This window comes from Pseudoduganella sp. jia 12, from assembly GCF_055502675.1.
This window is the reverse complement of the sequence record NZ_JBUXKP010000014.1, coordinates 110301-158052: the sequence shown is the minus strand read 5'-3', so window position 1 is coordinate 158052 and position 47752 is coordinate 110301. Positions and strand designations below refer to the sequence as shown.

Sequence of the window (47752 nt, the reverse complement as noted above, 5' to 3'; positions counted from 1 at the left end):
ACAAGTTGAGTGGGGAACCGGAGTGATCGACGTGGCACTACTAGGCATTATTCGACGCTGGCACATTCGTGACCAGGTCCCCCTTAGAGAGATCGCCAGACGCTTAGGCATCTCAAGAAACACTGTCCGGCGCTACCTGCGCGAGGAAATCACCGAGCCGGCCTACACCGAGCGGCGCTCGCGCAGCGCAATCGACAAATACTCGATTCAACTTTCAGCCATGCTCAAGACCGAGGCAGCACGATCTAGAAAGCAGCGGCGTACGCTAAAGCAGATCCATGAGGACCTGAAGGAATTGGGATTTGAGGGTTCTTACGACAGGGTTGCAGCGTTCGCGCGGGTGTGGAGGGAGGGTCAAACTGAGCGGGTCAATCCATCAAGCAAACGAACAGGATGCTTTCCCCATCCACATTTAAGTGGTCCGGCATTAACTTGGGAGGGAAGTCATACAGAGATGGCGCATACTTCAACTCCTTGGCGAAACATGCCGCAAACATATATCGATGCAGATCCGATCGCATGTGACTACGTGTTTCGTGTTGGAGCACTCCACCTAGCCTTTCGTCCAGATACCACGAGCGCAATTCTTCGGGCATCGCCGGATCAGGGCACACCGTAAACGGAATAAAGCCTGCGCCGGTCGACGTTAAAGACCGCGCCATCTCAGCCGATTGGGTCATAATTTCTTCAATTCTTTTACGCATCGGCGATCGCCATAAATGCAGTGTTGAAGACGATTTTCTAACTACGCTGAGCCACGCCTCTTGAGAATCCTTTTCTTTGGAAAGTCGACTGCGAAGAGGCGGCAGTCCAGATAAAGCCACTGCAACTGATACTTTTGCGTTGGCCTTCTTGAGCACGAATCGTTGCGGCCTTTGGGCTAGCGCGGGCGTTGCGCTAATCACATCCGAACGAATTCCAAACAAAATCACGCGATGACGGCTTTGCGGAATGCCATATCCGTCCGCTTCAATCACATAATCATTGGGGTTCAACTCATCACCGCCGACAACCAGCGAACGAATCTCATACCTAAGCCCATCCTTAGGAGCCGAGAGGTCGCGCAAAATACGTTCAAAAATCTTCGAGCCGCCGTGCTTTGAACTTAGCATGCCCTTGACATTTTCCATCACAAAGACTGATGGCTTGAATTCTTGTATTATACGAAGGTATTCGGTATATAAGAAATGTCTTTTGTCGCTCTCAAAGGCTTCCGGATCTTTCCCCCGCAAGCGAGAACGCCCTGCGGTAGAATAAGCTTGGCAAGGTGGACCACCAATCAATACCCAGTTTGTGCTCCCTCCAATACCTTCCCTAATCCACGCATCTATGGTTTCATGGGGTGTTGCGCCGAGCTCGGCGCAGCGCGCCTCGCCCGCCGCTTCCTCAGCCGCAACCAAAATATCAGGGCGGCTGAGAAATTCGTCTCGATTGATATCGCCACGAACATATTCGTAATAACTGGCAGGAGCATGCCCCTTGGGGAATTTCCTGAATAAGGCTCGCAGCATCAACGTGCGATGCGCAACAGGGTCCTTTTCGATGGAAACCTTGACATTAAATCTTGGCTGACCATTCTCATCCACAATTGAGGAAAATCCCTCACAAAGGCCTCCTGGGCCAGCAAACAAATCAATTACCGGGATTGCTCTACGCTCTGCCATTCCATTCTTCTTTATATCATCCGCTCAAACCTTGCGGCTTCCATAGCCGAAAAGCACGCTGCTCAGCAGTACATGAGCGGAACAACTCAACAAGATTTTACTCTCTTGCATGCAGGAAAGGATGACTTCGCGTCGAAATCCTTTGGAAGAAGACATGCCAACTTGGTCCTCACGCCTGCAGATCGGCAACTGCAGGGGCAATTCACACAATGCAGCCATTCGTTAGCTGATGTGGCTTGCCACATCTCAAGTTCAGGCAGCTCGTAAGATGCTGGGGCTCCCTCTGACCAGCTGATCGAGAGGATGAGTACTGTGTTAACATACAGTGGATGATATCTCAATGATTGAGACCAAACAAGAAAAAGCGGGGCGTCAACGGTGTCCGTCAACTTATCTTTCGCGTCATCTCACGCAATTTGCTTAGTTGTTCAGGCCGAGCCGGCTTCGATTCGATGGCGCCCATGGCGATTGTTAATAAAGACTCCGCCAGAGTTCGCGTTAGCAAGGAGCTGAGGGCGGCCAATGCTTGGATGCAGTGAGTACTGGGAGAGTGAAGGGCAAACAGTTAACGCGAGGATCAGTACTGCGTCTCGGTCCCATGAGGCCTACTTCCAGCTTGCTCCGATACTCGTTTGTCTCGCGCATATTTGCCGTTCAACTCCCGGCCGTCAACGGCGTCACCGTCACCTCCACATCCAGCACCTGCCCCCCACCCCCCAACACAATCCCCCGCATGGGCGTCACATCACTGAAATCCCGTCCCCACCCGAGAGTGATGTGCTCATGCCCTACGAGGCATCGATTGGTAGGGTCAAAATCCACCCACCCCCGCTCCGGGCAAAACACCGAAACCCAGGCATGCGAAGCATCCGCCCCCACCAACCTTGGCTTCCCCTCCGGCGGATGCGTGAGGATGTATCCGCTAACGTAACGAGCCGGCAACCCGAGGCTGCGCAAGCAGCCGATCATGAGCTGAGCAAAATCCTGACAAACCCCACGCCTTCCCCGCAGCACCTGCTCCAAAGGCGTCGAAATCTCCGTCGCCCTGGCATCAAACTCGAAGTCCTCAAAGATCCGGTGAGTCAGCTCCAGCGCCGCATCCAACTGCGGCCGGCAAGGCGTATAGCTGACCCGCGCATAGGCTTCTAATTCCGGGAACATATACACATGCGGCGACCCATACAGATACCGGCAAGCCTCCAGGGTAGCGGGACTCTTCTCCTTGGTCATCATGTCCCGCGTCCCCTCCCAGGGCAAGGTGCCGGCAATCTCCGCCAGCACAGGCCGCGCAGATAAAGCAACAGTCGACTCGGCATGCACCAGCAAACTGTCATGCGGCACGGTCAGCGAAACATGCCGCGTACAGTTCCCAAAATAGTCGGTGCCATCGCGGGCATCGTCCACCGAACGATCCACCCAGATCTGATGCGACTCGGTCTGCTGGAAAGCAAACGACCGTGGCGTCAGATGCAGGTACTGCTGCGACAAGGTCACCGTGCTCTGATACCGATACCGCGTCTCATGCACCACCCGATACCGAGCGCAAACCTCGGCCGGAGAAAACAAAGAACTCATGATCTCCGGCTCCTCTGCTGCCCATCCGTATAACTGAAGAACTGCACACTGATCTGCTCCGACAAGGCCGCACTGGCAACCTGGATGCGCTTCAGCAGCTCGGTCAACCGCGCATTGCCATAATTGAGATCGGCATCCGGCTCGAGCGTCAGAACTTCCTCCCGCAACGGCGCCAGCAGTTCCACGCCGCAGGCCCCATGCGTCAGCGCAATTTTCCGTAAAGCACCGAGGATGCCATCCATCTGGAACAGGATCGAGCGCGGGTTGGTGCCGTCGCGCAGCAGCAGGTCGAGCACCGGCAGCCACTCGGGCTGGGCGCGGTAGCGTGAGCGGTAGGTAATGATGCTGTCCGACAGTTCGAGCAGCCATTCCAGGTTGCCGTTTTCATCCATCGCCAGCGCGCGCTGCAGCACCACGCTCTGGAACTGCAGCCGTTCCAGGCGGCGGCCGATCGACATGAAGCGCCAGCCGAGGTCGCGCGTCATGCCGTCGAGGGCGAAGCCGGCGAGTGTCATCAGCGCGGAGGCGGCATCGTCGAGGATCGTCATCGCTTCCGATTGCGACGGGCGCTCGCCGGGCGGGGTGGCGGGTTGCGCCATGCGGTTCAGCGCGCGCCAGTTGTCAATCGAGAAGCGCTCGTGCAACTGGCCAGCGAGGCGCACCAGTTGCTGCTGCTGGCGGGCCAGGCCGGGCACGTTGGGCGACACGACCGCGAGCAGCAGGGCCGACTCCAGTTCGGCATCGGTGAAGATGGCAACCGCCTGGCTCTGGCTTTGCGATTGACCACCCTGGCCGGAAGTCTGGCTTTGCATCTGCACCGCCTGTCCGGCCACCGGCCGTTTTTCGCCATCGATCAGCTGAAAATAGATGCACAGCGCCTCGACGGTCGGCCATTCCGCGCCGCGCTGGTCGAAGCGCACGTTGAACAGGAAGTTCAGGGCCACGCGCAGCAGGCGGGCGATGTTGTCGCAGCGTTCCGCATAGCGGCCGAACCACAGCAGGTTTTCCGCCACGCGGCTCGACAGGTTGCTGTCCTCACGCACGAGGTCCGCGCCGGTGATGCTGCGCTGTTGCAGGCGCGGCACCGCCACCCGGGCGCGTGCCTGCACCCATGTGTCCTTGCTGGCGCCGCCCATCTTCATCGTCAGCACCCTCGCATCGGGGCCGGTGGCCACGCGGGTCAGGCCGCCCGGCATCACCACATAACCGCTCGGCGTGGCGCAGGCGAATACGCGCAGGCCGATAGCGCGTGGTTGCAGGCCGGGCTCCGAGCCGCCTTTCCAGACCGGCGCGCGCGATAGCTGCACCACTTCCTGGGCGATGTAGTTGTTGGGATTGGCGCGCAGTTTGGCGATAAGAGCTTCGCGCGCATCGCCCGTCAGATCCTGGCCGAATACAGTGGTCGGCGGCAGCTGGGAAAAGCTCGGCTTGATGACGAGCCGGTCCAGCTTGCCGATCACCGCTTCCAGCGCGGCCGGTTCGCCGCACCACCATGTGGCCACCGATGGCATCTTGAGCGGTTCGCCCAGCAGCCGGCGGGAGAGGGCGGGCAGGAAGCCGAGCAGGGCGCCAGATTCGAGCAGGCTCGAACCCAGGCTGTTCGCCACCAGCACATTGCCGCGACGGACCGCCTGCGTGAGCCCTGCCACGCCCAGCATGGAGCTGCGCAGTTCAAGCGGGTCGCACGCTTCGTCGTCCACGCGGCGGATGATCACGTGCACCCGGTGCAGGCCCGCCAATGTTTTCAGGTAGACCACGCCGTCGCGCACGGTGAGGTCGCTGCCTTCCACCAGCGGCAGGCCGAGATGGCGGGCAAGATAGGCCTGCTCGTAGTAGCTCTCCGTGCGCGGGCCGGGCGTGAGCAGCACGATCAGCGGCATCTCGCCTTCGCGCAGCGGGGCCGGGGAATCGCCCTTGGCCGCGCACAGGCGGCCCCAGTGCACCAGGCTGTCGTGCATGGTGCGGAAGAAGCCGGACAGCGGCTGCACCTTCAGTTCGCGCAGCAGGTCGGGGAAGGTGGGCGAGATGATGGCGCGGTTTTCCAGCGCATAGCCGGCGCCCGATGGCGCCTGCGTGCGGTCGGCCAGTACCCACCAGCGGCCGTCCGGCGCCCTTGCCAGGTCCACCGCGTAGAAGTGCAGGGCGATGTCGTCGTGGTGGCCCATGCCGTGGCACGGGCGCAGGAAGCCGGCGTGGCCGTGCACCAGTGCCGGTGGCAGCAGGCCTTCGCGCAGCATGTCCTGCGGGCCGTAGACGTCGCCCAGGATCTTGTTGAGGAGGCGGGCGCGCTGGATCACCGCCGCCTCGATGCCGCTCCATTCCTCGTGCGGCAGGATCAGCGGCAGCACGTTCAGGTCCCACGGGCGCTGCATGCCGTCGGCGTCGGCGCGCACGTTGTAGGTCACGCCGTTTTCGCGCACCTGCCGCTGCACCATTTCATGGCGCTGGCGCATCATGTCGGGCGGTTCGTGCTCCAGGCTGTCGAGCATGGCGCGCCAGTGCGCGCGCGGCACGCCGGCCGCGTCGAGCATTTCATCGAAACCGGCGGGCGCGGCGAGGTAGGACTCAAGGAGATTATTGGACATGTCGCACGGCAGCTATACTTTCCATAAGGAACTTAAACAGTAAATCAATCCGGCTGCCAGCGCAAATCCAGTGTCATCGGGAAGCTCGGATTCCGTTCCTCTTTTCGCACAGTCATGGGGCCCGGGGTGTGGCCGTGCGGCCAGAACCTGGCGAAGCGTCGTGCTTCCGCGGCATTGGCGTTGACCGGCGAACCCGTTTCGTTGCGCCCGCCCGGATGCACCACGTGATACGTGCAGCCGCCGATCGCGCGGTTGCTCCACGTATCGACGAGGTCGAAGGTGAGCGGCGCCTGCACGCGGATGGTCGGATGCAGCGCCGACCATGGGCTCCACGCGCGGAAGCGCACGCCCGCCACATACTCGCCCGGAACGCCGGTAGGGTGCAAAGGCAGCATGCGCCCGTTGCAGGCGATCACGTGGCGGCCGTTCGTCAGCCCGCGCACCAGCAGCTGCATGCGCTCCACGGACGAATCCACATAGCGCGCGGTGCCGCCGGCGCTCACTTCCTCGCCCAGCACGTTCCATGGCTCGATCGCCTGGCGCAGTTCCATTTCCACGCCTTCGTAGACCACGGTGCCGAAACGGGGGAAGCGGAATTCGATGAAGGGCTCGAACCAGTGGTCCTCGAATTCGTAGCCGTGGGCGCGCAGGTCGCGGGCCACGTCGCGGATATCCTGCGCGACGAAGTGCGGCAGCATCCAGCGGTCGTGCAGCGCCACGCCCCAGTTCACGAGTTTCGCCTGATAGGGCTGGCGCCAGAAGCGCGCCACCAGGGCGCGCAGGAGCAGCATCTGCAAAAGGCTCATGCGCTCGTGCGGCGGCATTTCGAAGGCGCGGAATTCCACCAGGCCCAGGCGGCCGGTGGGGCCATCCGGCGAGTACAGCTTGTCGATGGAGAATTCGGAACGGTGCGTGTTGCCTGTCAGGTCCACCAGCAGGTTGCGCAGCAGGCGGTCGACGATCCACGGCTTGTCGCCTTCGTGCAGCGTGGGCAGCACCTGGTCCATCTGCTGGAACGCGATCGCCAGTTCATACAGGTTGTCGTCGCGCGCTTCGTCCACGCGCGGCGCCTGGCTCGTCGGCCCGATGAACGTGCCCGAGAACAGGTACGACAGGGCGGGGTGGTTCTGCCAGTAAGTGATCAGGCTTTTCAGCAGGTCGGGACGGCGCAGCATCGGGCTGTCTTCGGCCGTGGCGCCGCCCAGCGTGGCGTGGTTGCCGCCGCCGGTGCCCGTGTGGCGGCCGTCGAGCATGAATTTCTCGGTGCCCAGGCGCGTCAGGCGCGCTTCCTGGTACAGGGTCGACACGTTGTAGACCAGCTCATTCCAGCTGGCCGCCGGGTGGATGTTCACCTCGATCACGCCAGGGTCGGGCGTCACGCTGAGCAGCTTGATGCGCGGGTCGCGCGGCGGCGCATAGCCTTCGATGCGCAGCTTCATCGCCAGCTTGGCCGCCGTGCGTTCGACGGCGGTCACCAGCGCCAGGTAATCCTCGATGCGTTTCACGGGCGGCATGAACACATACAGGCGGCCGGCGCGCACTTCCACGCACAGCGCCGTGTGGATCACGTCGCGCGGTGCCGGCTCGGCAGGTTGCAGCGGCCGGATCGGTTCGACGACGGGCCTGCGCGGCTTGTCCGTTGTTTTGTCAGGAGAAGTCTTGCCCGCGGCCAGTCCGAGGATCGGCCGCTTTTCCTTTTCCTTCTTGCGTTCTTCCACCGGCAGCGCGCCGCGCGGCGCGAATGGGTCGACATCGTATTCGGTGTCGCGTTCTTCCGGCATCACCCACGGCAGCGTGGCCAGCGGCAGGCGCAGGCCGATCGGCGAATCGCCTTCGATCAGGTACAGGTGCTCGCGCCGGATCGGCCACGGCGACGTTTGCCAGACGGTGCCGATCGTGGCCGGATCGTAATCCTTGGGCTTCAGCGGCAGCACGTAGCCGGCCACCTCGCCCAGGCCGCGTTCGAGCAGCCGGGCCAGCCGGCGGCGTTCTTCCGGCGCGGCGAGGTCGGCATCCAGCGGGTCGAGGTTGTGCGGCAGCGCCTCTTCGCGGCGGGCCTGCACCAGCACGTCCTCGTAGGCGGGGATGGCGCTGCTGGCGGGCAGGGCGAGGGACTTCACCAGTTCGGCGGTGAAGCGGCCGGCATCGGCGGGGCCATAGCCATCGTCGATGTGTTCATCGGAGAACAGCGAGGCGTCGAGCCACATCGGCTGGCCGTCGATACGCCAGTAGATATTGAGCGCCCAGCGCGGTAGCGGTTCGCCCGGATACCACTTGCCCTGGCCGTAGTGCAGCATGCCGCCCGGTGCAAAGTGGTTCTTCAGGCGGTGCATCAGGTTGCCCGCCAGTTCGCGCTTTTTATCGCCGTGGGCCTGGGTGTTCCATTCTGGGCCGTCCATGTCGTCGATCGACACGAACGTGGGTTCGCCGCCCTGGGTCAGGCGCACGTCCTGGCTTTTCAGGTCGGCATCCACCTGCTGGCCGAGGCGGTCGATCTTGTGCCAGTCCGCTTCCGAGTACGGCTTCGTCACGCGCGGGTCTTCGTGGATGCGCGTGACCGTCATCTCGTGGAAGAACGTGACCTCGGCCTTGTCCGTGTAGCCCGATACCGGCGCGGCGGACGACGGCAGCGCCGTGCAGGCCAGCGGGATGTGGCCTTCGCTGGCCAGCATGCCGGACGTGGGGTCGAGGCCGATCCAGCCGGCGCCGGGCACGTAGACTTCGGTCCACGCGTGCAGGTCCGTGAAGTCCACGTCGGTGCCGCTGGGGCCATCGAGCGCTTCCTGGTCGGCGCGCAGCTGGATCAGGTAGCCGGACACGAACCTTGCCGCCAGCCCCATCTCGCGCAGGATCTGCACGAGCAGCCAGCCCGTGTCGCGGCACGAGCCGGAACGCTTCTGCAGCGTTTCATCGGGCGCCTGCACACCGGGTTCCATGCGCAGCAGGTAGGCGATGTCGCGCTGCAGGCGCTGGTTGACGGCCACCAGGAAATCGTTGGTGCCCATCGGGTGCGCCAGCAGGTCGCGCCGCGCCGCCGCCACCCATTCCAGCACCATCGGGCTGGCGGGCTCCGTTGGCAGGTAGGCGCTCAGTTCGGCCGTCAGCTGCGGCGGGTAGGCGAACGGGAAGGTCTCCGCGTATTTCTCGACGAAGAAGTCGAACGGATTAATGACCGTCATGTCAGCCACCAGGTCGACCGTGAACTCCAGCGTGTCCGATTTTTCGGGGAACACAAAGCGGCCGATGTAGTTGCCGTACGGGTCCTGCTGCCAGTTGATGAAGTGTTCCTGCGGCGTGACCGTCAGCGAGTACGACAGGATCGGGGTGCGGGCATGCGGTGCGGGGCGCAGGCGCACCTCGTGCGGCGACAGGCCCACGGGGCGGTCATAGCGGTAACTGGTCTTGTGGTGCAGCGCGATACGGATAGCCATGCGGAACTGCCTTTCGAAATGGGCGCGGTATATGAGGTGATGAAGCATGATTCGTACCTGCAATAAATGCAATCGAATTAGGGCTGGAGGAATCGTTGGCAGTGGCGTGCTGGTGTCGGACACCGGCTTCATGGTGTCGGGCACCGGTTTTTGGTGCGGGTATCGGGGAACGCCAGCGAAAACCGGTGTCGGAAGGAGTGATGGCATGCATGCCATCACCGCTTGGCAGGCGCGAAGCAAGCTTCGCGAAATCCCTGCCAAGCCACCGAAAAAGCCGGTGTCCGACACCAGGAACGCATGCTGCGGTGGTGCCATCGAGCCCTGGCACGTTTCTTGTTAGCACTTAAGCTACGAGGAGGAATTCGATGCCGAACTTTTACGACGAAATGTATTCCACCGAAGCCACCGTGCGCCCGCACTACCACGCGTTCGCGGACTGGCTGGCGCAGCAGCCGGCCGGCCTGATCGAGCAGAAGCGGCTGGAGGCTGAGCTCATCTTCCAGCGCGTGGGCATCACGTTCGCCGTGTATGGCGACACGGCCGGCAAGGAGCGGCTGATCCCGTTCGATATCATCCCGCGCGTGATCCACGCCGCCGAATGGGCGCAGCTGCAGGCGGGGCTGGTGCAGCGGGTCACGGCGCTGAACCGCTTCCTGCACGACGTGTACCACGGCCAGGAGATCCTCAAGGCGGGCATCGTCCCGGCCGAGCAGGTCTTGAACAATGCCCAGTACCGGCCGGCCATGCAGGGCGTGGACGTGCCGGCCAATATCTATGCGCACATCGCCGGTGTCGACATCGTGCGGGCCGGCGAGGGCGAGTTCTATGTGCTGGAAGATAACCTGCGGGTGCCGTCCGGCGTTTCCTACATGCTGGAAAACCGCAAGATGATGATGCGGCTGTTCCCCGCGCTGTTCGCCAGCAACCAGGTGGCGCCGGTCGACCATTACCCCGACCTGCTGCTCGATAACCTGCGCACCGTGGCGCCGCACGATAGCGCCAGCCCCACCGTGGTCGTGCTCACGCCCGGCCAGCACAATTCGGCCTACTTCGAGCATGCGTTCCTGGCCCAGCAGATGGGCGTGTCGCTGGTGCAGGGGCAGGACCTGTTCGTGAAGAACGAGACCGTGTACATGCGCACCACGCGCGGCGCGCGGCAGGTGGATGTGATCTACCGCCGCATCGACGACGACTACCTCGATCCGCGCGCGTTCCGCGCCGAGTCGCAGCTGGGCGTGCCCGGCCTGCTCGACGCGGTGCGCGCCGGCCGGGTGGGGCTGGCCAATGCCATCGGCACGGGCGTGGCCGACGACAAGTCGATCTACCCGTTCGTGCCCGACATGATCGAGTTCTATCTCGGCGAAAAGCCGATCCTCAACAACGTGCCCACGTACCAGTGCAGGAAAGAGAAAGACCTCCAGTACACGCTGGCGAACCTGCCCGAGCTGGTGGTGAAGGAAGTGCACGGTGCCGGCGGCTACGGCATGCTGGTCGGCCCGGCGTCGACGCACGCCGAGATCGAGGCTTTCCGCGAGCGCCTGGTGGCCAACCCGGCGGGCTACATCGCCCAGCCCACGCTGGCGCTGTCGGCCTGCCCGACCTATGTGGAATCGGGCATCGCGCCGCGCCACATCGACCTGCGCCCGTTCGTTTTGTCGGGCAAGACGGTGACGATGGTGCCGGGCGGGCTCACGCGCGTGGCGCTGCAGGAGGGCTCGCTGGTGGTGAATTCGTCGCAGGGCGGCGGCACCAAGGATACGTGGATACTGGAGAACTAATATGCTGAGCCGCACCGCAGATCACCTGTTCTGGATGGCCCGGCATACCGAACGGGCGGAAAACACGGCCCGCATGCTCGACGTGCGCGTGCAGTATTCGCTGATGCCGCAATCGGCGCTCGCCGCCCAGCAGGGCTGGCGCACGATGCTCGGCGTGTCGGAGCTGGAACGGCAGTTCGATGCCAAGTACGGCGCACTCACGCAGAAGGAAGTCATCGACTTCATGGTGCGCGATCCGGACAATCCCTCGTCGATCGCCAGCTGCCTGGCGGGCGCGCGCGAGAATGCGCGGGCCGTGCGCGGCACCCTGCCCACGGAAGTGTGGGAGACGGAAAACACCACGTGGATCGAGCTGCAGCAGCACCTGCGCAACCGCACGTTCGAGCACCAGCCCGGCCAGTTCCTGGAATGGGTCAAGCACCGCTCGCACCTGTCGCGCGGCGTCACGCTCGGCACCATGTACCAGGATGGCGCGTTCAACTTCATCCGCCTCGGCACGTTCCTGGAGCGGGCCGACAACACGGCGCGCATCCTCGACGTGAAATTCCGCTTCCTCGATGCCGACGCGATCAAGGCGGGCCCCCAGGGCGAGTTTTACTACCTGGCGGCGCTGCTGCGCTCCGTGTCCGCGTTCGAGACCTACCGCAAGGTGTATCGCGACGCCATCACGCCGGCGCGCGTGGCCGCGCTGCTGATCCTGGAAGAAAAGATGCCGCGCTCGCTGGTGGCCTGCATGGCCGCCGTGGTAGCGAACCTGCGGGAGATCCGCAACGACGTGTCGCACGATACCGAGCAGCTGGCCGAAACACTGTACGACCAGCTGCGCCATGCCGCGATCGACGACATCCTGGACCAGGGACTGCACGATTTCCTGACAATCTTCCTGGCGTCGATCGAACAGGTGGGCAACGGCATCAGCAGCGATTTCCTCGTGCCGGCGGTAATGGAAGACGACGCGTGATGGCCGGTTACCGCATAATCACCCACCTTCGCACGCACCATCGCACGCACCAATATATGACGCACCGCACCAAGATGATAATTTTTGCAACACCATGCACCACATCGGCACCGAAATGGTGCGTTCATGCCTGACACCGAAAGCAGACCCGCCATGTTGCTGCGCACCCGTTGCAACCTGAGTTTCATCGTCGCCGAGTCCACGCCGTTCATCCTGATGCTGCGCCCGCGCAGCGACGCACGGCAATGGGTGGCGCACCAGAGCTATAACCTGGCACCCGGCGTGCCGGCGGCGGAATTCACGGATGCCTACGGCAACCTGTGCCAGCGCCTGGTCGCGCCGCCCGGCCCATTCTCGATCTACACCTCGGCCGACGTGATGACCCCCGCCACGATCGACGTGGCGCCCGGCGCCCCGTTCACCGAGGTGCAGCACCTGCCGGATGACGTGCTGACGTACCTGGTGCCCAGCCGCTACTGCGAATCCGAGCTGTTCAACGAAATGGCCAGCGCGATCGTCGCCGGCGCCGCACCGGGGTACGACCAGGTGGCCTGCATCACCGACTGGATCCGCCGCGAGGTGCGCTTCAACCCGGCGTCACCCTACAGCCACATGGCGGCGACGGACGTCAACGAGCGGCGCGAAGGTGTGTGCCGCGACCTGGCGCACCTGGGCATCGCCCTGTGCCGCAGCCTCTCCATCCCGGCCCGCATCGTGGCCGGCTACCTGCACGGCCTGGTGCCGATGGACCTGCACGCGTGGTTCGAGGCTTACGTTGGCGGGCGCTGGTACACGTTCGATCCCACGCAGGACGCCCCGCGCGGCGGCCGCGTGACGGTGGCCAAGGGGCATGATGCCGCGAACGTGGCGATCTTCAGCCAGTTCGGGCCGCCGCTGGTGGGCAACGACATGCAGGTGACGGTGGAACTGCTGGACGGCGCGCCCTGAGGCGCGTCGTCCCTGCCGGTCAGCCGGCCGTCTTCGGCAGCCCGGCAAGCAGGCCGACCAGCTGATCCAGGCCATACGGCTTGCGCAGGATCTCCACGCCCGGCAGGCCGGCCGCGTTGCCATGGCCGCTTGCCATCACGGTCCGCAGTGCCGGCAGCCTGCCCAGCGCCACCCGGATCAGCGCATCGCCCGGCATGCCCGGCAATTCCTGGTCGGCGATCAGCAGGTCGATGCCGGCATCGAGCCGTTCGAGCGCCGCTTCGGCACTGCCGACCGCGATCACCTCGTGCCCGAGATACTCGAGCATGGCCTGCGTGCTGTCGCGGATAGCTTCCTCGTCCTCCACCAGCAGCACGCGCAACCGTTCCAGGGATGCCGGATCCTGCGATACGACGGCGGCGGGGGAGGGCGCCGGGGCGCCTTGCTGGCGCCGTTCGCCGGCAAGCACGTGCCGGATCTTGCGGGCCAGGCTCTCCTTCGTGTACGGCTTGCCGATCAGCTCCACGCCGGCATCGAGCCGGCCGCCGTGCACGATCGCGTTTTCCGTGTAGCCCGAGGTGAACAGCACGGCCAGCCCGGGCAGGCGCGCCCTGGCCTTTCTCGCCAGGTCGGGGCTGCGCAGCGGGCCGGGCATGACCACGTCGGTGAACAGCAGGTCGATGGCCACGCCGCTGTCGACGATCGCCAGCGCGGCGCTCGCGTCGCTGGCCTTCAGCACGCGGTAGCCGAGCGACACGAGCATGTCCACCACGGTGGCGCGCACGCCGTCGTCGTCTTCGGCCACGAGGATGGTTTCGCTGCCGCCCGTGGCCGGCTGCGTGTCGAGCGCCACGTAGCTTTCCTCCACCTCGTGCGAGCGTTGCAGGTAGAGCTTGACCGTGGTGCCTTCGCCGACCTCGCTGTAGATCTTCACGTGCCCGCCCGACTGCTTGACGAGGCCATACACCATCGACAGGCCGAGGCCCGTGCCTTTCCCTTCCGGCTTGGTGGAGAAGAAGGGCTCGAACGCCTGTGCCATGACGGCCGGCGCCATGCCGCTGCCGGTGTCGCTGACCGCCACCATCACATACTGCCCCGGCGCCACGTCCGGATGCGCTTCGCAGTACGCCATGTCGAGGAACGCGTTGCTGAGCTCGATGGTCAGCCTGCCGCGGCCATCCATCGCGTCGCGGGCATTGATCGCCAGGTTGAGCAGGGCGTTTTCCATCTGCGACACGTCGACGGACGTGCTCCACAGGCCGCCGGACACCACGGTCTCGATGTCGATCTCCTCGCCGAGCGAGCGGCGCAGCATGTCTTCCATGCCGGTGATCAGGCGGCCCATCTTGACCACTTTCGGCTCCAGCGGCTGGCGCCGCGCGAACGCCAGCAGGTGGCTGGCCAGCCTGGCGCCCCGTTCCACGCCGGCCCGCGCGTTGGCGACACGGCGCTGCACGTCGGGCAGCCCGTCCGCCAGCGCCGCGATCAGCTGCAGGTTGCCGGAGATGACTTGCAGCAGGTTGTTGAAGTCGTGGGCCACGCCGCCCGTCAGCTTGCCGATGGTTTCCATCTTCTGCGCCTGCTGCAGCGCCAGTTCCGTGCGGCGCATGGCCTCGGCGCGTTCCAGGTCGGCACTGATGTCGCGGCCGATCGCATGGATGAATTCCGCATCCGGCGAAGCGGTCCACGACAGCGTGCAGTAGCTGCCGTCCCTGCGGCGGTAGCGGTTCTCGAAGCGGTAGACGTGCGATCCGGTGCTCAGCGCGCCGGCCTGCCTGCGCGTGCTTTCCTGGTCGTCGGGGTGCACGAGGTCGAGGAAGGAGAGGCCGATCACTTCGTCGGCGCGCCAGCCGAGGATCGCCGTGAAGGCCGGGCTCACGGCGGTAATGCTCGCATCGAAGCGCGCCACCAGCAGGATGTCCTTCGACAGGCGCCACACCCTGTCGCGTTCCGCGGTGCGCTGCGCGACCTGCTCTTCCAGCGTGGCGTTCATGCGCGCCAGCGCCGCGGAGGTGGTCTTCTGGTCGTGGATGTCGGTGCTGGTGCCGATCCACCGGCGCACCGCGCCGGCATCGTCCCGGATCGGCACCGCGCGCGCCAGGTGCCAGCGGAAATGGCCGTCGTGGCGGCGGATGCGGAACTCCATCTCGTAGGGCAGGCCCGCCGCGACCGACTCCCGCCAGCGCCGCTCGGCCAGGGGCAGGTCCTCGGGCCAGATGATGCCGGCCCAGCCCTCGCCATCGAGCTCGCCGTGCTCCACGCCGGCATAGGCGTACACGCGGTCGTTGAACCAGTCCAGCTGGCCGTCCGGCGAGCCGGCCCACACATGCTGGGGCATGGCCTGCGCCAGCGCGAGGAAATCGGCATCGCGTTCGCGCAGGGCACGCGCGGCGTGCAGCCGCTCCGTCACGTCCTCGCCCTGCACGAAGATGCCGAACACTTGCCCGGCGTTGTCCCGCAAGGGCTGGTAGACGAGATCGAGGAAGCGCTGCCGCTCGGCCGTCGTGGCGGTGGCCGCCAGCGTGAAGGGCATGGCGCGGTCCACGATGGCTTCGCCCGTGCGCCAGGCGGTGTCGAGGCGCTCGACGGCGCCCTGTGGCTCGAGCTCGGGGATGGCTTCGCGCACCGTGCGGCCCAGCAGCTCGCGGTGGCCCACCAGGTCGACATAGGCCCGGTTGGCCAGCGCATAGCGGTGCTCCGGGCCCGTGAGCAGCGCCACGAAGCCGGGCGCCTGCTGGAACATGCCTTCGAGCCGCGCACGCTCCGCCGCGGCGCGCCGCTCCTCGCGCACCCGCACGGTGGTTTCCGATACCAGCGCGAGCACGGCGCCGACGGTGCCGTCCTCGAAGATGACCGGCGAATAATCGAGGTCGATTGTCACGGCTTCGGGCACGCCTGCCCGGTACAGCGTCATTTCCTGGTCGCGGTAGGAGAGCGTGCCGCCGCCCAGCACCACCTTCATCACGTTGTCGTTGAACTCCGCCGCTTCCGGCCAGCCTTCGCGCACCGGGGCGCCGATCAGGGCGGGGTGGCGCGCCCCCGCGATGCGGGCGTAGCCGTCGTTGTAGATCATGTAGCCCGCCTCGCCCCACATCGTCGCGATCGGCATGGGCTGCGCGAGGATCATGGCGACAGCCGTCTTCATGCCCGCCGGCCAGCCGTCGATCGGCCCGAGCGCCGTGTTTTCCCAGGGAAAGCCGGCGATGAGGGGAGCGGTTGCGCTGGTGGCGGGAAGAAACTTCGGAAGATCGGCAAGCATGATGATGGCGGCAAGGATGAGCCGGCCATTGTAGCGCCGAGTTGCCAGGCCGGGCACGCGGCTTGTATCGTGCAAGCCCCGGATCGCCGGCGCTGCGCCACGCCCGCGTGCATGCGCGAAGTTTCTTCCTGTAAAATTCGGTCGACAACCTGCGCCGTCGCCCAATCCTCGCGACGGCCCTTTGGCGCCACCGGCGCATGGCAACGTCGCTACGGCCCCGCAATAGCCGCTACCGACCTGCCTGACACGGGATTTCCATGATTCTTGCAACAGACCAGAATGCCGATGGCCACCCGCTGTCGGCGAAGGCCGGGGGCTTCCTGGCGATGCGCGGTGCCGTCATGACGCGCTGGGAGCGGGAAGTGCGCACCCGCGTCGAGGGCGCCAACGACCTGCTCACGCCGGCGCTGATGAATACGCTGCCCGCGTTCTACGACCACATCGCCGAAGCGCTCAGCCCCGGCCACCCGCGCCGCGACGGCACGAGCAACACCAACGCGGCCGCGGTGCATGGCGGCGAGCGCGCCAGGATGACGCCTTTCAGGCCGGACCAGATTATCCACGAATACCAGATCCTGCGCGAGTGCATCGCCGCCGAGGCGGCGGCCACGCTGGAACTGACGGCGGTGGACTGGGCCGTCATCGACCGCTCGCTCAACTGCGCCATGCGCGAAGCGGTACGCGAGTTCGCCGCCATCCAGGATGACCTGCGCCGCAAGGTCGCCGCGGCGCTGTCGCACGACATGCGCACGCCGCTGGCCGTGGTGGCCAACGGCGCCCAGCTGATCCAGATCGCGCCGGACATGGACATGGCCCGCCGCGCCGCGACCAAGATCGAATCGGGCGCGGCGCGCCTCGGCGAAATGATGGGCGAGCTGCTCGATGCCTTGACCGGCAACGCCGGCGACGCGATGACCCTCGAACTGAGCCGGTTCGACATCCGCGACCTGGTGCGCGAAGTCTGCGCCGGCTATGCGCACGCCAGCAGTACTTCGGTGGAATCGACGAGCGAGTCGGTGGTGGGCCACTGGGGCCGCAACGCAATGCGCCGCGCGCTCGAAAACCTGGTCAACAACGCCGCCACCTACGGCGACGGGCAAGGGGTCGGCGTGTCGGCAAAGGCCGACCACGGCCGCGTGCTGCTGTCGGTGCGCAATACCGGCAATCCGATCGGCAAGGACCGCCTTGGCAGCCTTTTCGAACAGTCCTCGCGGGAAGGCGGTTCGCATGCCAAGGGCGGCTGGGGCATCGGCCTGCCGTTCGTGAAACTGGTGGCGGAAAGCCATGGCGGCAGCGTTGCGGTCGACAGTTCCCTGGAAACCGGCACCACGTTCCTGATCGACGTGCCGATCGACTGCCGGCCGTTCGCCGGCCCGGCCTCCACCTGAACTTCACCTGGCGGCACGGAGCACGCGCACCTGTTATTCACGGCGCTAATGATGGGCATGTGAACAGTCAATTGGCCAGCATCGCGGGGAAGTGCGATGATGCACCTGTCTCCTCCAACTCTCTACTGAATTGGAATTCTGGCCAGCCACAGCGCTGGCCGTTTTTTTATCGGCGCTGGCTTTGATGGCGCATCGCCAGCGGGTTGCGGCTGGGCTCTTCTCCTACGCACTGTCGCGCGGCGGTCCCACTTCCGGCTATGGTCTGCGGCGCCCTGCCCACTTATACTCGGGTCATGCGTGGCGCCTTCCGACCATGGAAAGCGCCGTCCTTCCAACCACCCGACCAAGCGAGGATCAAATGGGCCAGCCATGTGAAGTAATGGTTGTCGACGACAACCTCGATGCCGCCACGATGCTTTCCGAGCTGGTGCGATGTCTGGGGGGGACAGTGGAAGTGGCCTATGACGGAATGCAGGCGCTGGCGGCCATGCAGGCGTTCCATCCGCGGATCGTGTTCCTCGATATCGGCATGCCGGGCATGAACGGATTCGAGCTGGCGCGGCGGATTCGTGCTGACGCGGCGAATGCCGGGGCTTTTCTCGTATCGGTCTCGGGATGGAACGATGCCGGGACCAAGGCGCTGGCAAGGGAGGCGGGGATCGACCTGCACATGGGGAAACCGATCAGCATGGAGCTCATCCGGGCGACCATGGTGCATTGCGAGGGATGAGTGGAACGGGAATATCGCTCCGTGGCTTGAATGTCCCGTTACCTCCGCAGTCGCCAGACAGGCGGCTAACCCGCCTTTCGCGCCGCCTCCTGCGCCCGCCCATAGCTCTCCATCACGGCCGCATAATTCGGCGCGACCAGTCCATAAAGCTTGGCAAGCTCCGCGGCTTCCGGCCGCGCCCAGGTGCGATGCAGCTCCGACAGCAGTGCATTGGTCGACGTCGGCTTCACATCGCCCTGGACGAAGCGCGCCAGCGATACCCGGGAAGCCATCTCGCTCGGGTCCCCCGACGCATCGATCACCGCATAGACCTCGAAGCCGGCGGCACGGGCATCGAGTGCCGGGAACATCACGCACACGCTGGTCCACACCCCGGCCATCACGAGCGTCTTGCGGCCGGTCGAGCGCACCGTGCCCACGAAATCATCGTTGTCCCAGGCGTTCACTTCGCCCTTGCGCGGCACGTACACGGCATGCGGCGCAAGCTCGTGGATCTCCGGCATCAGCGGCCCATTGGAGCCGGAGGGTTCCGACGCCGTGGTGATCACGGGGATGTCCAGCAGCGTGCACAGCCTGGCAATCATCGCCACGTTGCGCCGCAGGTCGGCCACCGGAATATCCTTCACGGTCTGGAACAGGCCGGACTGGTGATCGAGCAGCAGCACAACGGTATCGGCGGGATCGATCAGCATCGCGCCGCCGCCCGAAGCCAGCACGCTGGCCTTGCCTTGCAAAGTCGTTGGCATGTTCATTCTCCTTGAGTGCAACCGTCACAAAACAGGCAGGCCGAGCAGGTGCTGCCCGAGAAAGCGCCGCATCGGCGGCACCATTTCATCGATCTTGTCCTCCAGCGCGAAGTGCCCCGTATCGAGCCGGTGCAGCTCCGCCCGCGGCAGATCGCGCTGGAACGCTTCCGCCCCCGCCGGCAGGAAAATCGGATCGTTCACGCCCCAGAGAATCAGCACAGGCGGCTGGCGCTCCCGGAAATACCGGTGGAATTCGGGATACAGCGCCACATTCGTCTGGTAGTCATGAATGATGTCGAACTGGATCGCCACGTTCCCGGGCCGGTCGAGAAAGAACTGGTCGTGCACCCACGCTGCCGGATCGAGCCGCGAAACGTCCTTCACGCCCGTCACATACTGGAAGCGCGTTCCGTCGATCGTGAGGAACGGGCGCATCGCATCCCGGTTGGCCGCGCTGTTGTCCGCCCACAGCGCCCGCGTCGCATGCCAGAACTCACCCATCCCCGCTTCATAGGCATTGCCGTTCTGGACGACCAGCGCCGTCACCCGATCCGGATGCATGAGCGCGAGGCGAAAGCCCACCGGTGCCCCGTAATCCATCACATAGAGGGCGTAGCGATCGGCACCGAGCTGCGTGAGCAGCCCATCCACCACGTCCGCAAAGGCGGCGAAGCCGTAAGCGAAATCGCCACGCGCCGGCATGGCGGAAAGCCCGAAGCCCGGCAGGTCCGGCGCGATCACGCGATACCGGTCGGCGAGCGCCGGTATCAGGTTGCGGTACATGTGCGAGGAACTGGGGAAGCCGTGCAGCAGTACCACCACGGGTGCGTCGTCGGGCCCCGCATCGCGATAGAAGATATCGAGACCGGCCACGTTCGCCGTGCGGTGCCGGGTAACGGAACGGGCCATCGGTGGTGCGCTCATGCGGGCCTCCGTCAGTCAGCCGTCGAGGGCAGGACGGCGAGGGGGGCGATCTTGCGGTCGAGGAAATCGCGGATCAGCGGCGCGATTTCGTCGAGCTTGTCCTCCAGCGCGAAGTGCCCGGAATCGAGGATATGCAGTTCGGCCTCGGGGAGGTCGCGCAGGTAGGGGTGGGCGCCCGGCTCAGGGAAGATCACGTCGTTCTTGCCCCACACGATCAGCGTGGGCGGCTGGCACTGGCGGAAGAACGCCTGGAAATCCGGGTACAGCGGCACGTTGGTGCCGTAGTTGCCGAGCATGTCGAGCTGGATGTCGCGGTTGCCGGGCCGGTCGAGCAATGCCTGGTCGATGATCCAGTTGTCGGGGCTGATCCGTGACACGTCGCTCACGCCATCGGTGTACTGGAACTTCGTCAGCTCGAGGGTGACGAGGTGGGCGAGCGCCTCGCGCTTGGCAGGCGATTTGTCGGCCCAATACGCCTTGATCGGATCCCAGAAGCCTTCGAGCCCTTCCACATACGCATTGCCGTTCTGGACGATCAGCCCCTGCACGCGTTCCGGGTGTTTCAACGCGAGCCGGTAGCCGATCGGGGCGCCGTAGTCCATCACGTACATGCTGTAGTGATCGGCGCCCAGTGACTGCACGAGCTGGTCGACGATATCGGCCATGTGCGCAAAGGTGTAGTCGAATGCCTGGTGGTCCGGCGCGTCGCTCTGGCCATAGCCGGGATAATCCGGCGCGATCACGCGGTAGCGGTCGGCCAGCAGCGGAATGAGGTTACGGAACATGTGGGACGACGTGGGGAAGCCGTGCAGCAGCAGGAGCACGGGCGCATCGCTTGGGCCAGCCTCGCGGTAGAACACGTTGACGCCGTCGATCTTCGCCGTCCTGTAGTGAATGATCGGCACCGCCCGCGCGGCGGCGCCGTTGGCGGCTCCGTCGGCGGGGGCGGGGCGGGCTACCTGGGCAATGGAATTCTGGTTCATGGTTACTCCGGAAGGTGAGGGGGCAAGTCGAACGTGTGATTGCGCTGCCCATTCACTGTATGCCGATCGCCCTTGTCGGCTAAGTTAAGCCGGGTTAAACGAGGTTAATCGGCCGGGTTTCATCCATTTGCCGCGCCTTGCGGAGAGATAGCCGAGGTTCAGGTTAATAGACCGCAACTATTATTTTCGAAGCGCGGGTTGTATGCTTAAAAAACAAACCTGCCCACGATTGGAGAACCCATGATGGACGACGCGGGCGAGCGCTCCTATGCTTTCGGATCGTTCGTCCTGATTCCGCACCGCCAGCTGCTGCTGCATGGCGCGGTGCCCGTGCGCATCGGTGGCCGGGCTTTGGACATCCTCACGGCGCTGGTCGAGCGCCCGGGCGAGATCATGGGCAAACGCGAACTGATGGCGCGCGTGTGGCCCAGCACCGTCGTCGACGATGGCAACCTCAAGGTCAACATGGCCGCGCTGCGGCGCGCGCTGGGCGATGGCGGCGCGGAGGATGCCCGCTACATCGCCACGGTCACGGGGAGGGGCTATACCTTCATCGCCCCGGTCACGCGCGGCGTGGCATCCAACATCGCGTGGGCACGCGCGGCGGCGTCCACGCGCAGGCACAACCTTCCCACCGGCACCACGCGCGTGATCGGCCGGGCCGATGCCATCGATGCCGTGCGGCGCGATTTCGACGTTTCCCGCCTCGTGTCCATCGTCGGCCCGGGTGGCATCGGCAAGACCACCGTGGCGCTGGCCGTGGCCGACCATGTCATCGGCGCCTTCCGGGATGGCGTGTGGCTCGTGGACCTGGCGCTGACCAAGGATCCGAACCTGGTCTCCGGCGCCATCGCGGCCTCGCTCGGCATCGCGGGCAATACCGCCGGCATGCTGGACATGCTGTGCAAATCGCTGTGCGATCGCGAACTGCTGCTGGTGCTCGACAGCTGCGAGCACGTCATCGATGCGGCGGCCGCCATCGCGGGCCGGATCCTGGCGGAAGCGGGCAGCGTGAAAATCCTCGTCACCAGCCGCGAGCCGTTGCAGCTGAGCGGGGAGCGCGTGCGCCGCTTGCCGGGGCTGGGCACGCCGCCGTCGTCGGACCAGCTCAATGCCGACGAAGCGTTGATGTTCCCCGCCGTGCAGCTGTTCGTCGACCGTGCCACCGACAGGCTCGATTCGTTCACGTTGACCGACGCCGAAGCGCCGGCCGTGGCGGAAATCTGCCGCCGGCTCGATGGCATCGCGCTGGCCATCGAACTGGCCGCCACGCGCATCGATGCGTTCGGCGTGGGCGGCCTGCTCAAGCAGCTCGACAACCGTTTCAGCCTGCTGGTGGGGCGCCGCTCGGGGCCGGAGCGCCACCGCACGCTCACGGCCACGCTGGCCTGGAGCTACAGCCTACTCACGGACAGCGAGGCCTTCCTGCTGTGCGCCGTGTCCGTGTTTGCCGGCGTGTTCGACATCGATGGCGCCTCGGTCGTTGCCGACATGCAGCGTGCAGATGCGGCCGACACGGCCGACACGCTGGCGCAGCTCTGCGCGAAGTCACTGCTCGTGGCGGACCTCGATTCCGACGGCATCGCCTACCGCCTCCAGGAAACCACGCACACATACTGCCAGGACAAGCTGCGCGCCAGCGGTCATGAACATGCGGTGCGGCAGCGCCATGCGGAACATGTGTACGCCACGCTGGAGCGTGCTGCCTGCGAGTGGGCGCAATGCCCCGCCGGGGAATGGGAGACCACTTACCGGCGCGTGCTCGGCGACCTGCGCGCGGCGCTGGCCTGGACCGGGCGGGATGCGCCGGACGGGCCGCTCGCGGTGCGGCTCACCGTGGCGGGGCTCCTGCTGTGGAACCACTTCTCGCTGACCGAAGAGTGCCACCGGCATGTGTCCCATGCGGTCGAGGAGCTCGATGCCGCGGGCCTGGCCGGCACGGCCTTCGAGATGAAGCTCAAGCTGTGGCTGGGCTGCTCCACCATGTTCACCCGGGGCCTCAGGCAGCAGGCCATGGCGGCGCTGCAGCGGGCGCTGGAAATCGCCACCTGCATCGGCGACACCGATCACCGCCTGCGCTGCCTCATGATGATCGCCATCTACGAACTGTTCACGGGGGAGCACGAAGCCGGCCAGCGCACGCTGGAGCATTTCGCCGCCTTCGCGACAGTGGAAGATCCGTCCGCGCTGCCGGAAGGCGATGTGCACATGGGGATCGCGGAACTGTTCCTGGGGCGCCTGCCGCAGTCGCGCAAGCGCCTGGAAAGCCTGGAGCGGCGCGATCTGCGCTATTTCGGTTCGTATGCGGTGCGCTACCTGTCCGACCCGATCGTGCTGGTGCGCAGCGTGCTCACGCAGGTGCAGTGGCTCACGGGTTCTCCCGACCGGGCGATGCGCACGGCCGCCATCGCCGTCGAGAACGCACGTCAGACCAGGCACCACCTGTCGCTGAACAACATCCTGTCGTATGCCTGCCCGATCTTCTACTGGAGCGGCCATTACGACGAGTGCGAGCGCTACGTGACGATGCTCGAAGACAGCGTGGCGCGCCACGGCCTCGCCGCCCGGCGGCCCGTGGCGATCTTCTATGCCGCGGCGCTGGCCTATGCGCGCGGCGGCGCCACGCCCGAAACGATCGGCGCGCTGCAGCGCGCCATCGACGCGTTCCGCAATATCAATCACCTGGCGCGCATGCCGTGGTACCTGAGCGTTCTGGCGGACGCACTGGCCCACGGCGGGCGCATGGAAGAAGCCGAGGCCACGATCCTCACGGCGCTGGACATCGCCCAGGCGAGAAAGGAAGCCTGGTGCCTGCCCGAAGTGCTGCGCATCCAGGCCGCCATCGCCACCTTGCAGAACAAGCGCGAGGAAGCGGAAGGCCTGCTCACCAAAGCGATGGCGCTTGCCGCGCAAACCGGCGCGCTGTCATGGCGGCTGCGCGCGGCGATCGACCTGGCCAGGCTGCGCCTGGCAAGGGGAGGCGACGGTGACGCGTGCAGTACGCTGCTGCCCGTCTACTGGGAGTTCACCGAAGGCTTTGGCACGCGCGACCTGGCCACCGCCGCCCAGCTCATCGACGGGCAAGCGCCGCCGCGATCGCTGGCTCGTACTGCCCGTCGATCTGGATGAACAGCATGCGGCATGGCTTGCCGGAGCGGTTCGCCCAGGCGTGGTTGGTGCCGCGCTGCACGACCACGCTGCCGGGTTTCAATGCTACTTCCGAATCGTCCAGCACCAAGGTCAGTTCCCCGTCGATGACGATGCCGTAGTCCACCGCCTCGGTGCGGTGCATCATCGGGTGCGGCGAGTTCGCTTTCGTCGTCAAACCCTCCACGTTGTTCACTTCCTCGAACAGCGCCTTCATGTGCCGCTCCGCATCCGCCAGGTACTGCGTATCCGGCGGCAGGTCGACGAAGCGGATGCGCGTGCCGTTCTTCGGCGGGCCGTGCATCGTTGGGCCGGTGGACGGGTCTTCGCCATTGTCGATGGGCGCCGGCATGCCGTGCGTTTCCCAGACTTCGTGGAAGATCATGCCGGGGATGGCTTGCAGCTCCACGACAGCCGGCAGGGGGCCGTCGATGGACACGATGGCCTTGCCGTCGGCATCGTGGCCGGTGACGACGCGGTGGATTTCCGGGAGGGACATGCAGAGACCTCTTCACAATTCGTTAAACTTCGCTTCAACAGAAGTTCGATATCGCCAAATGTCAAGCAGGATCAGTTATTTTATATTAGATGTTGAGGTATCGGTTCACAAATTGCATGGCTCAGTTTTGTGTCCGGATTTAGGTAATCGTAGCCCAATAAAATAATGCACCCGGCCACTGACAACCCCAACGGGTGTTTTGAATTGGTTTGGAATCCCAGAGAAGGAAATTACGGAATTTAATTCGCACGCGCGGTTCGCCCACTCGACTAATGCATGAAACCCTTCTACAACAGTCGCATCGCACTCGGGTTCGGGGCCCTGGTAAACCTTGTTGGGTTTAAGGGCGTAATAAGTAATGAATCGATATGCTTGAAGCTGTTCACGCGAGACATTTGGAATGCTGCTTAAATCTGTGTAAAGGCCTACTTGGATAAGAGGGATGCATGAAGTAAGTAATCTGGCTTCGTCAGCTTGCAAGCCGGACAGTAAACCTCTGACGTTTCCCTGTACGCGACTGAAATGCTTTAATTCAATCATACACGCAGGCTGGAAATCGTCGTCAAGGATCATAATGTCGATACTTCTTCCGCTCTTGCGTCGTCGTATGTCTGAATCATCGAAACGCTGGTATCGATACTCAGAAACTACGTGAAGGTGACGACTTTTGAGAAAGAAAAACAATTCGCCTTGAATAGTTCGCTCAGGGTTTCCAACACAGGCAATACGCAGCAAATTAATGTTGCTGTTCTCTATTGCAGGTGAATTTCCTTCTCCACAATTTGTGAGAAAAAATTCTCGAATTGAGTCGTAGACCTTTGTAGCAATATCAAGCATCTATGCTAACCTTTCGGCTTAACTTGAAAATCTGAAATAACGCAAATTGCGAGAAGCTCAGAACTTCGCTCCCAAACTCACCCCAATACTCCGCGGCGCCACCCTATACCCCTGCACGATCGACGCCACCTGCGGATGCTGAATCACCGTATCGTCATCCAGCAGATTCTTCACGAACACACTCAGCTTGTACCGCGAAAACGCCAGCCCGCCGCTCAAGTCGGCAGTGTGATACGAAGGCCGCTCATAATCGATCAGCTCCGGATTGAGCGACCCATTGCTCGATCCCACCCATTGGACGCCACCCGCCACGAAGCCGCTCATGTTCTCGCCAACCGCAAAGTTGTACTGAGCGCTGACGGAAGCATTGTATTCAGGCACCCCCTGTACGCGCGCCCCGCGTACCGCGCCGATCACGCCATTCCGGATGCCCTCGTCATTCGACAGCTCGGCATTCACATACCCGCCAGCCGCGCTCAATGTCAGTCCGGGCAGCGGCTTGGCCTTGATATCGATCTCGATGCCCTTGCTGACGGCATTGCCGGCATTGGCGTTGTAGGTATAGGTGCAGGTCGGCAGATACACCCCTTGCTGGATGTTCTTCCACTTCGCATAGAACAGCGCGGTATTGACGGAAAGCCGGTTGTTCAGGAAGCGCGACTTGCTGCCCACCTCGTAGTTCCACAGGCTGTCCGGCGCATATGTGGCGGGGCCTTCGGTGAGCCCGTTCGTTTCCAGGTCGGGGCCGCAGGTCGTGGGCGGCACGAACACGTTCGACCCGCCCAGCCGGAAGCCCTTGGCCACGGTGCTGTAGAGGGTGTGGGCAGGGTCCACTTCCCACGTCACCGCATATTTCGGCATGAACGCGTGCGACGATAGTCGGGCACTGCTCGTGTTGCCCGCGCCGGCCAGGTATAAACCGTTCTGCTGGTCGAGCGTGGACGTGCCCTTCAGGTAGCGTGCTCCCACCGTCACGTGCAGGGTCGGCGTGAAGTAGTAGTTCGCTTCGCCGAAGACCGAGCTTTGCTTCTCGTGGTAGTGGAAGATGCCCATGAACGCATTGTCGTTCGGGAAGGCGTTCGGCCGCGCGTCCGGCAGCAGGTCCGGGTCGGCGCTGCTGAAGCCGAACCGCGCGAAGGTGTCGTTGACACCGAAGATCGGATCGTTCTCGTTGATGTTCGTATGCTGGTTGGAGACGTAGAGGCCTGCCAGCCATGTCCACGGCGACACGGCGCCATCATAGGGTCGCGATGCCAGCCGCAGCTCCTGCGATACCTGCCGCACGCGGTTGTTCAGGTAGACGGCCGACGGCAGGCCGGCGATGGCTTCGATCAGTTCGGGCGGCGCCGTGCCGCCGTCTTCCGTCGACGTGAGGAAGGTCGACAGCGAATAGCTGTTGTAGGCCGAGCCGTTCTGGGTGCGGTCGAACTTGCGCTTGAAGTGGCTCGTGCTCGACGTGAGGTCGGCCCAGCCCAAGTCCCAGTTGACCAGCACCGTGGCCGTCTGCAGCGTGTCTTTCGAGGGCTCGCGCACCTGCTTCTGCGCCTGCCATTCCGGCAGTTCGATGTTGAATGCGGAAATGTCCTTGGCATCCACCTTCTGGTAGTACAGCGATGGCGACACCGTCAGCGCGGCGGTGGGCTTCCACTTGAGCGCCACGCGCACTTCCTCGTCGTCCACCCGGTTGATGTCCTTCGCCAGCACAGCGCCTGCGCCGTCGACCTGGTCGATGAAGCCGCCCGCGCGCTGCGACTACACGCCGATGCGCAGCGCCAGCTCGTCGGTGATGAGCGGCAGGTTGGCCACGGCGGACGCCGAGTAGTTCATACCGCCGCCGCGCAGCGATGACGCTTCCGCATAGGTGTCGAACTCGCGCTCTTTCAGGTCCGGCTCGTTCGGCACGAACTTGATGGTACCGCCCATCGAGCTGGCGCCATACAGCGTGGCTTGCGGCCCGCGCAGCACTTCCACGCGGTCGATGTCGAAGAACTTCGGTTCCACCGCGCCCATCGTGTACACATTGCCCACCGTGAGCGACACGTCGCCCAGGTAGATGCCGACCGTGGCCGCGCCGGCGCCCGAGCTGATGCCGCGTACCTCGATGTTCGACGTGCCGGGCCCAGCGCCGCCATTACCCGTGGCGGCGGTGAACGAGATGTTGGGCACGATGCGCGTGAGGTCGGTGATGTCGTTCACGTGCTGCGATTGCAGCTGCGTACCGCTCACGGCGGAGATGCTCATGGCTACCTTGGCCGGATCTTCCTTGCGCTTTTGCGCCGTCACGGTCACCACTTCGATCTGGCTGTCCTGGCTCGTTTCCTGTGCATGGGCCATCTGGGGAGACAAGGCCGCCTGGATACAGACGGCAACGAGGGAACGGCGCAACACGACAGGCGGGCGGATTTTCATGGGCAATTTATTGGCTGGGGGAGGGCGGATATAGAGAAGCGAACGTTGCCGGGCCATTGTAAGCACTCGGCTTGGCAAGAATGTAACTTTTGAAACATTGTCGGATCGGCGCGACAGTTGCAGGGATTGCCGTGTGGTATATATTGTTTACCCCTTTTTAAGACCTGCCCCATGGCGAATCTCCTGCCGAATGGTTTATACGACCACCTGCTCACCGACGATCTGTCGGAACAAATCGGTCAGCATCGGGCCGATCAGTTGACGCTTGGTCATCTCGGCACGCGTGATGCGACACAGAAGCTGGTGGATGCGTTATCTGAACAACTTCAAGGCATTCTGCGGAACTTGCCAGCTGAGGAAAGCGATAGCGAAGACGAGGCAGTGCAGCATGCGCATGTCGATGTTCAGCTAAAGCTCATCAATGACCTGTTGGTCAGCCTGCGTACACAACTCAACCAGCGCTATCCGGGCTCCGACCATGCCGACGGTGTCCGTCTGCTGGCCAGTCCCGCGCGACACCTCACATCCGTTCACCGGGATCGACCGCCGCTCACGATGCCGGATACGGGCATCACGGCGCCCTGGCTGTTTGCGGCATCCAAATCGTCGCCCTCCTTACTGAACGAACTTCGGCATGAATTAATCAGCAGCGATCGTGTCGATATCCTGATGAGTTTCATCACAGTGTCCGGCTTGCGCAAGATCCGCGACATCCTGCAGAGCATTACTGCTGTAGGTGGCGATGGGGTTTCAAAGACACGACTGCGTGTTTTGACGACAACCTACATCGGCGCAACCGAAGCGCAGGCGCTCGATGAGTTGGCGCGTCTGCCCGGCTGTGAGGTCCGTGTCTCGCTCGATGGCCGCCGTACCCGGCTCCATGCAAAGGCCTGGATATTCGAGCGTAATAGCGGATTCGGCACCGTGTACGTCGGGAGCGCCAACTTGACGCAGGCGGCAATGGCCGGCGGGTTGGAGTGGACAGCCAAATTCACGGAGCACGGGCAGGGCGATACCTACGCGCAGGCGCAGGCGCAGTTTGAAACGCTGTGGCATGACAACGAGTTCGTTCCATACCATCCCGACAGCGAAGGCCATCGCGCCGCACTGGATCAGGCGCTCTCACGCGAGCGCGGCACGTACAAGGACGTCGCTGCGCCGCACGTACTGAGCTTCTTCGATCTGCAGCCCAAGAACTATCAGCTCGAGATGCTGGAACAGCTCCGGGTCGAACGTGAGCATGGCCGCAAGCGCAATCTCGTGGTGGCGGCAACCGGTACTGGCAAGACAGTCATCGCGGCGTTCGATTATCAGCGCACGTGCATTCAGCATGGTGGGCGCCCCCGACTGCTGTTCATTGCGCATCGCATCGAAATCTTGCAACAGGCTGTCCGTACATTCCGCGAAGTGCTCAGGGATCCCAGCTTCGGCGAGCTCCTGGCGGGAGGCGGCAAGTTCACTAGTCCTGATCATCTGTTCGTGACCATCGACAGCCTTCGCACGCAGGATCTGATCGGGCGGTATGGTGAAGACTTCTGGCATACCGTGATTTTCGACGAGTGCCATCGCATGGCCGCTGCCAGCTTTGACGACGTGGCGACCCGCATCAAGCCCGGAATTCTGTTGGGGCTGACAGCAACACCAGAACGTAGCGATGGCAAGCCGATTCTCAAATACTTCGATTGCCGCCCTGGCGGTATTCCGGCGGTGGAGATGCGGCTATGGCACGCACTAGACCTGCAATTGCTGGCGCCGTTCGAGTACTTCGCCTGCGACGACGACACCGATCTGCGCGACGTTCCGTGGAACCGGGCGGATGAACAAAAGACACTTGATACGCTCTTCACAGGCAATCACGCCAGGGCGCGTCTTATCGTCAACGAATGGCGGCGTTTGTGCGCGAATCCGCGTGCAAGCAAGGCCATCGCATTCTGTGCAAGCGTTGCTCATGCGGAATTCATGACGAAGCAGTTCAGTCATGCCGGGCTGCCGGCACTGTGTCTTACCGGTCAATCCAGTAAAGAAGAACGCGAGACGGCACCGCGCAAGCTGGAAAGCGGCGAAGCCTGCGTTCTGGTGACTGTCGATCTTTACAACGAAGGTGTGGACTTGCCGATGGTCGATACTTTGCTGATGCTGCGGCCGACCCAGAGCCCGGTGGTATTCCAACAGCAGATCGGCCGTGGATTGCGACTCTCGAAGGAAAAAGAGAGTTGCCTGGTGCTCGATTTTGTCGGGCAACACCAGAAGGAGTTCCGGTTCGATCATTTGCTCGGCCAACTGACAGGCCTGACCCGACGCGAACTGCTCGATGGCGTGGAAAACGGGTTCAGCAAACTGCCAAGCGGCTGTTACCTGCAGTTGCAGAAGCGGACACGCGAGCAGGTATTAACCAGTCTGCGTAATCTGATCCAGCAGAACTGGCGCAGGCTCATCCGGGAGTTGCAAACCTTTGTCATTCTCCATGGCCGTAGCCAGCTCAGCCTGCCACGGTTCCTGCACGAGCAGGCGTTGAGCGCCAGCGACATTTACCGTGGCACTGGTCACAGCGGCTGGACGGCGCTCCGGCGCGCTGCCGAAATACTCGATGGCGAGCCAGAGCCAGACGAAGAATATTTCGGGCGCCGCTTCAGCGCGCTGTTGCATGCCGATGATCCCGAACAGCTTGCGTTGATCCAGGCGCTGGCGCAGCCAGGGTTCGATGAACAGCTCGACGATCCGCGCACTGCGTTGCGCTTGCAAATGTTGGCCTATCAGGTCGATGGAATAGCCGCACGCATAGGGAGTGGAATGGATTTCCTCGCGCGCCTCCGCCGCAATCCGGATTGCCTGGACGAGTTGACCGAGCTTGCACAAGTTCTGGAAGCTGGTGCTTCCACGCGGGCGATACCTATCCCAGGGATCGAGAACGTGCCGCTTTGCCTGCATGCGCACTACCGGCTCAACGAAATCCTGACTGCGGTCGGCTTCCTGACTGCAGAAAAGCGGCCACGCTTCGGCGAAGGCGTACTGCGGCTGAAGGAGCGCAAAACCGAACTGCTGTTCGTTACGCTCGACAAACGTAGTGGTTACCACGACGCCATCTCGTATCACGACTATGCCATCAGCCATGAGCTGTTCCACTGGCAAACACAGAACAACTGCAGTCCGCACACTGCGAGCGGACAGCGATATCTGCAGAGCGTGGGAGCAGAGCGAAATGGCTGGCAATTCCAGCTCTTCGTGCGCGCGGACAAGGACAGCGCTTATATGGCATGTGGCCCGGTGATACTGAAGAGTTATCACGGCACGCAACCAATGAACATTACCTGGCAATTGCTCAATCCATTGCCGGCCGCGGCATTCACAAAATTCAGCGTGCTGCGCCAGGCCTGAAACGCATGCTTGGCAGGCGCATCGTATCCAACATGCGCCAGCTTGCTGTCAGGCCGAGACATTGACAGCTAAATCCGCCCGCCCCCACCCCTTCCGGCTGTGTCCCCACCTATACCTTTGGTAGCTGCCCCAGCACGCCCATCCCAAGCACAATGATCGTATTGGCCATGGCGGCGCAAGCCAATCGAACCAGCGGCAAACGGGGCCTTCCGGGCAACGGCCGCACAAAAAAAACAGGGGAGCATCAAAACATGACAACCGAAGACATCAACCAGAAACGGCGGCAAGTCCTCCTCGCCAGCGGCAGCGCGGCAGCCTTGCCGCTGGCCTGGATGAGCTCAATCGCACCCGCTCACGCCGCGGCGGGCGCACAGCAAACCAAGAAAGGGAAATCGCATATGGCAACGAGCACGGTCACCACCAAGGATGGCGTCGAAATTTTCTACAAGGACTGGGGCAGCGGCACGCCGATCGTGTTCTCGCACGGCTGGCCGCTCAGTTCCGACGACTGGGATGCGCAGATGATGTTCTTCGTGGCGCAGGGCTTCCGCGTGATCGCCCACGACCGCCGCGGCCATGGCCGTTCGAGCCAGGTGGCGACCGGCCACGACATGGATCACTATGCCGACGACCTGGCGGCCGTGGTGAAACACCTGGACCTGAAGGGTGCGATCCACGTGGGCCACTCCACCGGCGGCGGCGAGGTGGTGCGCTATCTGGCGCGCCATGGCGAGTCGCGCGCCGCGAAGGCGGTGCTGATCGCGGCGGTGCCGCCGCTGATGGTCAAGTCGGCCTCCAATCCGGGCGGCCTGCCGAAGGACGTGTTCGACGGCATCCAGCAGCAGGTAGCCACGAACCGCGCGCAGTTCTACCGCGACCTGCCATCCGGCCCGTTCTACGGCTTCAACCGCCCGGGCGTCAAGCCGCAGGAAGGCGTGATCCAGAACTGGTGGCGCCAGGGCATGATGGGCGGAGCGAAGGCGCACTACGACGGCGTGGTGGCGTTCTCACAGACCGATTTCACCGAAGACCTCAAGAAGATCTCGCTGCCCGTGCTGGTGCAGCATGGCGACGACGACCAGATCGTGCCCTATGCCGATTCCGGCCCGCTCTCGGCGAAGCTGCTGAAGAACGGCACGCTGAAGACCTACAAGGGCTACCCGCATGGCATGCCCACCACGCATGCCGATGTGATCAACGCGGATATCCTCGCGTTCATCAAGGGGTGATCCGTCGCCGCCATGCAGGTGCCGATCGCACCGATGACGCAGTCGCATGAATAGTGTTCAATCATTCACCGCAGTGATGGGCGCTATCTGAACAATCAATTGGCAAGTTGGCGGCGAAAATGAAATGATGCACCTGTCTCCTCCAACTCTTCACAGAATTGGACTTTGGCCAGCCACCGAGCTGGCCATTTTTTTGCCCGGCCGTCGCGCGCTTTCACCAGTGGAATCGAGCAAGCGACGGACAGGCAAATGCCTTCCCATCACCTCTCGCCGTAGGCTCCTTCGCTCAGCCCCAGCGCACAATACCGCGCCCACAGCATCATGCTCCACTCGCGCTGCTCCCACGTCAGCTCCAGCCGCTGCAGCGCCTCGATGAACTGCGCATAGGTCACGACATGGAATAGGCTGTCGCAATCCCTGAGCATCGACTTATGAACAGTCATCGATAAGTCCTGGCTCCGGCCTTCCGCTCCCAAGCTGGCACGATCATTCACAGCAGTGATGAGCACTATCCCAACAATCAATTGGCGTACAAGCCATCGAAATGGGATGATTCACCTGTCTCCTCCAACTCTCTACAGAATTGGATTCAAGCCGGCTCCAAGCCGGCTTTTTTTTCGCCCATCATTTGCCCATCACGTTCCGGTGGCGGATGCCGCGGCGTTCAAAGTCCCAGCTCGCTCAACCCCGGATGCCCGTCCGGCCGCCGTCCTTGCGGCCAGCGGAACAGCCGGTCTTCCTCCCTGATCGGCAAATCGTTGATGCACGCGAAGCGCCGCGCCATCAGGCCGCGCTCGTCGAACTCCCAGTTTTCATTGCCGTACGAGCGGAACCAGTTTCCCGAATCGTCATGCCACTCGTACGCATACCGCACGGCGATCCGGTTGCCGTCGAAGGCCCACAGCTCCTTGATCAGCCGGTACTCCAGCTCCCTGGCCCATTTGCGGGACAGCATCTGCACGATCTCCTCGCGGCCGTCGACGAACTCCGCGCGATTGCGCCACCGGCTGTCCGGCGTGTAGGCCAGGCTGACTTTCAACGGGTCGCGCGAATTCCAGCCGTCCTCCGCAAGCCGCACTTTCTGGATCGCGCTCTCGCGGGTAAAGGGAGGAAGGGGTGGGCGTGGTGCGATATCGGTTGTCATGCATGTTCTCCAATAGTGTGAAAGTCGTTTCGGGGATGCAGCCCCATGGTAGAACGTTCAGGAACCCGCGCCGGGATTGAACGGCGAAGCATCCCCGTAATCCCACTCCAGCGCATGGGGCAGGTTGCGCAGGATCCAGCGCCGTACCTTGAATTCCCAGTAGCGCCGCGTGCCGCCCGTTTCGCCGGCGGGATCGGGCTGGTTCCACAGCACGGCCGCGGTACCCGTCAGCTGCAGCACCCGGCCATGGGCGAAATCGACGATGCAGATGCCCGCGCCGCCGTCCGCCTCGATATTGCCGAGGGTGTTGAACATGCTGTTGCCGCGGTAGTCGGGAATGCGCAGCGTGGTGTCGTCCACCAGCGTCACGAAGCCCGGGTTGCCGCCGCGGTGCGACGCATCGGCGCCAGCTTCGGCATGACGGCTGGCGACGAAGAGCGTGTCCGCTTGCGTAATGATGTCCGCGACGGCGCCGCGCAGCGCCTTGCCTTCCGATGCGTTCGCGGCGCTTGGCTCTTGCCGCGATTCGCCCGGCTCGCGCAGGTGCCGCCGCTGGATGTACTTCGGGCAGTTCGGATACGCCTCGAGGATCGCCACTTCGGCGCCGAGCGCATCGATCCGCAGCACGGTGCCGTTCACGCGGTAGCGCCGGCGCGAGCCCAGCTCGATGAACAGCATGCCCACGTCCGCACCGGCCGTCATGTTGTGCCATGCCGGATCGGCGGTGTCGCGATCTTCGCGTGCCATGTCGATCGAGATCGACCGGCCATCGTCCGTGTGCAGGAAACCCGGCTCGCCGAACACCACCGATGCCCACACGGCACCTTCGGCATCGGTACTCGCCAGCACCGCCATGGACTGCTTCGCGATGAAGGGGCGGGCGCCGCCGATGACCGTGTCCGACAGCATCGCGACGTTGCGGTTGGCGATGCCGGTCTCGCCGGCCAGCGCCTGCACCTTGCGCTCGCCATCGTGGAAGGCCATGTCGCTCATCTTGTTCTCCGGTGATGCCGGCATTCCGGCGTATGCAGGAATGCGGCGGTTGGATTGCCGATGACGTCATTCTGCGAAATAATCGATTCCGGTGGAATCGCCATCCGGCGCAAGACATCATTTCGCGGGGAGAAATGCGTGGACCAGATTCACCTGATGAACGTGTTCGTGGCCGTCGGCGAGGAAGAGGGCTTTGCCGCGGCGGCGCGGCGCCTCGACCTGTCGCCGGCCGCCGTCACGCGCGCCATCGCCAGCCTGGAGGAACAGCTGGGCGTGCGGCTGCTGCTGCGCACCACGCGCAATGTGCGCCTTACGGAAGCGGGCCAGCGCTACCTGGACGACACGCGCGCCATCCTGGCCAGCATCGAGGAGGCGAACCAGGCGGCGGCCGGCGTGAACGCCGCGCCGAAAGGCAACCTGACGGTGACGGCGCCCGTCCTGTTCGGCAAGGCGTTCGTGATGCCGTGCATCCTGCGCTACCTGGACGCGTATCCGGAGGTGGACGTGTCGGCCCTGTTCCTGGACCGCGTGGTGAACCTCGTGGACGAAGGCATCGACGTGGCGGTGCGCATCGGCCACCTGCCCGATTCCAGCCTGAAGGCACTGCGCGTGGGCCAGGTGCGACGCGTGCTGTGCGCCACGCCGGACTACCTGGCGCGCCATGACATGCCGCGGCATCCGGCGGACCTGCAGCGTCACACGATCATCGCCGCCACGGGCATCTCGCCGCGCGTGGAGTGGAAATTCGGCGCCGTCGACGACCCCACGCTGGTGCGCCTGCGGCCCCGTCTCACGGTATCGAGCAACGACGCGGCCATCGAGGCGGCGGTTTCCGGCCTGGGCATCTGCCGGCTGCTGTCCTACCAGGTGGCCGACGAAGTCAAGGCGGGCAGGCTGCAAATCCTGCTGGACGATCACGAGGAGGCGCCGTGGCCCGTGCACCTCGTCCACCGCGAGAACAAGTTCGGTTCATCGAAGGTGCGCAAGTTCATCGACATGCTGGCGGAGCATCTGCGGGGGCACCAAAACCTGCAATGAGCAGCCAATGAGCGGCATTCTACCGGGCGCAACGATGAACTGATCCTCGCGCCGTTTCGCCGCGGTGTTCCGCTTCCTGGAATGGCCCCATCCGCTGTACGTTCGCGGCGGGCCATTTACCGGGCATTGCGCGGAATGTGGAGGAGGGCTTTACGGTGTTCACGTGCCAAGCCCGGGCAGCGGCGGAGAGCTAGCCGCTGCCCGCATGCGGGCTTGACCGTCAATACCGGCCGGCCACCGCGCCGATCCACGATCCGTTGCTAAAAGGTGCAAACATCTCCGCGCTTTTGTATCGCATCTTGCCAACCCTTCTTCATTCGATATAGCGTTGTGCCTTGTGTTTTCGGTAAGCTTGATAGCCGGCGTAATTGCAGAGTTTTTTGACCATCCAGTCCAGGAGGCTCACCATGGCAACGTCATTAAGCATTCATATCGATCACTTCACCAGCGCTGCGCATTCCCATATCGTCGGGTTGGCCGATGCTATTGCCGCCAACAGCTGGAGCGCTGCCAGTGCGATCGTGGATCGTGTAGCGGATCTCAAGCTGACTGCGAGTATCGCAAACCTCATCAATTCATCACGCGAGGCGACTGTGTCATTTGTCGAACGTGCAGAGGCCGAATTGCCTCCCGACGCGGTCAAGTTCATCTTTGGCGGAGTAGTAAGCGGTGTTGGCGGTGCCGCGATTGCCGAGGCAGCCGGGCTGGCCGCATGGCTTGGCATTGGCGTCCTGTCGGTCAAACTGATCGCCATCGCCCTGCTGCTCTTGGGGCTGTCGATCGCTCTTCCCGCGCTGTGGCGCGTGGCGATGAGCAAACTGGAACTGTTCAAGGAAAAATTCTCCGGCGATTGACGGCCGGGCAGGTGACTTTCTGCGGCATTGCCAGCCAATACACCTTCCCTACGCTGCAAAAACCTATCGGATCGCCTGCCGGCGGCCCCGGCCAGATCAGCTTGCGCAAGAACACCACCCGCCCGGTTTCCTCGAAGCCCGGCGCGCGGTGCATCGCCTGGCTGGTTTCGTTGTCCAGCAGCGCGATCAGGAGGGGGCACGTGCGCCACGTGCGGTGACGGCCGGCGTAACGGGTATGGAAGGGCAGCGGAACGCGCCGCCATAACGCTGCGGAGAATGATATCTTATTTACAATATCCGCGGGAGGGGGGGGGCCACACCGGCGGCGCCCCCCGCCCCTTACACCTTCCTCACGCTGCAGACTGTATCGAACCACGCCTGCATGCCCACCAGCGGCGCCGGATTCACGGGCAGGATGGCATTGATGTTCACGCCATTGCCACGTCCGCCGCGCCGCTCGTCCCACCACACGCCGTTGCGCAAATCGTCGGTGGCCGGTGCGGTCGAGAGGGCAGGGCGAATGCCGCCTTGCCCCGATCCTTCCAGCACCGCATCGCGCGCACCGTTAAGGCCCTGCGTGGAACGCCCGCCGAACTTCCAGCCCAGCGAATTCGACACGGCCAGCACCTTCGGGTGGATGCCTTCGGTCACGAACACGCGGATGCGGGCGCGCCCCACGACTTCCTCCTTGCCCGCGGCTGGCGCCTTGAATGCCTGGTCGCCGACATTGCCCGAGCGGGGCCGGTAGGTCGTCAGCTCCACCATGTCGCCCGATTTCACGCCGATGCGCGCGGCGACCGACGGGTGGATCCACATGGGGTTGTCGTGCACGATCTCGGCCAGGTATTTCTGCGACGCGGTGCGCCCCTGCGTGTGCACGTTCCACTTGAACGACGTGAGCACGAAGCGGTCGCGCGGCAGTTTTTCCAGGCCCGGCACGGAGTGGAAGGCGGGCATGCCGTCATCCTTCATGCCGGCGGTGGCGGCCACCTGCGCCACTTCCGGCGCGTGGATCTCGAAGCGGCGCGATGGCGTGGCGAAACCGCGCAGCGGCTGGCCGCGCACCACCAGGCCGATGGCGCGTTCCTTGCCGCCCGCTTTGTCGGCCTTCATGACGCAGCCCGTCGCTTCGTCCACGCGGGTGCCCGCCAGCTGTGCGGCGTCGAGCTGGCGGCGGTAGACGTGGTAAGCCTTCGGCTGGCTCGTGTCCACGTGCACGCCGTAGTGCTTCATGTAGTCGAAGCCGCTGGCGAACTGCTTGCCGTCCGGGCCCGTGCGGGGCAGCTTCGAGCACTGTTCGCGCACGTAGTCCTCGTGCGTGCCGAAGGCGAAGTACTTTGCCTGCGCGGGGCCGAGGCGCTTGCCGATGTTGAACAGCACGTCCGGAAACGACACCGTCTCGCCCGGCGGCGGCACCATCGGCTGGCGCAGCATCACATAGTGCTGCAACTCCAGGTTGTTGCGGATGTCCATGCCCCACCGTTCCAGGTACGTGGCGTCCGGCAGGATCAGGTCGGCGTAGTGCGCCATCTCGGAATAGATGATGTCCGAGCAGGCATGGAAAGGAATCAGCTTTTCGTCGCACAGCACCTCGGTGGCGGTGGCGCGGCCTTCGGGCCACGTCATCGGCGAAACGATCGTGTAGCTGATGTACACGTCCAGGCGCGCGCGGCCCTGCTTCAGGTAGTCGTAGACCACCTGGCCCACCGTCATCTTCTGCCAGCGGTTCGCCAGCGGCCATTCGGGCGGGTCTTCCAGGTCGGTGCGGATCGTGACCTTCGGCAGCGCCGGCTGCGGCGTCGGATAGCGGGCCGGCGACAGCTTCTCGTCCAGGCCGTAGCAATAGCCACCCGGCACGCCGATGGCGCCGACGAGCGCGTTCAGCATGACGACCGCCCGCTCGGCATTGAAGCCGTTGTAGTGGGCGCCCGTACCGCGGTTCGTGAAGGCCGCCACCGCCGGCTTCGCGGCGGCGAATTCGGTGGCGAGCCGCTCGATGTCCCTGGCGGGTACGCCCGAAAGCTTCTGTGCCCAGGCCGGCGTGTAGCCGGCCAGCCAGGTGCGCAGCTGCTTTTCACCCGGCTGCACGAAGTCGGCCATGAAATCGCGGTCGTGCAGGTTGTCGCGCAGGATCACGTGCGCCATCGCCAGCGCGATCGCGCCCTCGGTACCGGGGAAGGGCTGGAACCATTCGTCGCTGCGGCCCGCCGTGTTGGACAGGCGCACGTCGAACGTGACCAGCTTGGCGCCATGGTCGAAGCGCGCCTTCGTCACCCGCTTGACCAGGTGCAGGCCGCCCTGGTGTGCCTCGAAGAAGTTGGCGCCGAAGTTGAGGAAGTAGCGGCAGCGTTCCGCGTCGATCGATTCCCAGTCGGTTTCGCCCAGGCTCACGTAATTGGCGGCGCGCTTGTTCGAGGAGCACAGCGCACGGTGGTTCAGCAGCACGGGCGAGCCGATCGCGTTGAGGAAGTGCGACGTTTCCGCTGCATAGCGCGAGCGGCCCTGGTGGATCGCCACGCGTTCCGGATGGCCGTCGTCGATGCAGCGCTGGATGCGCGTCGCCATCTCGGCATAGGCCTCGTCCCACGTGATGCGCTTCCACAGCCCTTCGCCGCGCTTGCCCACGCGCTTGAGCGGATACAGCAGGCGTTCCGGATAGCTGTTGATCGTGGGGCCGCTCTGGCCTTTCGCGCACGTCATGAAGCTGCCCAGGTTCGGGTCGAGCGGATTGCCGCGGATCTTGACCACGCGGCCGTCCTGCACGAAGCCTTCGATGCCGCACACGGTGGAGCAGTTCAGGCACACGCTCTTGACGGACTTCGCCTTGCTGTAATCGGGGCGCACCTTCTGCAGCGTGCCGTCGGCGGCCGGCGCGTAGTTCAGCGGCTCGGTGACCGCCGCGGAGGCCTCGGTGGCGCTGAGCAGGATGGTTTCGCCGACGGCGAGGGTGGCGAGGGCTCCCAGGCCCGACTTGATGAACTGGCGGCGTTCCATCATTTGCTCCCCGTGCCGTAATCGGCGCGCAGCTCGGCCCAGGTGTCGACCTCGTAGGTAAACGGATCGTGGTTGCGTCCCTTGGGGAGCTTGCGTTCCATGGCGCGCGGCACCACGCTGCCGATGCCGCGGTAGTGCACGGCGGGGCGCGTCTTTTCCTCGGCCTTCAGTACCGTGAGCTCGGCCTGGTGGCGCGCGCGGAAGCGGCTGATGGCGCTGGCCGGATCGTTCTCGTTGCCGAACACGAGGACCTCGGTAGGGCAGGCTTCCACGCAGGCCGGCTGCATGCCCGCCTCCAGGCGGTGGCTGCACAGGTCGCATTTGTCGGCCACCTGGGCCACCGGGTCGATGTGGATCGCGCCATACGGGCAGGCGCTGATGCAGTCGCGCGAGCGGTCGCAGGTCGCCGTGTCGATGCGCACCACGCCGTCGGCGTCGCGCCGGATCGACTCGGTGGGGCAGGCCGTGAGGCACGGCGCGTCCTCGCACTGCATGCACAGCGTGGGCAGGAAGGCGCGCCGCATCGTGCTCTTGCCGACGGCATCCTTGCCCCGGTAGTCGTGGTAGTACACCTTGGTGCGGAACGCGCCGAGGTGCACGGAATTCTCGACCTTGCAGGCCACGGAGCACGCGTGGCAGCCGATGCAGCGTTCGGTGTCGATCGCCAGGCCCCAGCGGACCTCCGTGGCGGCCGAGGTGGGGGAGGCAGGGGAAATGGGAGCGGGGGAAGCGGAGGTTGGGCTACTCATGCGGATGGCTTTCGTCCATGGTTGCTGAAAACAGGACGGGAGGATACACCCGCGGGTGGTATGGCGGACAGCGCGGTGGACAGCGTGGCGGACCGGATCGTCAGATCAGCTTCCGGAAAAACACCACCCGTTCGCTTTCCTCGAAGCCCAGCGCGCGGTGCATCGCTTGGCTGGCTTCGTTGTCCAGCAGTGCATCGGCGGCCAGTTCCTCGCAGCCCACCGCCTGCGCCCACGCGACGATGGTGGCCACCAGCAGGGTGGCCACCCCCTTGCGGCGGGACTGGGGCGCCACGTAGAGGCCTTCCAGGAAGGCGACCGGCGATGTTTCCGTACCGTTCACGTAATCGGTGCGCAGCGCCGCTTCCACGAAGCCGGCCGGCGTGCCGTTCGCTTCGTAGGCCATGTACTGCACATAGCGGCCCGGCTCGTCGAGCAGGGCCTGCATTTCAAGGAGGTGCTCGGCCGGCGGACCGACCGGCCACAGGGCCTGCCGAAGCGCCAGCCACCCTTCCTGCGCGGTGGAACTACAGGGAACGATCTTCATGCTGTGCCGACCTTTCGCGCGGATATCTCAGCGTTGACCCGAGGTCAGCTTACACCATGCACTGTCGTGGTGCGATATCCCGATCGTCGGGAATGCTGGGAATCCCGCCTCCGCGTTGTTTTACTGACGCGATCGTGCGAACTGCCGGCCGGTTCGCCGGATTCAACAATTTCGCGGGCAGGCGGAGGAAATTCGCGCGCCGTTCGTCTAACGAGTGTGAGGACCGACGGAGCACGCAAATGGATATTGGAATTGTCGAAAGAGTAGTACAGGATTTGGACTACCCGGTGGACTACCCGGTTGCCCGCCCGGTGGCCCGTCTTCGGCCGGGCATGACACTGCCCCGGCCGCTTCCCGTGGCGGAACCGGCCTTCGCGCCGCCGCGGCCCGGGCCGCTGGCCCGCGGCCTGGCCGCACTGGCGCCGTTCGGGCACGACGCCCGGCGCCGCGAGCGCTTCCTTGCCGCCCGCGAGGAGGGATGCTGCTACCAGTGCCATGCGCCGCTGCAGAACCTGCTGAACGATTGCCCCTGCCCGCACTGGTTCATCACCTCGGCGAGCACCGTGGAGCGCATCGAGCCGGTGCTGCGCATGTATGCGCTGGGCGATGTGCTGCACTTCATCCTGATGCACCTGGCTTCAAGCAATGCCGGGCGCGCGATGCCGCGCGGCGTGCTGGCCGTATCGAACGCCGGCGATGCACGGGAACTCACGGCGCGCATCGGCCGCAAGCTGTGGCGCTTCCGCACCGTGGCGGCGGAAGGGCAGCCGGCCCGCCTCGTCGTTGCGCTGTTCAATCCGCGCACGGGCAAGCACACGTCGATCGAACTGCCCGCCACCGGGCACGATGCCGACATGATGGCGGCGCTCACGCGCGCCATCGGCGAACAATAAACACTCAACGACCGAAGAGACCCACCGATGCCCAGGCATTCACGCTTGTCCCTGCTGATCGCAGCAATCTTCTGCCTGCCGGGAGCTTCGTCCGGAAAATAATGTCAGACAGCGGACCGCCGGCGTTGCATTACCGGTCCAGCGTCAACCCCATCAGCCCGATGACCACGTCATTGGCCAACGCGCGCACGGTCATGCTCTGCAGCGTCTTGCTACCGTCCAGCGGCACCTGCAGCACGGTGGCGGCGCCGCCGTCGATCGATTCGCGGGCGCTGCCCTTGAAGGTGGCGGGGTCGGGCACCTGCACCCGGGCCGACTTCAGGTCCACGCGCACGGGCAGCGTGCCGCACAGCCGGAACTGGTAGTCGTCGAGGAAGTAGTCGCGCTCGATCGGCCACCAGTTGTCCGGGTTGCGCAGCGGCGTGCGGACAGTGGTGCCGTCCGTGTAGGCCACCACGATCTCGCCGTTGTCGATGCGGCTTTGCATGTGGTTCGTGGAGCCCGCCATCAGCAGGAAGGCGTGCGATGCCTGGCCGGACAGCGGTACGGTGGTGGCGCGCGGATAGTTGTCCCACTGCGAAGCGAAGGCCACGTTGGCGCCGCTGGCTGGCGTGGCGAACGTCAGGCCGTTCGGCAGCCGCAGCGTGCCGCCGAGCGCGCGCAGGCCGGTGTCGTCCAGTTTCGGCAAGTCGTTGACGTGGCCTGCCCACGCGCCGGCGCCCTGCGCGGGCAGGGCCAGCGTCACGTGCGGCGAACGGGGCGACAGGTACTTGAAGGGCTTGAACAGTTCCGTCACGCGGTCGTTGAAGGCGCCGGCCAGGTCGACGTGCCGCGGGCGCACGGGCGTGCCGGTGGTCCAGCCCGGGCCTTCGAGCTTGCACGCGGCTTCCCGTGGCGGTGGTGAAGCAGCGCGCCACCAGGTGAAGTCGCCCTGGCGCACCTGGGCAAAGCCGTCGCGTGGCGCGGCGCCGGCCGGCGTGGCGCGGGCGGCGTCGATGGCGCCGCCGCTCCAGGCGATGTCGATCTTCGCCGCGGCGCCCAGCGGCACATCCACCACCAATCGGGGCGCGTCGACCGCGTCGGCCTCGGCCTGCCATCGGGCCGGCTTGCCGTCCACCGTCACGCTGGCCACCTTGCCGGCGCGTGCGGGCACCTGCAACGACAGCCGCTCGAAGCGCTTGCCCTGCTGGCTGACTTGCCACGTGTCGCGGTTGCCGTCGCGGCGGTAGGCGATGCCCACATCCGGATGGTCGATGCGTGCGTGGTCCCAGGCTTGCGGCAGGCCGGGGCGCACGGTGAGCACGCCGGCCAGCGCGTCGGGCTGCAACCCGAACAGGCCTTCGACGAGCGCGCGCGACATCACGCCGGAACCGTCGGCGAAGTCGCGCTGCGATTCGCGGCGGTACACGTCCAGGTAGTTCATGCTGCCGATATTGCCCGGGCTGATGCCCATGTACAGGCTGGCCAGCAGCGCGCCTTTGGTGAGCGCGAACGCCGTCTCGGCGCGGTCGGCCTGCCAGTAGGCGAGCGCCGTGTGCAGGTTCTCGGACATGACCACGTTGTTGATCGACCACGTGTAAGGCATCCAGTCCGACGTGGGCAGTACCGCATAGGGCCGGTCGGCCGGCACGCCGGGGCCGCGCACGGGAATGGGGCGCAGGTGGCGATCCAGGTCGGCCGCCATGCGTGCCGCCTCGAAACGCGTGGGCACACGCGAATCGAGCGTGTGGTAGAAGGACCAGACCGCGTAGCTGGGATGCAGCAGCTGCTGGCCGAGCGCGTCGCGGTATTCGGCGAATGCGCCGCGCTCCGGCATCCACAGCTGTTCGCGCATCGCTCGTTGGATCGCTGCCGCTTCCGCTTCGTATGGTGCCGGGTCCTTGCCGATCATTTTCGCGATGCGCGCGGCCATCGCGTTGTGCCAGGCATTGTAGGCAGTGGTGTGGGTGGCGCCGCCGCCGTTGTAGAACAGGTCGTCGCTGGCCCAGATGGCGGCGTAGGCGTCGTACAGCGGCAGTTTCGACGGGCCGAACTCGCGGCGGAACAGGCGGCGTTCCCACGCCAGGTGACGCTCCAGCACGGGCCACACGGCGCGCGCGTACGCCACGTCGCCGGTCCACAGCAGATGGCGCATGACCGCATCGACAAAGCCGATGTTCATGTCGTAATGCGACTGCGTGAGGTTGCCGTTCGTGTGCATGCCGGCGCGGTTGCGGGCCAGGTTGGTGGCCCGCTCGGGCTGCGGCACCGTGGCGTGGATGGGCGCCGTGTTCTGCTGCGCGGTCCAGCCGTCGGCATTGCGGCGGAAGCGCTCGTGCCAGCCCAGCGCATCGAGCGCATACGGGCCGCGCCAGCCCAGCAGCTTGCTGCGCCATGCCACGGCGCCATGCATGATGGCTTGCTGGGTGTCGTCCCACACGGCGTCGGCGGCCACGTTCAGCGCGCCCATCGCCGCGTTCAGGTAAGCGTCGGGCGTGTCGATGCGCACTTGGTTGCGCAGCTGCGCGAAGTGGCGCGTGGCGTCGGCGAAGCGGCGCGGCAGTTCGCCTGGCATGAAGCGGGGCAGCGGTGCCTGCGGCTGTTTCGTTGCCGCGTTGGCGCCTGCTTCGCGGTATGTCGAAAGTTCCCGCGGCTGCTCGCGGGGCTGTTCGCGCGCGGTCACCTGCAGCGCCAGGTGCACGGGCTGCGTGCCCAGCGGCACGCGGCCGACGGCCACGTTTTCGTCGCTTGCCGCGCTCGATGACAGCAGGGCGGGCAGGGCGTTCCATCCGCTGGCATCGGCCTTGCGCACTTGCGCCGGCACGCTGGCGGTGGCGGTGATCGTGGCCTTCGGCATGGCGACCGTGAAACCATCGCCGGCCACGTCGATCTTCGCGCCGCGCGCAAAGGCCGGCGTGAACTGGAAGTATTCGCCGATCGGCACGCGCTCGGTGCCGATGTCGCCATCGCGGCGTCCGCGCTGGCCGTTGCCGGGGCCGAAGGCGAAGACCAGTTCCGCATCGGCCGGCAGGCCCTCGCCGCGCACCTCCACGGCCAGGCCCTCGGTCGCCGCATAGGCCACCGCCGCCACTTTCAGCCGCCCGCTTGCGCCCAGCATGGGGTCGGCGATCGCGTAATGCAGTTCGCCGGGGCGGTAGCGCGCCTGCACGCGGCGTGCCTCGTGCAGCCACAAGGTGCCGCCCTCGGTGCGAATGCCGAGGCGCAGGTTGCCGCCACGGCCGGGCAGGTACAGCGCGAACTCCGGCCGGTCGCCGCCATCCACGCGGAACGCCGTATTGCCGCCATACAGGGGGCGGTTGAAGAACTCGCGGCCATCGTCGATCACGAAGTCCTCGCCCTCGGGCCGGTAGCGCAGCGGGCGCTCGAGCTGCCCCTGCAAATTCGGCGCGAGGGACGGGGCCTCGGGCTTGTAGGGCTGCGCCGCGTGTGCCGCGCCGTGTGCCCACTGCAGGCCCGCGAGCAGGCCAGCCAGGGAGACTGCGATTCGTATGCTCATCGGCGAACGGTAGCGGAAAATCGCCGGCCGTTGGAAAGCCTGCCTGCAATAGTCATAGGATTGATCGGAAAGATTTCCTGAAAAACGGGGGCTGTCCCCAATGCCGTTCAGTTAACGAAATTCGATGTTGAAAGAACGCCCGAGCTGCAGGGGTCTGTCCCCGGCAAGTGTTTGCGGGTGCCCCGGTTGTCAGCTTTTCGAGGGACTGACCCCGGTTTTCCGGCAATGCCGTCGAAATGCCGGCGAAAACCGGGGTCAGTCCCTTGATCACAAGGAGCGCCGCTCCTTGCCGGCAAAGCGGTGCTGGCCTGCAGGCCAGCGCTCCTCCCAGACCCTGGCATCTGCCGCTGGGGTTTCGCTTATCTGAACGGCATTAGCGACTGTCCCTGATGTGCGCCGGGCGGGGCGGTTTAAAACGGCGGCGGCAATTCCAGGGTCAGCGTGGCGGTGCCGATCGGGGCGTTGTCGCCGGCGGCGCGGACTTCGAACGTGCAGTCGCGGAACGTGAGCCAGGCGGGGATCGTGAAGATGTGGTCGACGATGTAGGTGGCGTCCAGCCGGCCGGCGGGAGGCGCCACGGCCGCGTCCTCGTAGGTGATCCAGTCGATTTCCTGGCCATGCGCCCGCAGCGACAGTGCCAGCTTGCGCAGCGGCGCCGCCGTGCGGGCTTCCACCGCCACCCAGATGCACAGCTCGCCGACGGCACCGGGCGCTTCCAGCAGGATGCGGTCGTGCGCGCCGCCGATGAAGTGCAGCGACTGGGCGCCGGCGTTGTCCACGCCATCGACGAACGCGCAGGCAAGGCGGCGTTCCGCCATCAGATGTTCTCGCTTTTCTTCATCACCACGCGGCCGATCAGCAGGCACGTGATGCCGTCGCACAGCTTGCGGGGAAAGCGCCGCTGGTCGGGGTTGTCGGACGTGAGCCACCAGTGCCCCGCATCGCGCAGCAGGCGCTTCACCACCGCTTCGCCCTCGTAGTTGACGGCGAATACCTGGCCATCGGCCGGCGACTTGTCGGCCGTGTTCACCACGACGAGGTCGCCGCGGTGCAGGCGCGGTTCCATGCTTTCGCCCGTCACTTCGAGGGCGATCAGGTCTTCCGGCGTGAAGCGGTTGCGCGCCAGCCATTCGGTTTCCACGCTGAAGGAGCCGCCCGCTTCTTCATCGGGCTCCACGGCGAAGCCGACGATGCCGGCGGACAGCCGCAGCCGCACGCGCCGGATCTGCACGATGCCGGGGCTGTGCACGTCGATCGGGCGCACGCGCAGGAATACGGGCGCCAGCGACGCCTCCTCGGCCGGCGCGATGGCGCCGAGGTCGAAGAACATGGCCGGCAGCGCCAGGTCGCTTTCCAGCTTGCGGGCGATCTTTTCGCTGAAGGCCCGGCCTTCGCGATAGGTGGCGGAAAGGATCTGCGACAGGCGGGCCTCGCTCCAGCCGCAGGCATCGGCCAGCACCTTGCGGATGCCGCCATATTGGTCGCGGATCAGGGAAGTAAGCCGTTCTCTTCGGTGTTGATAGATGTTCATGAAATCAGCTCACACGATGGGTTGTTTCGATAGATTAGCAAACGCTTGACTCCGACTATAGCAATTGATAAAGTCGGTTGCAAGCGGCCTGATGTTATTTGCGTTCACTCGAGCAAGCAAAAACAACATCAAGCGGCGAACCACACCAGGAGACAAGGCACCATGACCATCGAACTCGGCGCGGCCGGCAGCGCGCTTCTCACTATCTTTGCGGCGCCGTTGCTGGCCGGCGCCCTCGCGTGTGCGTTGACGTTCCTGTTCATGTGGCCCCGCACGCGTCGCGAAGGGTGGGTGCGCTTCGCCTGCGCGATCGCCATGGCTGCCATCGCCGGGCCGTTCCTGCTGGCGGCGCTGCATTCGTGGTGGCCCACGCTGTTCATTTCCGCCGGGTCGGTGATGGCGCTGTGCGGCATCGACGCGTCGCTGGGCGTGGCCATCGTGGGCGTGCCCATGCTCGTGGTCGCGGCGCTGCCCGCGTGGTGGCTGCTGGGGGGCGTGGTGCGCTGGCTCGACCGGCGGCGCGACCAGGACATCGCCGAGATCGCCCGCGCGGCGGCGCAGGCCGTGAAGGATGTACGGAACTCGCTGTGACGGCGGCGACGTCAGCGCGCCAGCACCTGGGTCCAGTACAGCGTGCCGCGCACCGGATTGACGGCATAGGCGACACCCATTTCCACGAACGCCGCGTTCATGATGTTGGCGCAGTGGCCCGGGCTGTCCAGCCAGCCCTGCACGGCTTCCTGCGCGGTGCGCTGGCCGGATGCGATGTTCTCGCCGATCGTGCGCCACCGGTAGCCGGCACGCAGCGCCCGGTCGCCCACCACGCTGCCGTTCTTTTGCTGGTGCTGGAACCAGCGCACCTGCGCCATGTATTCGCTGTGCGACCGGGCGGCCGCATCGAGGGCGTGGTTCAGGCGCAGCGGCGGTGCGGGGCCGAACCGTTCGTCGCCGCATTGGCGCGGCGTGGCGCGCGCGGCATTCACGGCCGCCAGCGTTTCTTCGCCGATGCCATCCGGGGCCGGCAGTTCGCGCTTTTCGGGGCGCGCCAGCACCACGTGCCAGCCATCGG

Annotated in this window: 34 protein-coding genes and 1 pseudogene (1 of these 35 running past the window's edge); 13 read left to right on the top strand and 22 right to left on the bottom strand. The window is 64.7% G+C overall.

Annotated elements, in window-relative coordinates:
• Positions 1-22 precede the first annotated feature (22 nt).
• Positions 23-364, top strand: a pseudogene (locus ACY65G_RS26705) (helix-turn-helix domain-containing protein); the annotation flags it as partial.
• A 4-nt stretch (positions 365-368) separates the two neighbouring features.
• On the opposite strand, the gene ACY65G_RS26700 reads toward ACY65G_RS26705, so the two are convergent.
• From ACY65G_RS26700 to ACY65G_RS26685, 4 genes are all read right to left on the bottom strand, one after another.
• Positions 369-1664, bottom strand: coding sequence for a DNA cytosine methyltransferase (locus tag ACY65G_RS26700; protein ID WP_465000311.1), 1296 nt, complete (start codon positions 1662-1664; stop codon positions 369-371).
• A gap of 654 nt (positions 1665-2318) precedes the next feature.
• A complete protein-coding gene (locus tag ACY65G_RS26695) occupies positions 2319-3239 on the bottom strand; it encodes a transglutaminase family protein (protein ID WP_465000310.1) in 921 nt (306 codons plus the stop codon).
• Positions 3236-5824 (bottom strand): circularly permuted type 2 ATP-grasp protein, encoded by a 2589-nt coding sequence (locus ACY65G_RS26690; protein ID WP_465000309.1) that lies wholly within the window; start codon positions 5822-5824, stop codon positions 3236-3238. Before ACY65G_RS26690 ends, ACY65G_RS26695 begins: the two co-directional genes overlap by 4 nt.
• Positions 5825-5868: 44 nt before the next feature.
• Entirely contained in the window at positions 5869-9255 is a 3387-nt protein-coding gene (locus ACY65G_RS26685) for a transglutaminase family protein (RefSeq protein ID WP_465000308.1), read from the bottom strand.
• A 365-nt stretch (positions 9256-9620) separates the two neighbouring features.
• Here ACY65G_RS26685 and ACY65G_RS26680 point away from each other — a divergent pair, with 365 nt between their 5' ends.
• From ACY65G_RS26680 to ACY65G_RS26670, 3 genes are all read left to right on the top strand, one after another.
• Positions 9621-11033, top strand: coding sequence for a circularly permuted type 2 ATP-grasp protein (locus tag ACY65G_RS26680; protein WP_465000307.1), 1413 nt, complete (start codon positions 9621-9623; stop codon positions 11031-11033).
• Position 11034: 1 nt separating this feature from the next.
• A complete protein-coding gene (locus ACY65G_RS26675; protein ID WP_465000306.1) occupies positions 11035-11994 on the top strand; it encodes an alpha-E domain-containing protein in 960 nt (319 codons plus the stop codon).
• Positions 11995-12147: 153 nt separating this feature from the next.
• On the top strand, positions 12148-12942 hold the full coding sequence (locus ACY65G_RS26670; RefSeq protein ID WP_465000305.1) for a transglutaminase domain-containing protein: 795 nt from the start codon (positions 12148-12150) through the stop codon (positions 12940-12942).
• Between the two features lie 19 nt (positions 12943-12961).
• On the opposite strand, the gene ACY65G_RS26665 is transcribed toward ACY65G_RS26670, so the two are convergent.
• The gene (locus tag ACY65G_RS26665) at positions 12962-16180 is read right to left on the bottom strand and encodes a PAS domain S-box protein (RefSeq protein ID WP_465000316.1); all 3219 of its coding nucleotides are present in this window, start codon (positions 16178-16180) and stop codon (positions 12962-12964) included.
• 257 nt (positions 16181-16437) lie between these two features.
• Here ACY65G_RS26665 and ACY65G_RS26660 point away from each other — a divergent pair, with 257 nt between their 5' ends.
• On the top strand, positions 16438-17568 hold the full coding sequence (locus tag ACY65G_RS26660; protein WP_465000304.1) for a sensor histidine kinase: 1131 nt from the start codon (positions 16438-16440) through the stop codon (positions 17566-17568).
• A 379-nt stretch (positions 17569-17947) separates the two neighbouring features.
• Complete coding sequence (locus tag ACY65G_RS26655; protein WP_465000303.1) at positions 17948-18298, top strand: response regulator; 351 nt, start codon at positions 17948-17950, stop codon at positions 18296-18298.
• Between the two features lie 65 nt (positions 18299-18363).
• Here the strand turns inward: ACY65G_RS26655 and ACY65G_RS26650 are convergent, their stop codons facing one another.
• Genes ACY65G_RS26650 through ACY65G_RS26640 form a run of 3 tightly spaced genes read right to left on the bottom strand, consistent with a single transcriptional unit; the run spans position 18364 to position 20951 of the window.
• Complete coding sequence (locus ACY65G_RS26650) at positions 18364-19044, bottom strand: isochorismatase family protein (protein ID WP_465000302.1); 681 nt, start codon at positions 19042-19044, stop codon at positions 18364-18366.
• A 24-nt stretch (positions 19045-19068) separates the two neighbouring features.
• Complete coding sequence (locus ACY65G_RS26645) at positions 19069-19968, bottom strand: alpha/beta fold hydrolase (protein WP_465000301.1); 900 nt, start codon at positions 19966-19968, stop codon at positions 19069-19071.
• An 11-nt stretch (positions 19969-19979) separates the two neighbouring features.
• Positions 19980-20951 (bottom strand): alpha/beta fold hydrolase, encoded by a 972-nt coding sequence (locus ACY65G_RS26640; protein WP_465000300.1) that lies wholly within the window; start codon positions 20949-20951, stop codon positions 19980-19982.
• Positions 20952-21191: 240 nt separating this feature from the next.
• Between ACY65G_RS26640 and ACY65G_RS26635 the strand changes: the two genes are divergently transcribed.
• Complete coding sequence (locus ACY65G_RS26635; protein ID WP_465000299.1) at positions 21192-24080, top strand: ATP-binding protein; 2889 nt, start codon at positions 21192-21194, stop codon at positions 24078-24080.
• On the opposite strand, the gene ACY65G_RS26630 is transcribed toward ACY65G_RS26635, so the two are convergent.
• From ACY65G_RS26630 to ACY65G_RS26615, 4 genes are all read right to left on the bottom strand, one after another.
• Positions 24022-24597 (bottom strand): cupin domain-containing protein, encoded by a 576-nt coding sequence (locus ACY65G_RS26630; RefSeq protein WP_465000298.1) that lies wholly within the window; start codon positions 24595-24597, stop codon positions 24022-24024. The two genes, ACY65G_RS26635 and ACY65G_RS26630, sit on opposite strands and share 59 nt — an antisense overlap.
• 105 nt (positions 24598-24702) lie before the next feature.
• On the bottom strand, positions 24703-25434 hold the full coding sequence (locus tag ACY65G_RS26625) for a hypothetical protein (RefSeq protein ID WP_465000297.1): 732 nt from the start codon (positions 25432-25434) through the stop codon (positions 24703-24705).
• 57 nt (positions 25435-25491) lie between these two features.
• Positions 25492-27138 (bottom strand): TonB-dependent receptor, encoded by a 1647-nt coding sequence (locus ACY65G_RS26620; protein WP_465000296.1) that lies wholly within the window; start codon positions 27136-27138, stop codon positions 25492-25494.
• A gap of 48 nt (positions 27139-27186) precedes the next feature.
• Positions 27187-27843 carry a TonB-dependent receptor plug domain-containing protein gene (locus ACY65G_RS26615; protein WP_465000295.1) on the bottom strand — a complete coding sequence of 219 codons (657 nt, stop codon included), beginning with the start codon at positions 27841-27843 and terminating at the stop codon, positions 27187-27189.
• A gap of 171 nt (positions 27844-28014) precedes the next feature.
• On the opposite strand from ACY65G_RS26615, the gene ACY65G_RS26610 reads away from it, so the two are divergent.
• Positions 28015-31218: a DEAD/DEAH box helicase gene (locus ACY65G_RS26610; RefSeq protein ID WP_465000294.1), complete on the top strand. Its 3204-nt coding sequence runs from the start codon at positions 28015-28017 to the stop codon at positions 31216-31218.
• 398 nt (positions 31219-31616) lie between these two features.
• Positions 31617-32447, top strand: a complete 831-nt coding sequence (locus ACY65G_RS26605) for an alpha/beta fold hydrolase (protein ID WP_130190238.1) — start codon at positions 31617-31619, stop codon at positions 32445-32447.
• 260 nt (positions 32448-32707) lie between these two features.
• On the opposite strand, the gene ACY65G_RS26600 is transcribed toward ACY65G_RS26605, so the two are convergent.
• The 3 genes from ACY65G_RS26600 to ACY65G_RS26590 form a co-directional block, all read right to left on the bottom strand.
• Positions 32708-32890 carry a hypothetical protein gene (locus ACY65G_RS26600; RefSeq protein ID WP_465000293.1) on the bottom strand — a complete coding sequence of 61 codons (183 nt, stop codon included), beginning with the start codon at positions 32888-32890 and terminating at the stop codon, positions 32708-32710.
• 221 nt (positions 32891-33111) lie between these two features.
• Positions 33112-33591: a nuclear transport factor 2 family protein gene (locus ACY65G_RS26595; RefSeq protein ID WP_465000292.1), complete on the bottom strand. Its 480-nt coding sequence runs from the start codon at positions 33589-33591 to the stop codon at positions 33112-33114.
• Between the two features lie 57 nt (positions 33592-33648).
• Entirely contained in the window at positions 33649-34584 is a 936-nt protein-coding gene (locus ACY65G_RS26590) for a pyridoxamine 5'-phosphate oxidase family protein (protein ID WP_465000291.1), read from the bottom strand.
• Positions 34585-34722: 138 nt separating this feature from the next.
• On the opposite strand from ACY65G_RS26590, the gene ACY65G_RS26585 reads away from it, so the two are divergent.
• Both ACY65G_RS26585 and ACY65G_RS26580 read left to right on the top strand, forming a co-directional pair.
• Positions 34723-35622, top strand: coding sequence for a LysR family transcriptional regulator (locus ACY65G_RS26585; RefSeq protein WP_465000290.1), 900 nt, complete (start codon positions 34723-34725; stop codon positions 35620-35622).
• A 407-nt stretch (positions 35623-36029) separates the two neighbouring features.
• A complete protein-coding gene (locus ACY65G_RS26580) occupies positions 36030-36476 on the top strand; it encodes a hypothetical protein (RefSeq protein WP_465000289.1) in 447 nt (148 codons plus the stop codon).
• A 339-nt stretch (positions 36477-36815) separates the two neighbouring features.
• On the opposite strand, the gene ACY65G_RS26575 is transcribed toward ACY65G_RS26580, so the two are convergent.
• The 3 genes from ACY65G_RS26575 to aac(6') all read right to left on the bottom strand — a co-directional run bounded on the left by ACY65G_RS26575 (position 36816) and on the right by aac(6') (position 40763).
• Positions 36816-39473 (bottom strand): molybdopterin-containing oxidoreductase family protein, encoded by a 2658-nt coding sequence (locus ACY65G_RS26575; protein ID WP_465000288.1) that lies wholly within the window; start codon positions 39471-39473, stop codon positions 36816-36818.
• Positions 39470-40219 (bottom strand): 4Fe-4S dicluster domain-containing protein, encoded by a 750-nt coding sequence (locus ACY65G_RS26570; protein ID WP_465000287.1) that lies wholly within the window; start codon positions 40217-40219, stop codon positions 39470-39472. The genes ACY65G_RS26575 and ACY65G_RS26570 overlap by 4 nt, the downstream gene beginning before the upstream one ends.
• A gap of 100 nt (positions 40220-40319) precedes the next feature.
• Positions 40320-40763 carry an aminoglycoside 6'-N-acetyltransferase gene (gene aac(6'), locus ACY65G_RS26565; protein WP_465000286.1) on the bottom strand — a complete coding sequence of 148 codons (444 nt, stop codon included), beginning with the start codon at positions 40761-40763 and terminating at the stop codon, positions 40320-40322.
• A gap of 239 nt (positions 40764-41002) precedes the next feature.
• On the opposite strand from aac(6'), the gene ACY65G_RS26560 reads away from it, so the two are divergent.
• Positions 41003-41656 carry a hypothetical protein gene (locus ACY65G_RS26560; RefSeq protein ID WP_465000285.1) on the top strand — a complete coding sequence of 218 codons (654 nt, stop codon included), beginning with the start codon at positions 41003-41005 and terminating at the stop codon, positions 41654-41656.
• Positions 41657-41786: 130 nt separating this feature from the next.
• Here ACY65G_RS26560 and ACY65G_RS26555 read toward each other — a convergent pair whose 3' ends face one another.
• From ACY65G_RS26555 to ACY65G_RS26545, 3 genes are all read right to left on the bottom strand, one after another.
• Entirely contained in the window at positions 41787-45152 is a 3366-nt protein-coding gene (locus ACY65G_RS26555) for a DUF4450 domain-containing protein (RefSeq protein ID WP_465000284.1), read from the bottom strand.
• Between the two features lie 410 nt (positions 45153-45562).
• Positions 45563-45970: a hypothetical protein gene (locus ACY65G_RS26550; protein ID WP_465000283.1), complete on the bottom strand. Its 408-nt coding sequence runs from the start codon at positions 45968-45970 to the stop codon at positions 45563-45565.
• Positions 45970-46683, bottom strand: coding sequence for a S24 family peptidase (locus ACY65G_RS26545; RefSeq protein ID WP_465000282.1), 714 nt, complete (start codon positions 46681-46683; stop codon positions 45970-45972). Before ACY65G_RS26545 ends, ACY65G_RS26550 begins: the two co-directional genes overlap by 1 nt.
• 162 nt (positions 46684-46845) lie before the next feature.
• Between ACY65G_RS26545 and ACY65G_RS26540 the strand changes: the two genes are divergently transcribed.
• Complete coding sequence (locus ACY65G_RS26540; protein ID WP_465000281.1) at positions 46846-47274, top strand: hypothetical protein; 429 nt, start codon at positions 46846-46848, stop codon at positions 47272-47274.
• Positions 47275-47285: 11 nt separating this feature from the next.
• Here the strand turns inward: ACY65G_RS26540 and ACY65G_RS26535 are convergent, their stop codons facing one another.
• Positions 47286-47752: the 3' portion of a CAP domain-containing protein gene (locus tag ACY65G_RS26535; protein WP_465000280.1), read on the bottom strand. 379 nt of this gene lie beyond the right edge of the window; only the last 467 of its 846 coding nucleotides appear in the window; the start codon falls outside the window, past its right edge; it ends in the stop codon at positions 47286-47288.

Bases quoted from the DNA above. Each gene is read 5' to 3' on its own strand.
- ACY65G_RS26700 (WP_465000311.1), bottom strand. From the start codon at position 1,664: ATGGCAGAGCGTAGAGCAATCCCGGTAATTGATTTGTTTGCTGGCCCA.
- ACY65G_RS26695 (WP_465000310.1), bottom strand. From the start codon at position 3,239: ATGAGTTCTTTGTTTTCTCCGGCCGAGGTTTGCGCTCGGTATCGGGTG.
- ACY65G_RS26690 (WP_465000309.1), bottom strand. From the start codon at position 5,824: ATGTCCAATAATCTCCTTGAGTCCTACCTCGCCGCGCCCGCCGGTTTC.
- ACY65G_RS26685 (WP_465000308.1), bottom strand. From the start codon at position 9,255: ATGGCTATCCGTATCGCGCTGCACCACAAGACCAGTTACCGCTATGAC.
- ACY65G_RS26680 (WP_465000307.1), top strand. From the start codon at position 9,621: ATGCCGAACTTTTACGACGAAATGTATTCCACCGAAGCCACCGTGCGC.
- ACY65G_RS26675 (WP_465000306.1), top strand. From the start codon at position 11,035: ATGCTGAGCCGCACCGCAGATCACCTGTTCTGGATGGCCCGGCATACC.
- ACY65G_RS26670 (WP_465000305.1), top strand. From the start codon at position 12,148: ATGTTGCTGCGCACCCGTTGCAACCTGAGTTTCATCGTCGCCGAGTCC.
- ACY65G_RS26665 (WP_465000316.1), bottom strand. From the start codon at position 16,180: ATGCTTGCCGATCTTCCGAAGTTTCTTCCCGCCACCAGCGCAACCGCT.
- ACY65G_RS26660 (WP_465000304.1), top strand. From the start codon at position 16,438: ATGATTCTTGCAACAGACCAGAATGCCGATGGCCACCCGCTGTCGGCG.
- ACY65G_RS26655 (WP_465000303.1), top strand. From the start codon at position 17,948: ATGGTTGTCGACGACAACCTCGATGCCGCCACGATGCTTTCCGAGCTG.
- ACY65G_RS26650 (WP_465000302.1), bottom strand. From the start codon at position 19,044: ATGCCAACGACTTTGCAAGGCAAGGCCAGCGTGCTGGCTTCGGGCGGC.
- ACY65G_RS26645 (WP_465000301.1), bottom strand. From the start codon at position 19,968: ATGAGCGCACCACCGATGGCCCGTTCCGTTACCCGGCACCGCACGGCG.
- ACY65G_RS26640 (WP_465000300.1), bottom strand. From the start codon at position 20,951: ATGAACCAGAATTCCATTGCCCAGGTAGCCCGCCCCGCCCCCGCCGAC.
- ACY65G_RS26635 (WP_465000299.1), top strand. From the start codon at position 21,192: ATGATGGACGACGCGGGCGAGCGCTCCTATGCTTTCGGATCGTTCGTC.
- ACY65G_RS26630 (WP_465000298.1), bottom strand. From the start codon at position 24,597: ATGTCCCTCCCGGAAATCCACCGCGTCGTCACCGGCCACGATGCCGAC.
- ACY65G_RS26625 (WP_465000297.1), bottom strand. From the start codon at position 25,434: ATGCTTGATATTGCTACAAAGGTCTACGACTCAATTCGAGAATTTTTT.
- ACY65G_RS26615 (WP_465000295.1), bottom strand. From the start codon at position 27,843: ATGAAAATCCGCCCGCCTGTCGTGTTGCGCCGTTCCCTCGTTGCCGTC.
- ACY65G_RS26610 (WP_465000294.1), top strand. From the start codon at position 28,015: ATGGCGAATCTCCTGCCGAATGGTTTATACGACCACCTGCTCACCGAC.
- ACY65G_RS26605 (WP_130190238.1), top strand. From the start codon at position 31,617: ATGGCAACGAGCACGGTCACCACCAAGGATGGCGTCGAAATTTTCTAC.
- ACY65G_RS26600 (WP_465000293.1), bottom strand. From the start codon at position 32,890: ATGACTGTTCATAAGTCGATGCTCAGGGATTGCGACAGCCTATTCCAT.
- ACY65G_RS26595 (WP_465000292.1), bottom strand. From the start codon at position 33,591: ATGACAACCGATATCGCACCACGCCCACCCCTTCCTCCCTTTACCCGC.
- ACY65G_RS26590 (WP_465000291.1), bottom strand. From the start codon at position 34,584: ATGAGCGACATGGCCTTCCACGATGGCGAGCGCAAGGTGCAGGCGCTG.
- ACY65G_RS26580 (WP_465000289.1), top strand. From the start codon at position 36,030: ATGGCAACGTCATTAAGCATTCATATCGATCACTTCACCAGCGCTGCG.
- ACY65G_RS26575 (WP_465000288.1), bottom strand. From the start codon at position 39,473: ATGATGGAACGCCGCCAGTTCATCAAGTCGGGCCTGGGAGCCCTCGCC.
- ACY65G_RS26570 (WP_465000287.1), bottom strand. From the start codon at position 40,219: ATGAGTAGCCCAACCTCCGCTTCCCCCGCTCCCATTTCCCCTGCCTCC.
- ACY65G_RS26560 (WP_465000285.1), top strand. From the start codon at position 41,003: ATGGATATTGGAATTGTCGAAAGAGTAGTACAGGATTTGGACTACCCG.
- ACY65G_RS26555 (WP_465000284.1), bottom strand. From the start codon at position 45,152: ATGAGCATACGAATCGCAGTCTCCCTGGCTGGCCTGCTCGCGGGCCTG.
- ACY65G_RS26550 (WP_465000283.1), bottom strand. From the start codon at position 45,970: ATGGCGGAACGCCGCCTTGCCTGCGCGTTCGTCGATGGCGTGGACAAC.
- ACY65G_RS26545 (WP_465000282.1), bottom strand. From the start codon at position 46,683: ATGAACATCTATCAACACCGAAGAGAACGGCTTACTTCCCTGATCCGC.
- ACY65G_RS26540 (WP_465000281.1), top strand. From the start codon at position 46,846: ATGACCATCGAACTCGGCGCGGCCGGCAGCGCGCTTCTCACTATCTTT.